The sequence below is a fragment of the Vibrio sp. 1CM24A genome (assembly GCF_023161725.1).
GTDB lineage: Bacteria > Pseudomonadota > Gammaproteobacteria > Enterobacterales > Vibrionaceae > Vibrio > Vibrio coralliirubri.
On sequence record NZ_JALNTS010000007.1, the window covers coordinates 313,891 to 371,561 of the forward strand.

Sequence of the window (57,671 nt, forward strand, 5' to 3'; positions counted from 1 at the left end):
GTAGATCTTCTGCTTGATAGGCCGCTTCGATATCTGGGTATGTGGTTAATATCTCTTTGGCTGCTTTTGGTCCGACACCTGGAATCCCCGGTACTTGGCTTGAGCTTACGCCCGTTAATCCCCAGTAATCCGCCAGTTGTTCAGGTTTTACGCCAAACTCAGCTTCGATAAAGGGTTTGTCTAACCAACGGTGCTGGAAGTAATCTCGGATCTGCAGAGTGGGTGATAGCAGCTGGCAATACCCTTTGTCTGTCGAGATGATGGTGACCGTTTCTCCGTGGTCTGCCACTTTCTTTGCCAGTGTTGCGACGAGATCATCCGCTTCATCGCCATCAGACAGCAGTGAATCAATACCTAACTCCCACCAAGCTTGTTGAATCGCATCAAGGCCTTTCATCAATGGTTCTGGCATCGGTTTACGGTTCTGCTTATAAGCAGGGAGCACATCTGCGCGCCAGCCACGGTCTTGTAAATGGTGATCAAATACCGCGATGATGTGGGTGGGCTTTGATTCATTCAGAATCTTATTGAGAGTGCGAGTAGTGGTAGTGATGGTTCTTGCTATATCGGTTGGATCCGGCTGAACAGAGTGCACGCGTCGGATGAGGTTTAAGGCATCGATAATAACAAGATGGATAGACATAAGTTTCCACTAAATAGGCAATAAAAAAGGGGCTGCTAGCCCCTTATAGTAACGTATCACTTGGTGAGTTGGAACGTTAGCGACGTAAACGTCATAAGCTGATTAACTTTATGCCTACCAATTGGTTATCACTCACTTAGTTACTCGTTAATGAGTGTGTCTATTCGCTCGGTGCAATTTTATAGCAAGGCACGTAATCAGAGCCGCCCGGTAACTTCATTCGATGTTGCTCAACAAAGTCGTTTAGCAGTTGGTCCATCTTGGTCATTAGCTCTTTATCGCCATCAATTAGGAATGGGCCGTGCTTCTCGATCTCCAGAATACCCTCGGCTTTGACGTTACCCGCCACAATGCCTGAGAACGCTTTACGTAAATTAGCGGCTAGGCTCTCGGTTTTTTGGTCCATATGAAGATCAAGCGCCGCCATAGATTCGTGTGTTGGGTCGAATGGCAGTTGGAACTCAGGCTCAATATGCAGTGACCAGTTGTAGCTGTAGGCATCACCGGTCTCTTTACGGTGAGAGCGCACATCTGGCATCGCTTGTTTCATGATTTTCGCAGCGCGTGCTGGGTCATCAATCACGATCTCGTAATGTTTCTGAGCATCAGGCCCTAGAGTTTCACCAATGAACTTATCGATTGAGCGGAAGTAAGCCTCACTCTCTTTCGAACCTGTTAGGACAATCGGCATTGGCTGCTCAGCGTTATTCGGGTGCATCATTATCCCTAAGATGTACAGCAGCTCTTCAGCTGTGCCGGGGCCGCCTGGGAAAATGATGATGCCATGCGCCATACGAACAAACGCCTCAAGACGCTTCTCAATATCTGGCATGATCACCAGTTCGTTCACGATTGGGTTTGGTGGCTCAGCCGCAATGATCGAAGGCTCGGTAAGCCCTAGGTAACGATGGTCGGTATAACGCTGTTTGGCGTGACCAATGGCAGCCCCTTTCATTGGGCCTTCCATCGCACCCGGTCCACAACCGGTACAGATATTCAGTTCACGCAGGCCGAGCTCATTACCGACTTCACGAGTGTATTGGTACTCGCTGGCATTAATAGAGTGGCCACCCCAACATACAATCAGGTTAGGCTCGATGCCCGGCGTCAGCGCTCCTGCATTTCTCAAGATACCAAACACAAGGTTGGTAATGTGAGTGGCATTAGTCAGGTTGAGCCTTTGGTTATCGGCTAAATGCATGTTGACGTAAACAATGTCACGCAACACTGAGAATAGGTGTTCTTGAATACCCTTGATGATTTCACCATCGACAAAGGCATGCTCTGGTGGGTTGCTCAGTTCGAGCTTAATACCACGCTCACGGCGAACGACTTCGACATCGAACGACAGATATTTGTCGAGCAACTCTTTGGAGTTGTCGGTGTGGCTACCCGAGTTCAGGACCGCTAACGTACAGTTACGATACAGTTGGTACAGATCACTAGACGCGGTTTTCTTAAGACGCTCAACCTCAAGTTGAGAGAGTAAATCCATGCTACCGGCAGGGCTGATATGAGTGATCATAGTGCCTCCTTGTTGAAAAGAGCAGGGGACGTTGAAGTGACCCTCTGGCTCGAGAGTGAGAAGCAAACGTTGAAAGTGTTTGGTTAAAGGTGGGAGAGAGTTAACCAGACGAAACGGATACGACAGCGTTGCTTGCCAAGAATGCTTGTTAAGCGAATGTTAATCATTAGCTTAGCAAACATTGAGGGAAATGGTATGTGATAAGTATTTGAAAAAATGAAATAAATTAAATCTAGGACTGGCCTAGTGCCAAACAAGTTGGTTGTTACCGCGTTGTTTTGCTTTATTTAGCGTTGTATTGAGCCGCTCTAACACTTCTTCCGGTGTATCTGACTCTTTAAACTGAGTACTTGCCGCGCATAAAGTGATCGTGATTTGTTGGTCACGAAACTTAAAGGGTAAGCGGCTTACTTGAGTTTGAATGTTTTGAATCACCTGATGGCAATATTCATCGGTTTGCTCTGGTAGCAATAAGACAAACTCTTCACCTGAAAAGCGAGCCACAGTATCGGTGGTGCCTGCTTCTTTGGTGATGGTTCTTGCGATGATCTTGAGTGCTTTGTCGCCCGCGGTATAACCAAAGCTATCGTTAATTGCTTTGAAGTTGTCGATGTCGAGCAGTACTACGCGTAGCGAATGTTGCGCACGGATCCAGCGGCGATACTCAAGCTCTAAGCGATCAGTAAAGGCTGTGCGATTGTAAACCTTGGTTAGAGGATCAAGCAGCATACGCTGAGCCTGATCTTCCAAACGCTTACGGTAATCTTGGGTCACTTCATAGAGTGAATCTAACTGAGTCTTTCCGTAACTCATTCTCTCTATCAGAGCTTGTTCTTTTTGCTCTGCGTGGTTCAGTCTTTCCGAAAGAGAGGCGATTTCACTGAGTAGCGGATTAATCGACAGCTTTAAACTATCAATATCTTTCGCTTTATCTACCGAGCTTTGGCTTCTAGTGACAAGTTCATTTAACTCAGAATTCAGACCTTGGCGGTGCTCAAAGTAGCTCTGGCTCTGGTCGGCATTTTGGTCTGCCGTTTTGATGCTGGACGCTAGAGAAGAGTTAAGCTGGTCGATGAATTGTTCAGATTTTTTACGTTCTAGGTTGGTGCCTTCAATAACCAGTTTGAGGATCTGAAGTGTTAGCTCAAGTAGGTTTTGTGTGGACACTCCAAGCAGCAGCTTCGCTCGAATATCGGTAAGCAGATCACCCGATTCACCCTCGAAGTCGAGTTCAGTGATCAGATGTTGTAATTCGTTTGATAGGTCGGAAAGGAGCTCTTGTTCCGGAGAGTGCGCAGCGTCGGCAAAATGGGTGCGTGAGTTATTCGCCATAATCTTTATGGCACGCTCATAAATACCGAGAAGTTTCATGGCATGGTCGACTTTCTGACTGCCATTGCATTCGGAGAAGCTAAGTAAGTTTCGTAGGTCGCGTTTTAGCTGTGCTGGAAGGCCAGTTATGCGCTGCAGCGTTTCCCCACTGTGCTTAATGCTATCGTCCAGATATCCGTTCTGTTTATCCATAGCCAACGTTTTCTGCTTAAGCATCCTTTCTAATACTGCCAGCTTGGGGATCATCGAGCTAATGTCTTTTTGCTTTTCTAGCTCTTCCCTAAGGGCAATGAGGTTTTCATCTAAATGGCTGTTACTGCCAACACATGCGTCACTTAAAGATGTGACGATACGCTTTAGAACTTTCTGTTCTCTAATAAACTTGAACGAGGTGTCTCTTTGCGTCAAACGGACCTGCTCCAACTGAGATTTCAGCTGGTGGAGTTGCGCCTGAATGTCTTTTTCAAGAATGCCCATAGATGTATTTATTAGCGCCGCGTAGACCGATCTCGATCATTTTGATGAAATTCCGTTACATCGATAATAACAAAACTAAAAATAAGGTCACGACTTGCTGCTCTTAACCGCTCGCAAATCAGTCATCTTTTAGCATTTTTTTGATGTTGTCCTCATTCTGGTACGAGGATTGTATTTTTATTAACCCTTGATTAATCGCATGTTTACACGCTTCTCTTATGTTACCAGTTGCAAGGCTCGCTGCTGGTGCATTATCGATAGCTTTTAGATAGACCCATTGACTACTGCGCTCTTTGAGACTGATCTCACGAGCTAGATTGGTCGACATTAACAATACGTCGAGCAGCTCTTGATCGTTAATTGCGGTGTAAGCGCGTGGCAAGAATGGGTAGTCAGCGATGCCCATACGGACCGTTCGGTTGATGTTACGCTCTGTTTCGAAGTCATTCACCCAAGATTGAATCTTTCTGAACATGGCTTCCGGCGACAAATCACGGTCCGCGTTTGGCTCGATATAAAGCAGGTTCGCATCCGAGAAGTGGTAGACACGAGCTGGGCCTTCAAGCTTAGATTTTAGGAATTCACCGAAAGCGTCTTCCAGTTCTAGACCGGCTTTGTAACCGTTCTGCGTGTACATATTGCGTAAGAACGGTAAATCAATCATCACGAAGCGTAAACGGTCGTTGAGTGGCTCATGAATCAATTCGCCAAGCTGCCACTGTTCGAAGGTCTGGCTGGTTTGTTCCAGCGAGTTAGAGAGCTTCGCATTGAGCATTCTTAAGTTCGGAAGCTTTGAACGTGAGTGCGTAAATAGGTCGGTGCGCAGTGAGTCCACTTCTTTGGCTAAGGTTTGAATGAGATAGCCACGGCGCAGAACAAAGAAGAACAAGACAATGCTGAACAGGAATAGGGCGAACGATATTTTTTGGAACTTACGATGCTCCAGTTTGTATTGCTCTAGCTCTTGTGCTTGGCCTGCGTAGTGCAGGGTTTGTTCGGCAAATTCTTTCTGTTGACGGAACGCGTCTTCGCCAACACGGTTAAGTTTTTGCTGCTCTAGAGAGACAAGGCTGTTGTACTGCTTAAGGTTTGCCAACGCTTGCTGTGGGCGACCAGCCTGTTCATAACCCAAAGAAAGTAAGTAGTACGAGCGTTGCGATAGGCGCATATTTTCTACCTGACGCGATATCTCAAGTGCACGTGTCGCATGCTTTATCACGTCTTCGCTTTCTTGTAGGTGATACGCTAACCCTGCAGATAACAGTGCAGCACGACCTTCCAGTTTTGGAATGTCGGTGTATTCGAGCAGCTCAAGGGCACGGGTTAGGTACTGTTCTGCTAGAGGGTAGTTATAAAGGCGTAAGTAGGTTGCCGATAGACTTAGTCGGATATCAATGACTTGGTGGATATCTCGGTCAGTGCTTTCGTGATCAAGAACGTTGAAGAAGTGCACCAAGGCAAGGTTATATTTCCCTTGATAGAAGTACACATCCCCCATTTTCTTAAGCACTTGTGCTAAGACTGGCGAGTTTTCAAAGTTATCATAGAAATCAGCGGCTTGAGATAGGTGTTCTAGCGCTTTATCCAACACTTGGCGCTCAAAGAAAAGCTGTGCAAGCAGGCGGTTTACCTTAGCTAAACGTGAACTCAGATTACCCTCTACCGATTTCCAGTATCCATACAGCAACTCAGATAATGCGTGGTTGTACTCTTTGTGAGTCAGATAAAACTCACCGACGGAGATGTGATAGTCGATGGTGACTTTTTCAGAGTAACGCTGATCGAGATAGGTTTTCGCTTCTTGATAGAACTTCTCGGCTTCATCGACCTTGTTGTCGTAAGAGGCGATGTTGGCTTTCAACATGATCAAGCGATAGGTAATGCCTTCCGTTAAGCGCAAGGTTTTATTCACCGACTCTAGATTTTCTTCAATGCTCGTGAGCGCTGATTTTGCTTTGGCTGATTTTCTATCACTCAGCCAAAGTAAACGCACTTTTAGGATCTGAAGATCTATTTTTAGGTAATCAAGTTTATAGGTTTGCGCTAGCTCAGAGGCTTTGTCGATGTGCTGAATCGCAATACGCATATTGCCAAGGTTGTATTCCGCTTTGGCTAAGATCTTATACGCATCGATACTGCTGTTTGGTGTTCGAATCGAAGAGTCTGTCTCTTCGCGAGAAATAGCAGAAGGGCTTTTCTCGCGTTGATCAGAAAGGACACGCAGCGTTAGGTAGCTGTTGGCCATTTGTTTTGCTTGGCTCGGCTCGATCTCAACCAAGTTATTGGCTTCATTGAGTAGCGCCGACGAATAAACCGACGCATTGACCGATGTGCTTAAGCTTAAAATAAATAGACTAACAACGTATAACCAACGCATTTCAATGTCCCTTTAAAGATTTGGTAGGTTCAAATAAGTGTGGGTGGTTCTCGCCTGATTATTGGCGGGCCATACGCTTATTGTGGCTTGGTCTATCTTGCTCTGTTGAACGGTATGGGTTGATATCCAGACCACCACGACGTGTGTAACGTGCGAACACAGTTAGCTTCGAAGGTGCACAGTATTTCATGATGTCAGTGAAGATACGCTCAACACATTGTTCGTGGAATTCATTGTGCTCACGGAAAGAAACTAAATAACGCAGCAGAGCTTCACGGTCAATTTGCTTACCAGAATATGCGATCTCAACGCTGCCCCAATCCGGTTGATTGGTGATCAAACAGTTCGACTTCAATAGGTGGCTGTGCAGTGTTTCTTCAACGTCTTGTTTGCCAGCAGCGCCTTCAAGCAGTGACGCTTCAAAGTCGTAGCTAGTGATTTGGATGTCTTGGTTGTCGATACAGTCACCTTCCATCGTCACGATAGGTTGGTTTGTGTAGTCGGTTACTGAGTTTACATTCACAATCACCGTTTCGCCTGCACATGCCGACAAATCTTGGGTCAGGCGCTCGGTTACTTGATCCCAGTTTTCAAATTGAGTCTGGTTGTAGCTGTTCAGGTACAGCTTGAAAGATTTTGATTCAATTAAATTTGGGCTGGTTGCTGGGATGAAAACTTCACCGACCGCAACTTGTGGTAGGCCATTGGTGTTTAGCCACGAAAGCTCGTACATCGTCCAAATATCATGACCAACAAAAGGCAGCTCGCCGTTTAGCGCAAGATCATCGCGATTAAGGCTACGAGGCACTGGTTGCAATAAACTTGCATCGTATTGGTTAGAGTACTCAGTTTTTTGGCCAAGGGTTAAACCCGCTAGCTCTTTTGCGTCAGAATATTTGCTCATACTTTCGTTTCAAATTCGATTAGAATGGGGTCGATTTTACTGAATCCCCCTTACCCTGTCATTAAGTCATCGCTTAATCGGCGCGGAAAGGGCTCGGATTCTATTTATTATTTTGTGTTTAGGAGATTTTCATGACTCAACGTGCTCAAGACGCACTACTTTCTTTCAGTCAGCGATACGTTGACGCGTGGCAGCAGCAACACCAAAGCTTACCTCGTAATGAGGAGTTGGTGGACATCGTATCGCCATGCGTAGAAGAAAAGAGTGGCGACGCCGTGTTGTGGAAGCACTATCCACGTGATCAATTCGCGGATTTCACCAACGTTGAAACCGGTATTGAGTTGACTCTGCATGAAGACATCAAGACTTTCTACGGCGCACAATTCAGCGCAGATATGAATGCAACTTTTGATGGTAACGATTTGACTCTGTTACAGATTTGGAGTGATGAAGACTTCGAATGCCTACAAGAAAACATTTTGGGTCACCTAGTAACTCAGCGTCGCTTGAAGCTAAAACCAACGGTTTTCATCGCCGCGACCGATGCAGAGCTGGATGTTATCTCTATCTGTAACCTAACGGGTAACGTGATTTTGGAGCGCTTAGGCACCAAAAATCGTGATGTACTAGCCGAGACATTGGCAGAATTTTTAGAAAAGCTACAACCAGCGGTATAAATAGATGTACGTACTAGAACTTCAATTTGAGTGTTTTGATAACACAACGGTAAGCGCTGTCGACAAGGCTGTTAATGGCTTAATGGATGCACTTCGTTATAACGGACAAGTGTTAGGTCGTGAGTTCCCAATCGTGATGGGCGATGGTGAATTCTATGTTCGCGTTGTGTGCCCGGAGCAAGATAGCTTGCACCCGCGTAATCACTCAGACTTTGTGAAAGTGTGTTTTGATCGCTTGTCTAACGCGAGCCTACTAGCGCCTAAAATGCGTTTGCTAGGTCGAGATCTGAACTCAGAAGAAGTGGCAGAAGATGAGACGCCAAGCTGGCAGGTGTTATACACGACATTCGTGCATACCTGTTCGCCGCTGCGCAGTGGCGATAGTTTGCTGCCAATCCCTTTGTATCGCAATCCACCTACCTTCAATGGCGATCATAAAGCCGTGTTGAAATGGCAGACAGAATGGCAAGCCTGTGATGAAGTACAAATGGGTGGTGGTTGTCGCGCGGAACATGCAACGCTAACCGAGATCAGTGACACGAAGAGTGTGCTGTTTAAACGCGGTTGGGGTTTAAGAGGGCGCATTGAATATCTGACTAAGGTTCCAACCTACTACTACTTATACCGTGTCGGTGGGATCAGCCTGAAAGATGAAAAAGAGCGTAAATGCCCACAATGTGGTGGTGAATGGCTGCTAGATGCGCCTATCCACGATATTTTCTATTTCAAGTGTGATGACTGCCGATTGGTGTCAAACATCTCTTGGGATCACCTGAAGTAGTCTTCTTGTAGTTATTTAAGCGTCATGCTTTAGATATCGGAGTGCTATTTAGTGCTCCGATATTTTTTTCCTTTTATATTAAATGTTTAGTACCTTGTATCATCCCCGATGCCGTGACTTGGTTACCTGTCTTAGCTCGATCTTTATTACTCTCTTATCGTTACCCTTTCCCCCTTTAAATACGTACAGAACGTGATATTCAGCTCTTTCTTTAGCGCCAATGTATTCATTGAAATAATCCAACGCCCATCAACTTTTAGTTATCTCAATAGTTATCCTGATCACAATAATCAATCAGTTCTCTTTCAATTTATATTCTGCTCAATATAAATGGGACCGATCCCATGGGAATGTTCCCATTTATAAATAATAACCTGATTCTAGATCTGAAAGGAATGGACGATGAAACTGTTACCTATTGCTGCTGCACTCTCTACTGCTTTACTTGCCCCTAATTTATACGCTGATGAAACCACACCATTAGAGTTCAATGGCTACATGCGCGGAGGCGTTGGCCTGAGTAATGAAGGCGGCTCAAACAGCAAGTGGGAGGTGAGTAAAGTTGGCCGACTCGGCAACGAGAATGACCTGTATGGCGAGTTTGGCTTTAAGAAAGAGGTGTATGCTGAGGACGACGTTTCATTTGTAGTTGATTCCATGTTGTCGTACTGGCAAGGCCAAGATGAGAACGCGGCGGATAAAAGCGTTGATGTAGTTCAGCTCAATGTTCAAGCGGTAGGGCTTTTTGAAGACAAGGACATTGGTATTTGGGCTGGTGAGCGCTACTACCAACGTCATGATGTGCACATCGTTGATAACTACTACTGGGATGTCAGTGGTATTGGTGCCGGCGTTGAACACATCAATATGGGCCCTGGTAAATTATCGGTGGCTTTGATTCAAGACACGGTGACTGGCGATGTGTTTGATGGCAAAGAAACCACAGCCATGATTGCTGATATACGTTATGCGGGCATTCCATTGTGGAACAATGCTGATCTTGAGGTTGGTATTGATATGAACTTCGCCAATGAAAAACAAGGTCAAACGGTGGATGCGGATGACAGCGTAATGCTAACCGCGAGCTTGAATCAAAACCTATCAGGCGGTTTCAACAAAACCATTCTACAGGTTGCTAACTCTGGTTATGCCGAGCAGATGACGACTTTTGGAACGGGTAAAGGCATCGTTCGTGATGCAAACAACAACGACGCCGATGGCTTCCGTTTGATTAATTGGGGCGTACTTGCGATTGGCGAGAATATTGAGTTTGGCCATACTGTTCGTTATGCCATGTCTACGGGTGTCGGCGCGAATAATAGCGATGATGACTCTTTCAGTGCCGTCATTCGTCCGCTTTATAAGTGGGACAAGCGCATGCGTACCATCCTTGAAATTGGTGGTTTTGTTGAAACGATTGATAACCAAGATGGGGCAGGTGGTAAATTCACCATCGCTCAGGCTTGGGTTCCACAAGTGGGTTTCTGGTCTCGTCCTGAATTCCGTATCTTCGCCACTTACCTGAATGATGCTGAAAACGACAATGCCTTCGGTGAAGGTAAGAACAGTGAAATGAGTGTCGGTATGCAAGTGGAAGCTTGGTGGTAAGTCGACCTTGCTGGTAAATCCTAACCAATAAAAAGGGGCTGACGTTATGTCAGCCCCTTCGGGTATCTATACAGTGCAGTCGTTTAGTTGATTACCAACCTTTAACGACGCCACCTTGGAAGATGTCAGAAGCTGCGTTGTACACTTCTTCAGTTTGGTAAGCTTTAACGAAGTTCTGTACGTTTTCAGCGTTTAGGTTGTCTTCACGAGAAACGATTAGGTTTACGTAAGGAGAATCTTTGTCTTCAACGAATACGCCATCTTTTTGTGGAGTCAGGTTGATAGAGCTCGCGTAAGTTGTGTTGATGATAGATAGAGCAACATCATCAAGAGAACGTGGCAGTTGAGCTGCGTCTAGTTCAACAATCGTTAGGTTCTTAGGGTTGCCCACGATGTCACGAACTGTAGCTAGAAGACCAGCGCCTTCACGAAGTTCAAGAAGACCTTGTTGCTCAAGAAGAAGTAGAGAGCGACCTAGGTTTGTAGGGTCGTTTGGTACTGCAATACGAGCACCGTCTTGGATTTCGTCTACCGATTTAACTTCTTTAGAGTAACCCGCAATTGGGTAAACAAACGTGTTACCAGCGATAGTTAGCTTGTAGCCACGGTCAGCCACTTGCTGATCTAGGTACGGTGCGTGTTGGAATGCGTTGATGTCGATAGAACCATCATCTAGAGCTGCGTTTGGTGTTACGTAATCTGTGAACGTTACTAGCTCAACATCTAGGCCGTATTTCTCTTTCGCTACTTTAGCTGCCACTTCAGCAACTTGCGCTTCTGCACCTGCCATTACGCCAACTTTTACTTTAGAAGTATCCACTTCTTTATCACCACAACCTGCTAGAACTAGCGCTGAAGCTGCTGCTGCGATAGTTAGTAAACCTTTAAGGCTAAATTTCATAATAATCTCCTTTTAATAAATCTATTTAATTGGGTTCAGAGGACTCTAATCTTTATGCGTGAGTCTTTATCTGTGGTCAACGCGGCGAACTAATGAATCACCGATTGATTGAATAATTTGTACCAGCACAATCAACATCACTACTGTCACAGCCATGATGGTCACATCGTAGCGGTGGAATCCGTAACGAATCGCGACATCACCTAGGCCACCACCGCCCACAGTACCGGCCATTGCTGAGTAGCTCACCAGAGTCACTAGCGTAATCGTTACTGAGTTGATGATAGTCGGTAGTGCTTCTGGAAGCAGAACCTTATTGATGATTTGTGTTGGTGTTGCGCCCATTGATTGAGCCGCTTCTACTAGACCTGTTGGTACTTCAAGTAGTGCACTTTCGATAAGTCGAGCCACGAATGGGATAGCGCCAATCGTCAGTGGAACAATCGCTGCTGTCGTGCCGATGAAGGTACCAATCAGCATTTTGGTCAGTGGGATAATAGCAACCATCAAAACTAAGAAAGGCACTGAACGACCTACGTTCACAATCGCACCGAGAATTTTATTTACCTTGGTGTTCTCTAGCAGACCACCTCGTTTAGTCGTGTGTAGAATCACGCCTAATGGAATACCGACAGCGAAGCCAACAATGCCTGCGACAGCAACCATGTAAAGCGTTTCGCCTGTTGCGCCTAATAGAAGGTTACCGTTAAGGCTGATCCAGTCAGCAATCTCGTTGAAACTAAAGGACATAACCAAGCACCTCTACTTTTACATTGTTGTCGCGTAGGAATTGGATAGCAGCATTATCATCTGCTTCATTACCGAACAGCTCAGCGACCATCATGCCGAACTTCACGCCGCCGGCGTAATCAAGGTCAGAGCTTAAGATGCTGACATCGATATTGAATTTACGTGCAATCTGAGTCATCAGCGGAGCATCAACCGTTGCGCCCGTAAATTCAAGGCGTACTAGTGGGTAGCTGCTGTTTACGCGAGTCTCTTGCAAACGCGCTTGGTAATCTTCAGGAATCGTCAGATCCAATGTTGAGCGAATAAACTGATGTGCTAGCTCTGTCTTAGGGTGAGCAAAGATGTCACCGACTGTGCCTTTCTCTACCAATTCACCGCCGCCAATGATCGCAACTTCATGACAAATGCTTTTCACTACATCCATCTCATGAGTAATAAGCAGGATAGTGATGTTCAGCTTGCGGTTGATTTCGCGCAGCAGCTCAAGAATTGATTGAGTTGTTGCTGGATCCAATGCGCTGGTTGCTTCATCACATAGCAGTACTTTCGGGTCAGAAGCCAGTGCGCGAGCAATCGCCACACGCTGCTTTTGACCACCACTTAGGTTTGCCGGGTAGGTGTCACGCTTATCAGCAAGGCCAACCAATTCAAGTAACTCGCTGACTTTCGCTTCAATAATCGCTTTATCTTTACCAGCAAGTTCTAGAGGTAGTGCTACATTGTTAAATACAGTACGAGAAGACAGCAGGTTGAAGTGTTGGAATATCATGCCGATGTTACGGCGCGCTTCGCTAAGTTCTGATTTGCTGAGTTTTGTTAGGTCGATACCGTCAACAATCACTTCACCAGAGGTCGGAGCTTCCAACATATTTACACAACGGATCAGGGTACTTTTGCCTGCACCAGAAGAGCCGATGACTCCAAAGATTTGACCTTGAGGAATGTGGAGGTTGATATCAATTAAGGCATTGATTTCTTTAGTGCCTTGATAAAAAACCTTGTTGACTTGATTCACTTTAATCATAGAGAAACCCGTGCAGGTAGAACAGAATAATATGTCGATAGCTCGCTCGATTTACAGACGATGCTATGGTGTTCTATGATCTAAGTCAATAGATATTTTTACGTCTAGACGGCTAAACGTCGATTGTATGGTTAAGCTTGAAACAAATCGTTAACGAACGCAAAACTAAATAGATAGTGATGAAGCAAATAAAGCGTGTAATAATTAATGATTAATAGAGAGTTGATAGAGAACAAAATTTTGTCTAAACCTGCTGTTTTTTTAGATCGTGATGGTGTGATTAACGTTGATCACGGCTACGTACATGATGAGCATGACTTTGAATACATCGATGGTGTGTTTGAAGCGGCGAAAGCGTTTAAAGATATGGGTTATTTATTGGTGCTAGTGACCAACCAATCTGGTATTGCTCGCGGCATGTTTAGTGAAGACCGTTTTCTTTCTCTGACGCAGTGGATGGATTGGAACTTTGTCGATAACGGCGTTGAGCTTGATGGAATCTATTACTGCCCGCACCACGCGGAACACGGTATTGGCGACTACAAGCAAGATTGTGAATGTCGTAAGCCAAAGCCAGGCATGTTCATTTCTGCTCGTGACTTTCTGAAGATTGATATGGCTAACTCGGTCATGATCGGCGACAAAGCGGAAGACATGATGGCTGCAGAAGCGGCAGGTGTTGGTACTAAAGTCTTGGTAAGAACCGGTAAACCAATCACTGAAAAAGGTGAAGCGTTGGCTAGCGTGGTACTTGATAGCATTAAAGACGTACCCGCTTTCTTAAAAGGTTAAGACACTAAGTCTTTTTCACTTAGATATAAGTGTTGTTCACTATATAAAGATGAGGAACGCAGTATGAAAGCATTGTTGATAGCATCTCTATGTACGGTAGCGTTATTCGGGTGTTCTAAATCCGCAACGCCTGATGGTGCAGTATCGGACGAGCAATTCGTGACTTATCAATGTGAGTCTGACGTTTCGTTTGATGTGTCTTACCTTGATAATGAAAAAGCGGTATTACGCTTGCCCGATAATGAATACCGCCTGACTCAAGTTCCAGCGGGCTCTGGAACCAAATACATCTTAGATGATGGCACTTCAGAGATGATTAACAGCATCACTTTGCGCACGAAAGGTGACAATGCGCGTCTAGAACTTGGTCGCGTAGTCTATCGAAATTGCCAAAAGTAAGTCATAGTAGAACTGCTAATATTTACAAACAGTTAAGTGAGGGAATCTACCCTCACTTTTTCTTCTCTCCCCTTTAACGTTAGACTTTTTATGAGCAAAAAACTCACTATTCTTGATATTGCAAAGCTGTCCGGTGTTGGTAAGTCAACCGTATCACGCGTTCTGACCAATGATCCAAAAGTGAAACCTGAAACCCGTGAAAGGGTGGAAAGAGTAATTCAAGAATCTGGGTACACGCCTTCAAAGTCTGCGCAATCGATGCGCGGTGGCAGCCAAAAAGTCATCGGCGTGATCATCTCTCGTTTGGACTCTCCCTCTGAAAACAAAGCCGTTAGCACTATGCTGGCTGAGTTGTATCGAGCGGATTACGATGTCGTGATCATGGAAAGCCAACTTGATAGAGATAAAGCCAATGAGCACCTGCAAGTTCTAAAGCGTCGTAACGTTGATGGCATTATTGTATTTGGTTTTACTGACTGCGATATTCCTGCGATTGAAGCTTGGCAACACAAAGCGGTGGTGATTGCTCTGGATACCGAGAATGTCACATCGATTAACTATGATAACCAGCAGGTGATCAATAGTGCGTTGGCGCATTTATCGGATCAGGGGATCTCTGACGTTGGTTTTATCGGGGTTGATCCTAGTGATAAATCAACTGGTGAACTGCGCCTTAAGGCTTATCTTGATTGGTGTGAAAATACAGGTTCAGTGGCAAACTATCGTACTGGGCAGCTTCATCACGAAAGTGCTTATCAGCTGGTGGATGAGGTTTTAACTCCCGAGACTCAAGCGATCGTTTGTGCCAGTGACACGCTGGCCCTTGGCGTTATAAAACGTCTGCAAGAGTTACAGCGTGAAGATGTGGTCGTCACGGGCGTTGGTGGCAATGATCTTCTTTCCTTCTTGTTCCCGCGAGTATTTAGTATTGATCCTGGTTACCAATCTGCAGGTAAGCTGGCTGCTAATCTATTGATCTCTCAGCTTTTAGGCAATTCAGAGATCTCTCATCACACCCAATCTCCTATTCTATAATCCACTCAATTAAGCGAAATTGAACCGCTTAGATTAAAATTAGAGTGTGATCTCTTTCAATTAATGGGACTGTTCCCATTTTAATTTATCATTCATGCGGGCATTATAATAACCGCGATTGGGAATGTTCCCATGGGTCTAAATCTGAGTGGTTATAGCTGCATGGTTTAGATGAGTAATTGAATGAAACCAGGGTGGGGTAGTATGAGTAAGATAGCGAAGCAAGACGTTGCGCGTCTTATCGAGTTAGTCGGTGGTAAAGAAAACATTGCGAGTGTCAGCCACTGTCTGACTCGACTGCGTTTTGTATTGAACGATACAGAGCAGGCCAACAAAGCTGAACTCGAAAAACTGAAGCTAGTAAAAGGCTGTTTTACTAACGCAGGCCAATTCCAAGTTGTGATTGGCACTGAAGTTGATGAAGTGTACGCACTTCTGATTGAACAGACAGGTAAAGAGGCATCATCAAAAGATGAGGCGAAGCTGGCTGCTCGTCAAAACATGAACTTCCTTGAACGTGGTATCTCCCATTTAGCCGAAATTTTCGTACCACTGCTGCCTGCCATCATTACTGGTGGTTTGATTCTTGGTTTCCGTAATGTGATTGGCGACATTCGCATGTTCGACGGCAAAACCCTCGTTGAAATCAGTCAATTCTGGGCAACCGTTCACTCTTTCTTATGGTTGATCGGCGAAGCTATTTTCTTCTTCCTACCGGTTGGCGTGTGTTGGGCAACGGTTAAGAAGCTTGGCGGAACCCCCATTTTGGGTATCACGCTCGGTGTGACCTTGGTTTCACCACAACTGATGAACGCATACATGATAGGTAAATCGGTACCTGAGGTATGGGATTTTGGACTGTTCGTGATTGAAAAGGTCGGTTATCAGGCTCAGGTGATCCCTGCGATGTTAGCGGGTGTGGCTTTGGCGTTCATTGAAACTAATCTTAAGCGCATCGTCCCTGCTTACTTGTACCTAGTGGTTGTGCCATTTGTATCGATTATTTTGTCTGTGATTCTAGCGCACGCTTTCATTGGCCCATTCGGTCGTATGTTAGGCGATGGTGTGGCATTCGCAGCTAAAGCAGCAATGACAGGTGACTTTGCGATTCTTGGTTCAGTGGTATTTGGTTTCCTTTACGCACCTTTGGTTATCACGGGTATTCACCACACAACCAACGCCGTGGATCTGCAACTGATGCAAGACTTAGGCGGCACACCAATCTGGCCTTTGATTGCACTATCAAACATTGCACAAGCATCGGCAGTAGTCGGCATCATTATCTTGAGTAAGCGTGAAGGTGAACGAGACATCTCGGTTCCAGCGGCAATCTCAGCCTACTTAGGTGTAACAGAGCCTGCGATGTACGGTATTAACCTTAAATACAAATTCCCAATGCTGAGCGCAATGATTGGTAGTGCTGTTGCAGCCGCAATCTGTGGCAGCGCGGGTGTGATGGCGAATGGTATCGGTGTCGGCGGCTTGCCGGGCATCCTATCGATTCAACCTCAATATTGGTCGATTTACCTAGTCGCGATGCTGGTGGCGATAGTACTGCCTATCACGCTAACCCTGTTTTTCTACAAGCGAGCCCAATCCAAGGGTGAGTTAGAAACCGCGAACGCGTAATGCATTTAATAAGCGATGACTCCAAAGTGAGCCATCGCTTTTCTCTTAGTTATAGTTTTTCTTTTAGTTATAACGGCTATTCGACCATGATTCACATGGTGATTTTTATTTTATATTTTCTGGTAAGTGAGTGTTAGAGATGGCGATGACTGAACATGATGAAAGCTGGTGGAAAACCGCGACCATCTATCAAATCTACCCAAAGAGCTTCTGCGACAGTGGCAGTAAAGGTACTGGCGACATCAAAGGGATCATTTCGAAACTGGATTACCTCAAACATTTGAGTGTCGATGCGATTTGGCTAACCCCGGTTTACGCATCACCAATGATCGATAATGGCTACGATATTTCAGACTACTACGCGATTAATCCTCAATTCGGCACCATGGAAGACTTCGACTTATTGCTGTCTGAAGCGCACCAACGTGGTATCCGTATCGTGATGGATATCGTGGTAAACCATACCTCGACAGAGCATGCATGGTTTCAATCTGCTTTGGGCGACAAAAACAGTCCGTACCGCGATTATTATATCTGGAAAGATCCAGTAGGTGGCCAAGCACCAACGAACTGGCAGTCTAAGTTCGGTGGTAATGCATGGGAATTAGATGAGGCGACAGGGCAATACTTCCTACACTTATTCGCCAAAGAACAGGCTGATTTGAACTGGGAGAACCCGGTTGTACGTGAAGAAGTGAAAGACGTTATCAGCTTCTGGGCTGAAAAGGGCGTTGACGGTTTCCGCTTGGACGTGATCAACCTGATTTCAAAGCAGCAAGATTTCTCTAATGATGATATTGGTGATGGTCGTCGTTTCTATACCGATGGCCCACGTGTGCACGAATATCTGAAAGAGATCAGCGAAGCAGTGTTTCAGAAGTACGGTAGCGTGACCGTCGGCGAGATGTCTTCAACCACGTTGGAACACTGCCAGCAATACTCAAACATTGATAACAGCGAGTTATCGATGGTATTTAACTTCCACCACCTTAAGGTTGATTACACCAATGGTGAGAAGTGGACTAATGCTCCGTTTGACTTCTTACAGCTCAAATCGATCTTTAACCACTGGCAAACGGGATTGAATGGCAAAGGGTGGGGCGCACTATTCTGGTGTAACCACGACCAACCAAGAGTGGTGAGCCGCTTAGGTAACGATCAGCAATATCGCGTTGAATCAGCCAAGATGCTCGCCGCTTCTGTCCACATGATGCAGGGCACACCTTATATCTATCAAGGTGAAGAGATTGGCATGACTAACCCTGGCTATACTGAAATTAGCCAGTATCGTGATGTTGAGAGTACCAATATGTACGACATCATGGTCAACCGTGATGGTGTGGCGCATCAAGATATGATGGCGATTTTGGCGCAGAAGTCTCGTGATAACTCTCGTACACCAATGCAATGGAACAGTGAGCCTTACGCAGGATTCTCACAAGCTCAGCCATGGCTTGATGTAGCGAATAATTACTCTGAGATTAACGCTGAGCAAGCACTGGAAGACAAAGACTCTGTTTTCTATTTCTATAAGAGCTTGATTGAGTTACGTAAACAAGTACCAGTGATTACGGATGGCAGTTATCAAGATCTACTGCCTGAACACTCATCCATTTTTGCGTATGCACGTCAGAACGAAGGTCAAACTTTGCTGTGTATTAACAACTATTATGGCGAAGAGGCGGAATGCGTTTTACCGGAACGTTTTGATATGACTAAGGCGAAGAGTTTGTTGTCTAACTATCAACAAGCGAACACTTCAGTTGCATTACATCATCAAGTGTTACGTCCTTACGAGACTCGTATTCTCTTGATTGAAGGTTAACCTTGTTTCATTTCAATAAGCCTAATTCTATTCCCCTTAAAGAATTAGGCTTTTACAAAGGCTTTGGAGTGCTCCCCAAAGCCTTTTTTATTGTTTGTGGGTAGTTAGCCGTTACGCTCAGGTTCAGTGAATCTAAGTCAGGGCTAGCTAATCGAGGTCAGTACCGCTGCTGATTCTTCGATCGTAGATTGCTCTACAGACATCAATTCAATCTGTTCAATCAAACCGATGCTAGGGTTGAACCAGCGCTCTGATGATGTGCCAAATTGTGTTGAATCCATACCTTCACAGTTGATGTAGTAGGTGTTTTTCTCCGTAAGATTCGCAGCTTCGATGGATTTACCCGAAACAGTGAAGCTTTTACGTACACCTGTTTCATTGATTTCTTGCTGCCAAGTAACTTGGCATGACGCATCAGTTCGCAGGCTTGATACCCACGAGTTGTCTTCAAAGTCATTCAGCATGTTAGCGACTGCTTCGCCATCTAACGTCACTTGCAATGAAACGGTTTCCTCACTGATATCAATGATTGGGTTACTCTCTTTTACGTCAGTTCCTTTCAAACGGAAAAGAGGGCTGCTGCGCATTACGGTTGTGATGTATTGGCTACCAATAAAGTAAGCATTGGTGATTTCATGTAGACCGCGGTCAGGGCCTGCAAAATAAATGCTGCCGTCTTCTTGTGTACCTTCAACATTTGTCATGATGTCTTCAGAAACATAAAATTCGGTGATGCCGTAATTGATCAGGTCATTGATAACTTGAACGACCGCTTCATTGCCAGCCTCCTCTTCTAACCCTGCAATAATGAGCTCACCGCTTAAAGGAGTGAAGTTCATTGTCATTACGCCTTCAGTCTCACCATCTTTGGTAAATGAGTAGCCCAATGTTGTTTCTGGTTTAGGGGAAAATGCAGAGCTCGCAATAGGGTAATCAACCTGACTGCTTGGACCTTTATTACCGTCTGTAGAACCAGAAGAAGAGCCGCCTCCGCCGCCACAACCATAGAGAGCAAAGAGAGAGGTCGCTAGTAGCGTCATTGTTTTTGTCATGTTGAACATTCCTAAAGTTGGGAGCCCTTGGTGGGCTCGATGTTTTTAGGAATGCTATTGTTTGAGGAGTAAATAGGGCAAAAAACGAAGTCACATAAGATCTTAATTTATATTTAAGTTATTTATTTTAAAGGGTTTTTCTTTGTCCTTTGAGAACTGTTGCCCGACAGCGGTGCAGTAGTTAAGCATTAATTTTTCCCACTGCTTTATGATTAAAGGCTCTTTAACGCTTAGCTTTAAGCTCTTCCAAGGTTGTAGGCAGGTCGATTTGGATTCCGGTTTAGATAGCCGAGCGAATAGGTCTTCGGATGGAACCACTCTTAATAACGCAACCAGAGACTCCATGTAGTTGAGGCGGAACTTCTCCATGTTGCCTTGCTTATAAGCAATGTGAGAAACCATCATATAAACCAACGCATTTTCGATCGTAGAGTTTCCTGAGGTATTGGTCAGAAGTTCTTTTGCGGTTTGCAGGTCTCTCAGTTTGAAATGAATGATACCAACCCACAGTTTGAGTTCGTCCGGTAGTAACTTAAATCGAGTTTGAACAAGATTGGTGAACGCAATGAGCTTCTTCTGATCCGTTTCAAATAGAGCAAGTTGTCGTGCAATCAGAGTAGACGTCATGGTGTTGAGCTTGATGCCATCAAACGTGATGGTTTTTCCACTCAGCAATTCGCTGACTTCGGTATTATCGACTGACCATTCTGGCGACAATGGTGCGGGCAGAGCAAAGTAGTTAGCCAACTCTCGGTTGATCTCCATAACGCTGCTGCTGATGTTATTAACATCAATAGAGTAAACCCCACCAAATGCCAGCTTCCCTGAGTTTGGGTAAATCAGGCTTATTTTAGCGACAAGGCGCTTATCTACTTCTTGATCCTTCAACTGAATGTTAAGCAGGTAATCACTGGTACGCATGTTCTTGGCGCCCGGAAAGAAGGGAGAGCTATCTATAGGGTCAAGGAAGTAGCTTGGCGCATCTTGGTTAGCAAGATCGGTGTAGGCGTATTCAATCTGCTGTTGAAGTATTAATGCTTTTACGACTTTTCGGTATTTTCTGGAATTATCGCCAATGGCATCCAATCGATTCAGAAGAAGTTCGACCTTAGGAATCAATCGTTGGTCGCGTTCGACTTCGGAAGCACGAGTCGAAGATTGCCAAAGCATATAACCCATTACCGCTGTGCTGATCAGCAAAACCAAAGACACCACAACAAGCCAAGGATTAACCGGATTGGAGGTAAATCCTTTTTGACTGGTTGGAGATTCTATGGCGGTATCATCTGCTTCGGTATCTGGGGAACTCGCGGCAAAGCTAACCGAGCTTGGATTAAGGAAGTAGCCCTTGCGTGGATAAGTCACCAGTATTTTGGTCGCGTCGCTATCTGGTAGGTGTTTTTGAAGTACTGAACGTAAGGTACTGATTCGGTTTGTCAGAACATTTTTAGAAATGAAGTTACTTTGCCATACAGATTCAATGATGTGCTCAGCAGCGAGCGGTTCACCCACGCTAGTCAGAAACAGTTCGAGTAATTCAATAGAACGAGGTTCTAAATCGATGATCTGCTCGTCGCAGCTTAAGACTCGTGTGTTGGGGTTGAATTCCAAGCCTTCAATATAAATAGAGGCTTGTTGGTCTTTGGCGCTAGAGAGGTAATCTTGCATAGAAAAGGCGACGGTTTATAAAACCTAAATTCTAGCTGTTTTTGTTATTAAAAACAGCTAGTAATTCACAGGGTGATTGGTATTAAGACGCGTAATTCACCGAGTAGCGAGTTGGTTTGTGGTTCATTGCCAATACGATGTTTAATACTGCGGTGCCTAATACAGATACGGCAATTACCCAAGGTGACACGAAGAAGAACGATGCAAACAGAATACACGCATCAATACCCATTTGTGTTTTACCTACCGAGATACCGTAGCGGTCTTGGATAAACAAGCACAGTACGTTGAAGCCACCAAGACTTGAGCGATGACGGAATAGGATTAGCATACCTAAGCCCATTAATAAGCCGCCGGCAACAGCACAATAGATCTCGTTATGAACTTCTAGCGAGATAACTAAGTATAAATGATCGGCAAACACAGATACTAAAGCACCAGAAATCGCACTGCTAATAGCAAAGCTACGGCCAAATCGTTTCCATGCTAATAAATAGAATGGACAATTGGCAACAAAGTACAAAATACCAAAGGTTACAGGCAAAAATTGACTCAAAAGCAGAGCCAAGCCAGTAGTACCACCGGTAAGCAGGTTCGCTGACTGTAAAAAGAAGACGCCTAACGCCACTAAAAACGTGCCAGTGAGAATCGCTACCCAATCTTCTTTACGTGAGTGTTTTTCCATCGTTTTTATAATTACCTAACCAATAAAGGCGTGCATAGTAGAGAAAAACCTTAGCTTTCGGTAGCTTGAGGTGCAAAATTAAGGTAAACCTATGTAATCTGCGTTTTACAGGGTGTAAAGCGTAAAATTGACAGTAAGCGTCATCTTTGGTTGGATAAGCTAAATAACCATGATGAATCTTATATGTGATTATGAAAAAACTGCATGATAAAATTGCAATTAGCTCTTTATGACCTAGATCAAATTATGTAGAATGCGTCACATCAAAACGGTGACGGAAACGTTTGCTTTCGGTCGTTGTGTGGTTTTTTTGAAACTTTCAGTACAATCTGAGTCAGGAGATACAGATGCTTAAGCGTGACATGAACATTGCTGATTACGATGCGGATCTATTCGCAGCTATCCAAGAAGAAACTCTTCGTCAGGAAGAGCACATCGAACTTATCGCTTCAGAAAACTACACAAGCCCACGTGTAATGGAAGCTCAAGGTTCTCAACTTACAAACAAATACGCTGAAGGCTACCCAGGTAAGCGTTACTACGGTGGTTGTGAGTACGTAGATAAAGTTGAAACTCTAGCAATCGAACGTGCATGTGAACTGTTTGGCGCTCAATACGCAAACGTACAACCTCACTCAGGTTCTCAAGCAAACAACGCTGTATACATGGCACTACTGAATGCTGGCGATACTGTTTTAGGCATGAGCCTTGCACACGGTGGTCACTTAACTCACGGCTCTCCAGTAAACTTCTCTGGTAAGCTATACAACATCATCCCTTACGGTATCGATGAAGCTGGTCAAATCGATTACGAAGAGATGGAAGCGTTAGCTATCGAGCACAAACCTAAGATGATCATCGGTGGTTTCTCAGCTTACTCTCAAGTTTGTGATTGGAAGCGCATGCGTGAAATCGCTGACAAAGTAGGTGCTTACTTCTTCGTAGATATGGCTCACGTTGCTGGTCTAATCGCTGCAGGTGTTTACCCGAACCCAGTTCCACATGCTCACGTTGTAACAACGACAACGCACAAAACGCTTGCTGGTCCTCGTGGCGGTCTTATCCTTTCAAACGAAGGCGAAGATCTTTACAAGAAACTAAACTCAGCAGTATTCCCAGGCGGCCAAGGTGGTCCTCTAATGCACGTTATCGCTGGTAAAGCAGTAGCGTTCAAAGAAGCTCTAGAGCCAGAGTTCAAAGAGTACCAAGCTCGCGTAGTTGCTAACGCAAAAGCAATGGTTGCTGAATTCCTAGCACGCGGTTACAACATCGTTTCAGGTTCTACAGAGAACCACCTGTTCCTAGTTGACCTAATCGACAAAGACATCACAGGTAAAGAAGCAGATGCAGCACTAGGTGCAGCGAACATCACTGTGAACAAGAACTCAGTACCAAACGATCCACGTAGCCCGTTCGTTACTTCAGGTATCCGTATCGGTTCTCCTTCTATCACTCGTCGCGGTTTCTCAGAAGCAGACGCGAAAGAGCTAGCAGGTTGGATCTGTGACATCCTAGATAACATGGGCGATGAGTCTGTTATCGAAGCAACGAAAGCAAAAGTACTAAATATCTGTAAGCGTCTACCGGTTTACGCATAATTTTTCTGCGTAGTAATTTGAACTTCGTTGTCGAGCATGCTCACTTACATCCGTAAGCTCCGCGTGCTCTCCTAGAATTTCAAACGACTACTTTGAAAAAGAGTTTAAAAGGTCCCTGTTGGGGCCTTTTTTGTATTTGTCGGTATGAGAGTTGAGTGATCTGAGAATACAGAAAGGCGGGTACTAAAAAGGGCTGATGCTTGCACATCAACCCTTTGTGGTTTTCTTATGTTGGCTCTACTTTCTGATGCTAAGCAGGGTGCCAGACTTACACTTGAATGAGTAATAATGGCGGCTCTCGTTGAATTTGCCTAAGCCTTCGCCGTCACAGTAGTCGATGTTGATATCACGCATCACTTCTAGCGTGTCTTCGTTGTTTAAAGCGAATTTAGAGCCATCAGAGCAGACAATGCGTACTCTTTCATCATGGCTTACTGAGTAAATATCGACTTCGGTGTTACACAGCTCAAAAGAGGCTTCACGAAAATTGTCTTGCTGTGTATTTGAAGCGCAACCTGCAGTCAGTGTTGCAGCGAAAACTGCCAAAAGTCCGAGTCTTTTCATTGTTAATCCTTCGCTATCATCAGATTGGGTGATGAGTTTTATATGCTATTTCAGGTAGCCTATACAACAATACGCTTTGGTTCAAGGAGCGTTCGTTGACTCTAAGATATAAAAGTATAGATGTAGACAGATAATTTATAACTGGCTAACTACATGTTTATCCAATACGTATCACCAATAAAAAAGACCAACACTGAGGTTGGCCTTTCAAAATCAAGCGTGTTCTAAATGACTATCGAAACTGTTTGGCTTCTGGAAGGAACTCAAAACCAGCAGACGCAAGTTTAGCGATCAATGCTGCTTTGTCGATCTCGTAGAAGTTGACCACTCGATCCAAATCACCACCGAAGTCGTCACGTAGCTTCATGTTGACGATACTCATCAACATTACAGGATCCATTTTTTCAAAATTAGCGAGGTTCATATTAGTCCTCGAAATCTGAGATCAGTAGGTTTGCAGCGGCAAATGCTGCACGCTCACGCGCTTCTTTAGGAAGAGATTCATCTGCAGCAAGGTCGTTCAATGTTTTTACCGCGCAGGTGATCGCTTTAGGGATATAGCCTTGGTCGCCACTGCCAATTTGAGAATACAGTTCACGCACCAAATCACAACAATCGTATACTTTCATTTTTATACCTAACCAAATGATAACTGATCTCAATATACACATAGAGATAAGCAAAAACAAAGTGGATCTGATTAAGTTCAGAGTTAGTTTGTTCTTGCTCAATATCTCATTCTGTTGATGCTCAATGTATCACTTTGCTAGCTTGCCGATTAGCCAGATATTGACGGCTTAACCAGAGATTTGCTGTTCAAGTTGATAAGTAACTTCATCAGCAAGGTTGAGTTGCTTGGCTAACTCTTTGAGGTAAGCCTTCTCCATGAAGTTCTGCTCATCCGCGACAATCAAAGACGCTAAATAGATCTCACTCGCTTGTTGAGGTGAGGTCGCGAGCTGAGCGATTTCGCTTGGATCGAGCGGTTTGTACAGTTCTTCAGAGACCAATTTAGTCAGCTGATAATCGGCACCCATGTTTTCGACGGCTTGCTCAATCTTGGCCATCTCTTCTTCATCAACATGACCATCCGCTTTGGATGCTGCAATCATCGATCTGAGAATTAGCACGCTATGGTTTGAGTCGTTCTCATCAAATTGAGCTTGCTCGGCATTTGGTGTTTGGCCTTGTTTAGACTGGTAGTCGTTGTAGACCTTATAAGCGAGAGCACCAAGTGCTGCAGCGCCACCAATGCCAGCGGCTTTCTTACCCATTTTCTTGGTTTTCTTAGAGCCCATTAACGCACCTAACAGTCCGCCGCCAACTGCGCCTGCACCGAAGGCTCCGAGCGTACTTTTACTGCTACTCTTGCCATTGCTGCCTTGAGAAAGGCTACTTAAACTTGAAGACCCTTGTGAAAGTTTCTGAGTGCCTTGTTTAACGAGATCTGATTTAAGTGCTTGGTTCAGTAAGCTTTTGATATCCATCGATACCTCCAATGGTGAGCATGTCCAAAAAGTTGATGACACCAATATACGGATTTGAAGATGAACAGGGGATTAACTTACGTTATTTACTCTAGGGATAAATAGAAGGGAAACGACAGGCACAAAAAAGGCCACCTGATGGTAGCCTTTCAATGTTTATCTAGTCAGTAATCGGATTACTAAGCTAGTTGAGCCTTAAGGTGCTCGATAACCGTGTCCATTGCGATAGCTTCTTTATCACCAGTACGACGGTTTTTGTATTCGAAGTTACCTTCGTCCATGCTGCGATCGCCGATAACGATAGTGTGAGGGATACCCACTAGCTCGATATCTTTAAACATTACACCTGGACGTTCTTTACGGTCATCGAATAGTACTTCGATACCCATAGCGGTTAATTCAGCGTATAGCTTCTCAGCGGCTTCTTTAACGCGCTCAGATTTGTGCATGTTCATTGGTACGATAGCAACTTGGAACGGCGCTAGTGCGTCTGGCCAAGTGATACCGAATTTATCGTGGTTTTGCTCGATAGCAGATGCAACAACACGTGAAACACCGATACCGTAACAACCCATTTCAAGGATTACGCTCTTACCATCAGGACCAAGCACGTTACAGTTCATTGCTTTAGAGTAAGTGTTACCTAGTTGGAAGATGTGACCAACTTCGATACCACGCTTAAGCTGAATAGTACCTTGACCACATGGGCTAAGGTCGCCTTCAACAACGTTACGTAGGTCTTCAACTTGAGCAAGTTCAACGTCACGACCCCAGTTGATGCCGAAGTAGTGCTTACCGTCTACGTTTGCGCCAGCGCCGAAGTCACTCATTACAGCAACAGAACGGTCAACGATGAATGGTAGCTCTAGACCAACAGGGCCAAGTGAACCAGGACCAGCACCAACAAGTGCACGGATTTCTTCTTCAGAAGCCATCTCTAGCGGAGAAGCAACCTGTGGAAGGTTCTCTGCTTTCACTTCGTTCAGTTCGTGGTCACCACGGATGATTAGCGCGATGATATCAGCGTCTACTTCATCAGAAGCTTTAACGAATAGAGTCTTAACTGTCTTCTCGATTGCTAGACCGTGTTGCTCTACCAATTCTGCGATTGTTTTTGCGTTTGGCGTATCAACCAGTTCCATCTCTTGAGTTGGCGCTGCCGCTTCAGTCGTTGGAGCTAGTGCTTCTGCTTTCTCGATGTTCGCTGCGTAATCAGATTCAGAAGAGAATGCGATTAGGTCTTCGCCGCTTTCAGCAAGAACGTGGAATTCTTGAGAGCCGCTGCCGCCGATTGCGCCAGAGTCTGCCAATACTGGACGGTACTCAAGGCCCATGCGGTCGAATGCTTTACAGTAAGCATCGTGCATCGCTTGGTAAGACTTTTCTAAGCCTTCTTTATCGATATCAAAGCTGTACGCATCCATCATAGAGAATTCACGTGCACGCATTACGCCAAAACGAGGGCGGCGCTCATCACGGAATTTAGTCTGGATTTGGTACAGGTTTAGAGGTAGCTGTTTGTAAGAGCTGATCTCGTTACGTACTAGGCTCGTTACCACTTCTTCAGCTGTTGGGCTAAGAACAAATGGACGAGAGTGACGGTCTGTGAAACGAAGTAGCTCAGGACCCATCTTTTCAGAACGGCCAGTCTCTTCCCAAAGCTCAAACGGTTGAACTACGGGCATCAAGATTTCAACGGCACCTGCATTATCGATCTCTTGGCGAACGATATTTTCGACTTTACGCAGTACACGTAGACCAGTAGGTAGCCAAGTATATAAACCTGAAGCTAGCTTACGGATCATACCTGCACGTAGCATCAGCTGGTGGCTGATAACTTCTGCGTCGTTTGGAGTCTCTTTCAGAGTAGAAAGAAGGTAGTTACTGGTACGCATTCTATGGTATCCGTTTCATCATTGATAAAAGAAAACTTGCTGTCGTTCGTGACCACAGCAAATCTGATATAGCCGCATATAATATCAGCCTATTTGGGATCTCAAAAGCGTTCAATGTCAGTTACATTGATGAAAAGCGTTTCAACCACGAATTTCACGTTAAGATCGAACAAATTTACCGCATATTCTTTGTTGTCAGGCTTACCTTTCTTATAGGCAGGGCGAGGGTCTTGGCCTAATACTTCTTTGATCACCTGAATGATATGGCGCGCTTGTGGATGGCTTGCGAGCTTACTTTGCGCTTGCTGTGAAAAGTTAACGTCGAGCACCTCTGGTTCGTCGGCGGCGAACCCTCCCAATGCATCCGGAATCGAATCTGAGTAGGGGATATAAGGCTTGATGTCGATGATCGGTGTACCGTCTACTAAGTCGACGCTGCCGAGATCCAACCAAGTTTGTCCTTTTTCTTGAGACACACCTTTTAGTTCAACCGCAGACATGCCAATTCCATTCGGTCTGAATGTGGCACGAGACGCGAATACACCAATACGTTCATTCCCGCCAAGGCGAGGTGGCCTCACAGTTGGTTTCCAGCCTGCTTCAAGGTTCTTGTCGAACAGAAATAGTAACCAAACATGGCTAAATTGCTCGATATCACGAACAGACTCAAGGCAGTTTGCTGCATCAACCAACCTGACTCTTGAGGTGGATGTGGGTACCAACCTAGGCTGTCTTGGCACAGCGAACTTCTCTTTATAAGGAGACTCAATAAAGCCAACAGGTTCAATGGTGTACATAGTTGGGTGTTCTCTGATTACGATTAAGACGGAAAAATATCATAAAATCGCTTGTTTTTCTTTTGATAATAATTATCATTTGCAATGTTATAACATATCAAATTAGTTATTTAAGGGAAATACAATGAAACCGAATATCCATCCAGATTACCGTCCCGTGGTTTTTCATGACACCAGTGTCGATGAGTACTTCTTAATCGGCTCAACGCTAAAAACAGACCGTACTATCGAATGGGAAGACGGCAATACTTATCCTTACTTCACGATTGAGGTGTCGTCAAAGTCTCATCCTTTCTATACGGGTAAACAACGAGTGCTGCATAAAGAAGGACGTGTTGCGAACTTCACACGTCGTTTTGGTCAATTAGGTAAGGGAGCGAAATAGAATGAAAGTTGTGAAATCACTTAAAAGCGCGAAAAGCCGCCATCCTGATTGCCAGATAGTAAAGCGCAGAGGTCGTCATTATGTTATCTGCAAAACCAATCCGAGATTCAAAGCGGTTCAGAAATAGTCAGTCAAATTGATGTGACGCGAGTGTAAAAACGAGGGGAAAGTCAAACTTCATTCATTTGTCTGTTTTTCTTTTCCCTCGAGAAGAACCTAGCAGAATATTGCGTATTAACTTAGAGTATGGCGTGTTTTATTTTCAAGTGAATCAATGGGTTATATTATCAGTTATATTTGTAGTGAATGTATATTTGTGAATTATAAATCTAGATTTTGTATTTAATGTAGATTTATTTGCTAATTAATTGTTCAAATAGAGTTAAAAATTGTCGTTTGTTACACATTTTGTAACATTTTGAATTTCTAATTGATAATTTTGTCGCGTACCCTTCGCTGGCAATTTGAACATTTTTGTCACAATTGCATAGGAATCACTACAAGGAGGGAACTGATGAGTTCATCAGCTTCAATAAAAAACAACTCGCCAAAGAAACCTATTTTTACCCGTTTTCTCGATGGTGTTGAATATTTGGGGAACCTATTACCCCACCCGATCACTCTTTTCGCAATCTTCTGTGTCGCTATTCTAGTTACTTCAGGTATCGCTGGATATTTTGAAGTCTCTGTTATGGACCCTCGTCCAGAAGGTGCTCCAGGTCGTGCTGCTGACGGCATGATCTACGTTGTAAGCTTACTTAATGCTGAAGGCTTACAGCTCATTGTTACTAATCTAGTGACAAACTTTGTTGGCTTTGCGCCATTAGGTACCGTGCTTGTTGCAATGCTAGGTGTAGCGATTGCTGAGCACTCAGGTCTATTATCTGCGGCGATGCGTGGCATGGTAATGGGCGCATCTAAGCGCATGGTTACGGTAACCGTAGTTTTTGCCGGTATTATCTCTAACACGGCTTCAGAGCTTGGTTATGTAGTACTTATCCCGCTTGCAGCAATGCTTTTCCACTCTTTGGGTCGTCACCCATTAGCAGGTCTAGCGGCAGCATTTGCTGGTGTATCTGGTGGTTACTCTGCAAACCTTCTAATCGGTACGGTTGACCCACTGCTTTCTGGTATCACAGAAACAGCAGCACAAATGATCGACCCGACTTACAGCGTTGGTCCTGAATCAAACTGGTACTTCATGTTTGTTTCTACTTTCTTCATCGCGATTACAGGTGCATTTGTAACTGAGAAGATTGTTGAACCAAAACTGGGTAAATACAATGACGAAGAAGCGTCTGAAGATTTATCAAATGATTCAATGGGCAAGCTAACAGACGTTGAGAAGAAAGGCCTTAAGCTTGCGGGTATCGCAGTGCTAGCGGTTTCAGCGCTTCTTGCTTGGACGATTGTTCCAGCTGATGGTGTTCTACGTTCAGCAGCAGGTACGGTTTCAGGTTCTCCATTCCTAAAAAGTATCGTAGCGTTCATCTTCGTATTCTTCGCAGTTCCTGGTTTTGTTTACGGTAAAGTTACCGGCACAATGAAAACAGACCGTGATGTAATCAACGCAATGTCTAAGTCTATGTCTTCAATGGGCATGTACATCGTACTTGTGTTCTTCGCTGCTCAGTTTGTTGCTTTCTTCAAGTGGACTAACTTCGGCCAAGTATTCGCAGTTGCTGGTGCGACTTTCCTACAAGATATCGGCCTAACGGGTCCAATGTTGTTCTTCGCATTCATCCTAATGTGTGGCTTCATTAACCTGATGATCGGTTCAGCTTCTGCTCAGTGGGCAGTAACAGCGCCAATCTTCGTTCCAATGCTAATGCTAGTAGGTTACGCGCCTGAAACGATTCAAGCGGCTTACCGTATCGGTGATTCAACAACCAACATCATTACGCCAATGATGAGCTACTTTGGTCTTATCCTTGCTGTAGCGACGCGTTACATGAAGAACCTAGGTATCGGTACTTTGATTGCAACTATGCTTCCATACTCAATCGTATTCTTGGTTGGTTGGAGCTTAATGTTCTACGTTTGGGTATTCGTATTTGGCCTACCAGTAGGTCCGGGCGCTGCAACGTACTACACGCCTTAGTCTTAAGGTTCAGATTTGTCTGTAGATGACTTGTTCCTATAGACAAATCTTGCTGACAGATAGCTCTCTTATAGAGAACAAAAAAACCTGCGTTTATCGCAGGTTTTTTTTCGTTATGTCGCCGGGAACTAGTAGGAGTAAGTCATGATGACATTGACGATTTTTCTGCCCGGACCACCAATGAATTCAAGGTTTGCTCCGTAAGTTTTTGTGATATTCCAATTTGCTCCGATTATCGCAGAGTAGTCTTCTGCGCTTTGTTGAGATAATTGATACGACAGCCCATCTACACCTAACGCGTTGTTTTCTTGCGTTAGCCCTTCGCTGTGCATGTAAGCGGCACCCACATAAGGGAAAATGTTACCCCAGTTTTCAGTTTGAATAAGTTGGCCAACTCGAGGGCTGAACAACATGGTTTTAGTGTTAGTGCGCTCATCGTCGGTGCGAGAGTGCGTCATACTGGCCGGAAGTACATAAGTGAAATCTCCAACCTGACCGACAATATTCATCGAGAACCCCCAGTTAGTGCCTTCCACATCCGGGTAAAACTCTGGAGTGTTGATGGATTCTTTAGAGCAAATGGGTAAATTTGAGTGTTTTTCGCAAGCTTTAAAGAGTGAGGTCGGTATTTTGGCTGTTAATTGAGTACCACCCGAGAAACGCCCGACATGTACGCCCATTTGTAGGAAGGGAAACACCCAAGCCGCAGCGCGCAGCTGCATGCTTTTGCTCTCGATTTCAGGTTCGCCAAATGACACCTGCGAAAGATCGTATCTGTCTCCTAAATTTACGTCGCCGACTTGCACGCCCAAATCATACATTTCGATATTTTGCGCAGAAGCGTTACCGATGAATGAAAGAGAAAATGGTAGAGGCAGGGCATAACCGAGATCAATGGCCTTTTGGGCATGAAAAGGTAAAGCGTGTTGCCACTTCTTATTGAGCTTCTGCTGTGTTTCGGCATCAGGAAAATCGACTCGTGCACTTTCTTCTGCCCGACTTGACGTTGCGCCGATAGCCAATGCGACAACCGCACTTAACGTTATAAACTTTGTCATTGTGACCTCTTAAAACGCTTCGTTGATCGACAGGTAAAGGCCTTGTGCATCATTGGAGCCAAAGCCGAGGTCGACACGAACGTTCATACGAGGTTGGAGTTCATAACGATAGCCAACGCCATAGCTGTAAATTTTATCCTGATACAGGTCATTGGTGTTTTCAGCCGTTGTTGCGAGACCGGCCCACATCGTAAAGCCGTGTTTTGTGTAATCACCATTGCTCATAAATGACTGGCGATACTCCATGGTGTGCTCGACGCTGTGCATATCACGGTAGCGTCCGTAATAGATGCCACGCATGGAATCTTGGCCGCCAAAGGTTGGTAGTTCGTAATAGGGAACGTCGCCTGCGCTTAAGTTTGCAGTATTGAGAAAAGCCAAGGTGGAGCCTTTGATTGGTGTCCAGTACAGACGGTAATCGGCTTCAGCTTTTTCAAAATTGGAATCACTGCCAAAGTTATCTTGGTAGCTCGCATATTCAAGGCTCAGAAACTGACCTTGACGAGCATTTACTGCGATGTCGCGGGTATCCCACTGTAAGGCTATACCTACCCCGAGCGTGAAGGGGTTATCTTGACCGTAGATAAAATCGGTATCTTGAGCGACGTTTGATGAAATAGATTCTTCAATCGCCTTTTTGTACTGCAGGCGAAGTATTGGCCCTAGGTAAATGTTGTTACCCAAGTGCATTCCGAGATCAGCGTTGTAGGTGACGAAGTCATAGTCGACTAAGTTCTCTTCATCTTTACCGCTATTGGCCCCTGACTGATAACCAGTACCGAAATAGTACAAGCTTTGTTTGCCCATCGACAATTGGCCGAAGTAGCGCAGTTTATTCTGTGGAGAAAATATTTTTTGTTTAGAGCGAACACCAAAACCGACGCCGCTATCCATCTCATTGGCGATACCCACTAATGTGATGGAAGATCGTTGAGTTTTACTCGGTTGTTCAGGTGTCGTGTTAAATGAGTACAATCCACCGATGGCAAGCATAAAGCCCGTTTCTGGCATGTAAGCCGGGCCCCCAAGCAGTGAAAATAATCCGCTATCTTTGTTGTCTGATGTTGAGGGGGTAACGGTATCTTCTTGCGCTAAAGAAGTAGAAGAGAACCCAAGGAGCAGGGAGCAGATCCATTGCAACGAGCCAAAAATAGTCGTTGTTTTACGTAGCATGGTGCACTCATGTGTTCACTAAAAGAGGGAGTATCCATGTCTGCGCTACGAGGAGGTAATGATCCGTTTCAATATCTGATATGTGTTAAGTGTATATCGTTGTTGGGATAAGGCTTGGAGCACCATCTTGACCAATTTCAAAATGGTGCATGTAAAATAGGTTGACTCGTTTATTTGGACGAGTAAACTCATAATCCGGCGAAACGATAGGTAACCCCAAATTCAAATGACCAGCCTAAATCTCGTTGTATCAAAGCGCTGTCGCTGTCGTGATGAATTAAGTCTGCTCGAGCGATACCAATCCAAGTTGGCGTGAACTCATAGAGCCCGATCAACCCCGCTTGATAAACAAACGTCGACTCCGCATCAAACTGGTTTAGTCCCGAGGCAGAAGCTTCGGTGTTAGAAATACCATAAAGGTGATTGGACAGTTTCTTGTCACGATAATCGATTTCTAGGTAGGGCGTAATGGTGAATGGCTGCGTCCAGGTTTCTAATGTTCTGCCTAAGTGAAGCTGAACTTCGTAGCCGCTATGTTCTGAAGTCACATCGTGTAAGTAGGTAAGTCGTGCGCCTACCGTACCTAACGTTATCCCCAGCTCTCCATTACCATCTCTGTCTTGAATGCCATTAGGTAGGTCGACAAAAGTGTCTGACACCTCAGCAAAGCGCCAGCTTCCAGATAGCCCGACGTAAGGGAGCAGTTGCCAATTGGCTAAGCTGCCATCAATAAAGCCTTTTGGGCCTGAGTAGAATAGGTTGGGTGTCGCGCCAAATTGAGGGGCACTTTTAGTTGAGAAAACACTTTCACCATAGGTGATGCTGCCTCCGATGATTCCAAACTCTTTATTGGCAAGGTCTTTATCGGCAAAGCCTTCGCCGGCAAAGTTTTCATCGGCAAAAGATATTTGGGTGCTGCCAAAAAGAATGGATAGTGAGAGGGTGATTCGACGAACCATAATCAATACTCCGTTATTGTAATAAATATCAAGAACGGAGTATGTCGATTAAAATTTCATCGGGGCTACAGCTATTAAGAACGAATATCAAAGGTTTCGTCGTTAGGAAGGTTGTGGTTAACGTTTGGCTAGCAGGCGATCGAGGTGGTTGGCAAACTCACGACGGTCGGTTTGAGAAAGGGCACTTGGTCCACCCGTTTGGATGCCACTTGAGCGCATAGTATCCATAAAGTCACGAATGTTCAGACGCGCTTTGATGGTCTCTTTGGTGTAAAGCTCACCACGAGAGCTGAGCGCTTGCCCACCTTTGGTGATCACTTCGTCAGCCAGAGGGATATCGGATGTAATCACAAGATCACCGGGTTCAGTGCGTTTTACGATTTCATCATCAGCAATATCAAATCCGCTTGGCACTTGAATCGAGTGAATGTTATTGCGTTTAGGAACGGGAACCAGATGGTTTGCCACAAAGGTACATTCAACCCCTGTGCGCTCAGCTGCGCGTACGATTGTTTCTCGGATAACCTTTGGACAAGCGTCCGCATCAACCCATATCTTCATAGTGTTCTATTTCTCTGTTAGCTTATTTATCGGTCAACTTATTGCTCAGTTAACTTGGCTTCAAGCGTAGCAACGCGAGCGGTGAGTTCAAGGATTTGCTTTTCTAGCTGGCTAACACGATCAAGTGCTGGCTCTTCTTGGGTCGCGACTTCAACTTTAGGAACACGATTTGCGCTTTTCCAGCTCTTGATAGTCGTGATTAAAGCGGGCATCGGAACAGATGTGCTCATACGAGCCTTAACTAAAGCGACTGTCGGCTCTTTCCCTTGCGCTTGTAGTCCTTCAAGCACTGATTTCAACTCTTCAGAAACATCTTTTGTCAGCATGTTGACCTCCATTTTTAGTCTTTGGTCATTTTACTCGCTCTGGTGAATGATAGCGAATCATAAAACCGCCCATGGCTTGTGAGAGATCTCTTACAAAGGCTGTGAGATAACACGAATACATCGCTAGAGAGATTGATGTGCATATGGTTAACGTGTTGAATTTTAATTGTTTTATATAATTAACAACTTTCTTGAATTCAAAATGTGATGCAAATCTATTGTCCGAAATCCTAAATCGCGTAAATTAAACCTTGTCGGAAGGATTCTGACACGGAACAGGAAAGCACCAAGGATTTGGTTATCTTCAGGATGAAGATTTGGTTACTTAGGATAGAGTGATCAAGCATGGAGCGTAAGGACATTGTAGGGATACAGCCAGTTAACAGGAAGTTAGCTGCAACGGAATGACAATGGACACCTTTAGGATTAAAGGGTTGGATTAGCATCAGGACGATGTAAAGGACACCGCTCACGGAACAAGTGATGTGCGCTAACTAGGATTGTTAGCTTTCAGGATGATTGGACACCGCTAGGACGGCGAAGTAAAGGAAAGAGCTGAAGGATTACAGCCACTATTATGGATGATGCATGGAGCATTAATTAGTAGCCGGACTGCTGCGAGTAAGACCCTAGCCCTGACACTTCGGTGTCGGGGCTTTTCTTTTTCTGAGGCTTCCTCTGTCTAGGTGGCTCTTTTTAATCGAGAGCTTTTTCATCTAAGGCGCAACATCTGCTTTTCTGCTAATGGTCAACACAAGGAGTGTTTTATGACGATAGCAACCTCAAGAACGCTGTTGGTACCTTATACTGAACAGCTAGAACTCGACTTTATCAAGTTAAATTGCTGCCCCATTAATCGTGCTGAAATGAACGGGCCTCACTCTGTCGCCTCTGCGAAGCATCTTTTTCAAGAAATACTGCAAGATAACGTCGGCTTCTGCCGCGCGATCATCCACAACCAAACCCGTGAATATCTTGGACATGTCTTTGTTTCATCGGAAAAGGGTGAGCATGAACTTGGTTTTATTTTGGATAAAGAATACTGGAATCAAGGCTTTGCTAGTGAGGTACTAAAACCTTTCTTTAGTTTAGTGCGCTTTGAAGAGCGTCTAACGAATGTTGTTGCGACTGTGAATGTCGGACACAACCCATCGATTAAGCTATTAGAAAAATTAGGCTTTGCATTTAAAGAGACCAAACAAGATCAGTTTGGCCCTTATCATGAATATCGTTATACCGAGTATTGCGACGTTACATTCTATGAGGCTGTAGCTCAAACCGCATAGAACGGAAACCCACCATGGTCAGTTTCCCTTGGTACAGGTCATCACCCAACGCTGAAAACTCAAATTGATACACGGTGTGCCAGCGCCAAATAGTGGTGAGCTCATGGCGCATCTTAAGTTTATGACCACTAAAGGCAACACTTAATAGCTGTAAGTCGAGCTCTTTACATTTTCTCGCAATGGCAGCTTTCGCAAGCTCGGATTGCCTGCGCTGCTGCCAAAACAGAAAGCAAAAGAAGCACAGCATCAAAATAGCCAATAAATTATCTATCATTTAATCCATACTTCCTTTTATCTCTCTATTCCGTTCGTGATTTGAGCTTTTTCTTATGAGCTACTGAGCGTTCAGTCTGATCTATTGCGACTTAGCCGCTTGTTGTAATTCAACAAGTGCATTGGCAAGTTCTGGTGATGGGTTCGAATTCAACAACGGCAAAAATACCATTCTTAGTGTCGGAATCATCACTAAATCTGCAAATAACTGATTGAACAGGTTCTGGTTGCCTGTTTGTGCGAGGCGTAGCAAGAATTGCTCAGCAATCGCTGGATCTTGCAGTGCGTGCCAGCTGCGACCAGCCAAACCAATCAATACTTCTTGGTGACTTAAGCGCGGGCTCGCCAGTACTTGGTTAATTACGGAATTCGTTGTGCTTTGCTCTGCGCCAGAAAGGGCACGTACCAGTGCCGACAGTAAGAACAGATCCGGCTCTTGGCTGTTAATCTCATTCTCTGCCATCTCTTGTAAGCGTTGAGCCAGCTTGTCATTGATTTGCGTGTGCTCAAGCGCCCCTAGTGTTGCGTATAGAGGTTCTGATGGCAGTTTATTCAATGCCTTGCGAATCGCGACACCATTTTGTTGGCTGCCTAAACGAGCACACATATCAGTGATGCCTTGTAGGCCAACGGTTTTCCAGTTGTCCCAGCCTAGATCGCCAGTGAAGTAGTGTTGAGCGTGTTCGTAGTATTGGCTCGTTGCAAGGTCTAAACCTGCTCTTACTTGGCTATGGAACACGGCCATTTTGTCTTCTGAAGGCTTGAAGGTATATGGGTTGTTTGACAGCTTTTGTTGTTGCTCTTCGCTGATCTCACCGTTCAAACGTGTGCCCATCGCTTCGATAACAAACTTAAGGAAATTGCCGACATCACCTTGATGTAATAGGCCTCTTTCGTCCAGTTTGAATTTTAGGAACCAGATCCACGGTTGCTTGTGTTCGTTCCAGTAACTAATCGCTAAGTGAGCTTGTTTCTGAAGTGGAAATGGGTACGGCTGTTTCCCTTGCTCAACATCAGAGAATAAGGTGTTGTCGATCTTCTGAATACGACGACCTAGGTCGTAGATATCGTATTGGCAACCGCTATTCTTTAGTAACTGAGTGAGCGTGTGAATCGTTTCCATAGTAATAAAGCTCCTAACTTTCTTTCCTAAATAGATGGTACTCTATGCCCCAATTTCAAGGTCACTAGATAAATAACTTGGTGAAAAATGACAGCAGCCACAAAGTTACCTCTTTTACTTCAACAATTAGAACAACAAATGCGCCAATGTTCCCTTTGGAGCACGCTTCCGCCTTCGGATGAAGCTCTGGCGAGCGTTGAGCCTTTTGCTATCGATTCTCTAAAGCCAGAAGAGTGGTTGCAGTGGATCTTTATCGTTAAGATCAACGCAATGATGGATGCCCAAATGAGCCTACCGAAAGGCTTTGCTATCCATCCTTATTTTGTTGAAGTGTGGAAAAATGAGGCAGACAAAGTCGAACTGCTAGTGACGATTCAGAGCATTGATGAGGTATGCGCGTAATGTTAGAGATCATTTATCAAGATGAGTATTTTGTCGCGGTGAATAAGCCCGCAGGCATGCTAGTGCATCGTTCATGGCTGGATAAACACGAAACGCAATTTGTTATGCAGACATTGCGCGATCAAATTGGTCAGCATGTATTTCCATTACACCGCCTAGACAGACCGACATCGGGTGTGTTGGTATTTGCGTTGTCGAGTGAGGTTGCTTCACAGGTGATGCCAATGTTCGCTAATCATGAGATGCAAAAAACCTATCATGCGATTGTCCGTGGTTGGATAGAAGAGGGCGATACGCTCGATTATGCACTTAAGGTTGAGCTGGATAAGATCGCAGATAAGTTCGCGAAAGAAGACAAAGAAGCGCAAGAGGCGGTGACAGTCTATGAACCGCTAGCAAAAGTAGAAGTACCATACACAACAGGACGTTTTCCAACCAGCCGCTACTGCTTGGTTGAGATGATGCCAAAGACAGGCCGCAAACATCAGTTACGTCGTCATATGGCTCACCTAAGACATCCGATTGTCGGTGATACCTCACATGGTGATGGTAAGCACAACCGACTGTTCCGTGATGATTTAGATTCGCATCGTTTGTTGTTGCACGCTTCTGAGCTTCGCTTTATCCATCCTTTCACAAAAGAAGAGTTGGTGATGAAAGCCAATCTTGATGAAACTTGGCTAAGGTTGTTTGAAACCTTTGAGTGGGATACTAACTTAATCGATGCTCAAACTTGCTTGTCTAAGTAAGTCACGCGTGTTTTAAGCAATCGCGAGTCTAAGTGAATAGAGAAAATAGAATAAAAAACAAAGGGCTGATAGTGATATCAGCCCTTTTTGTATCTGTATAACCTTAACGTTATAACTAATGTTGGTTAGTTAGTTAGTTAGTTAGTTAGTTAGTCGCGGGATCATTTTAGCTTTTCTAGATCGGCTTCGATCTCAGCGATCTTACTTGATACCACTTTCTCTAGATGGCGTAAGTCGGTAAGGATCTTCTGCTTCACATCCACTTCAGCCGTTGGCGTCGGTTTGGTGATCTTGTTGAGCTCATCAATCACAAGAGTGAGGTTGCGGTTAATCTCTGTCACTTCTTTGTATTGATTATTGCCACCGCTAACAAGCACACTTTTTACTTGTCGTGGGTACTTAAATTTAACGCTTTTCGCGAACAGTTCACCTTTCTGCTTACGAAAGTAAATCTTCAGGATATCTTTGTGCGCTTCTTGGCGAAGGGAGTAACGTTCAATCTGTTTAGGTTCGTGGATACCTAAGCCAGTGAGGTTTGGATACATAAGCGACCTCTAGGTTATGAATGTAATACTTTTATGTAATTGACTTGATCAATGTAGCAGCCTAACGACGAGCTAGATAGTTGATATCTGTGAATTGATTGTAAGTTGTGGGCAAGATCGCTCTCTATCTTTGCCCACACTTATTTGGTTATTAAACCTGCTTTTAGACTGAATTCGCTTTCTAAGGTGCGAGTTCCGAAACGTGCTCGGTTAATCGTTCTCTTAGCGCCTGTTCTTGTTCTTCAGACAGTCTTCCACCTGCTTCACTGGTCAGAATAAACAGATCCTCTGCTCGCTCACCTATGGTGGTGATTTTTGCACCGTGTAAGTTGATGTCTAGTTCCGCGAAGGTTGCACCTACTTGAGCCAATAACCCCGGCGTATCAAGAGCTCTTAACTCCATCAAGGTGCGCTTCTTGCTCTTGGTTGGTAGGAACTCAACTAAGGTTTTGACCTTAAAGTGTTGCAAGTTACGTGGCGTGCGACGCGTCTTAATCTTAGTCGGACGGCCATCAGCCAATACATGAGTCAGATGTTTAGCAACGGCTTTGTGTCTTGCTTCATCAATCGCTTCGCCGTGTTGGTCTAGTACGATAAAGGTATCCAAAACATGACCATCTTTGCTGACCATGACCTGCGCGTCATGAACGTTAAAGTTACGTCTGTCGAGTTCGGCAACCACGGTCGCAAACAGTGCCGCTTGGTCTTTACAGTAAACGAACACTTCTGTGCCACCACGCGTCGCTTTCTTACTGATCAGCACTAACGGTTGGCTTGGGTCTTCTAGGCGAAGTAAGTGCTCACAGTGCCAAGCGATTTGTTTATGTGTGTGACGCAAAAAATAATCGGCTTTGAAGCGTTGCCATAACACTTCAATTTCACGAGCGGTGAATCCCTCTTTACGTAGCAAAGCTGACGCCATTTGTTGGTTATGACGAATACGATCTCTGACATCAACAGGGTTTTCCAAGCCGCGGCGCAGTGCTCGCTGCGTCGAGTGGAATAGCTCAGCTAACAGGGTTCGTTTCCAACTGTTCCATAACTCAGGGTTAGTCGCACAGATATCGGCAACGGTTAAACAAACCAGTAGTTCGAGTGATTCTTCATCACGCACTTTTTTGGCGAATTCGGTGATCACATCTGGGTCGTAGATATCACGACGTTGAGCCGTTACTGACATCAATAGGTGATTTTGTACCAACCACGCCACTTGTTTGGCTTCTGGCTTTGAGAGCCCATGTTCAATACAGAAAGAGTAAGCCTCAACTGCACCTATCTCAGAGTGGTCTCCGCCGCGGCCTTTGCCGATGTCATGGAAGATAGCGGCAAGGATCAGCAACTCTTTCTTCTGCACGCGTGGGTACACTTCACAGCAAATAGGGTGTTTATCGTGGTTTTCGATTTGACCAAAGCGGTTGATGTGCTTGAGCAGGCGGATACTGTGCTCATCCACAGTGTAAACATGGAATAGGTCAAACTGCATCTGACCAACGATTTGGCTCCACTGCGGTAAGTACGCCGAGAGTACGCCCAACTTGTGCATTAAGCTAAAGGCCTTGTGCAGAGCATTTGGGTGGCGAACTAGATCCATAAACTTGTCGCGTGCTTCAGGAATGGTATGCAGAAATCGGTTCAATCGGCGACGCGCCGTTCGCAACTGTCGTAATGTTGGTGGACTTACCCCTTCGATAGTCGAGTCATTGGCAATATGGATAAACATATCGAGAATGGTTTCTGGTCTTGCTTGGAATAGTGCTGGCTTACGCGCTTCGATCAACGAACCTCTGCGTTGAAAGTCATTGTCGAGAATCTCAGCGTCTTGGGTTTGACCGCCATTGATGATCGCTTGATCGAACAGCTTAAGCAGCATCTTATTCAGTTCAGCAACACGACGAAGGGTTCGGTAGAACTCCTTCATCATCATCTCAACACCACGATTCCCTTCACCCGTATAACCCAGATGTTCAGCGACTTGAGCTTGATGGGCAAAGGTGAGGCGGTTGTCGTAACGGCGCAGTTCAATGTGCAGTGCAAAACGAACTCGCCATAGGAAATCTTGGCACTCAACTAATTCACGATACTCCGCATCGGTTAGAAAGCCGTATTTACTCATCTCTAACAAAGAGGTCGCACCGAAATGGCGACGCGCAACCCAGCTCAGGGTATGGATGTCTCTGAGCCCGCCCGGAGTCGATTTAATGTCCGGCTCTAGATTGTAAGTGGTGTCGTGGTAGCGAGCGTGACGCTCTCTCTGTTCTTGAATCTTAGCCTTGTAGAAGGTTTCACTTGGCCAAAATGAATCGGAGTGAATCTTCAGTTTTAGCTCTTGGAAGGTGTCTTCACTGCCACACAACAATCGCGATTCTTGAAGGTTGGTCGCAACGGTTAAATCATCAATGCCGATCTCAAGACATTCGGCAATGGTGCGCACGGCGTGGCCGACTTCTAATCTTAGATCCCAGAGTAGGGTGATGAATTGGCTGACTTTCTCGCCGAGCGCTGGTGGCAATGTTTTTTGCGAGACGATAAGAATATCAATGTCGGACAAAGGATGCAGTTCGCCACGACCATAACCGCCCACAGCGACCAGTGAAATATGAGGCAGTTTGTTGAATCCGAAATTTTCCCACAAACGATTGAGAAGTAAATCCATGTATTCGGAACGCAGTAGAACCAAATCGGTGACGGGGTGGTGGTTCAGAAATTCATTTTTTTGATACTGCGTGAAGATTTCGAGCTGATTTTTTAATTCGCAGATTTCAATTTGTTCGTCATTGAACGTAAGAGGGCATTGATAAGGCATAGTCTGCTATCCGTGCAAGCAAATGAGAATAGTAAACAATTTAACAGAAGCTGATGGAAAATCGAAATTGAGCGGATAAAAAAATATCCTCGACAATGCGAGGATATTTTTAAAAGGCTGATGCGTTCAGTTCGGTGAACTAAGCGTTCTTCATGATACGTGGGATTGTATCATCGCTGCGCAGTGTTAGTACTTCACAACCAGTATCAGTTACAACCAGAGTGTGCTCCCATTGAGCCGAGTTCTTGCTGTCTGCTGTGTATACTGTCCAGCTATCTTCGTCATCAAGACGACAGCCAAACTTACCCGCGTTGATCATTGGCTCAATAGTGAAGCACATGCCTGCTTTTAGCACGGTGCGATCGCTGTTCTTGTAGTGAACCACTTGTGGATCTTCGTGGAATTCAGAACCAATGCCGTGACCACAGTAATCTTTAACAATAGAGAACTTAGCGCGTGGGTTGTTCTTGTTGTTTGTTTTGATGTACTTCTCGATAGCAGTACCGATTTGACCAAGTTGAACACCTGGCTTAACTTGGCGCATGCCTTCGTAAAGTGCTTCTTGAGCAACCATGCACAGACGCTTGTTTGCTGGTGAAACCTCACCCACAAGGAACATCTTAGAGGTATCACCGTGGTAACCTTGTGGACGAACGCTTAGATCTGCGTTTTCGTCATCAGGAATGATTACCGTGATATCAACGTTAAGAATGTCGCCATCTTTTAATACAGCCGGTTTGAATTGACCTGTGCTGCCAGTCTCATCTTGTGATGCTGGAATACCGTGGCACACAATGTGGTTGATAGACGTACAGATTGACTTAGGGAAACCGTGGTAATCAAGTGGTGCTGAGTATGCGCCTCTTTCTAGAGCGTACTCGTGACAGATTTGGTTTAGCTCTTCTGTCGTTGTACCTACTTGGATGTGAGGTTCAATCATCTCTAGAATTTCAGAAGCCAGCTTGCCGGCGACGCGCATTTTTTCAATTTCTTCAGCAGTTTTAATTTTTACAGCCATTGCATATCTCTTAATTTGGTAGCACCTAAGTGTGCATATTGGGGCTATTCTATCAGTGCAGCATTTTAGCGCAACATTCCCATGTCCATACATTGCTGGTGGATACTGCTCAACGTGAGTGAATCGTGATCGATTTATTGAGCCTGAAGTGAATGAATAGCGACACTATTTATAGGTGAAATTCGCCGATAGGGATCAGTATAGCAGTCGCCATTTTTAGAATTTTTTCTAGCCATAGATAGACAAAATATGGTATAAAGCGCGCCGGACATCAGGACTGTTTTCTCCAATTGGCGAAACAAGCTTTATGTCCACTAACTTATTTCTTTAAATCACACACATTCCGACACATGTTCCGGGGTGCCTCAACAACACAGATAACGGCTGAAAAGTGGTTAGTTGTTAGGGGTCGGATTCATGGGGGATGTGGAGGCCTAACCCCATAGAGGATTTTAAAATGGCAACTGTATCAATGCGCGATATGCTTAAAGCTGGTGTTCACTTCGGTCACCAAACTCGTTACTGGAACCCAAAAATGAAGCCATTCATCTTTGGTGCTCGTAACAAAGTACATATCATCAACCTAGAAAAAACTGTACCAATGTTCAACGAAGCTCTAGCTGAAATCGCTAAAGTTGGCGAGAAGAAAGGTAAAGTTCTTTTTGTTGGTACTAAGCGCGCTGCATCTGAAGCTGTTAAAGAAGCTGCTATCAACAGCAACCAGTTCTACGTTAACAACCGCTGGTTAGGCGGTATGCTAACGAACTACAAAACTGTTCGTCAGTCTATCAAGCGTCTGAAAGAACTTGAAGCGCAAGCTCAAGACGGTACTTTCGACAAGCTTACTAAGAAAGAAGCTCTAATGCGTACTCGTGAAATGGAGAAGCTAGAGAAATCTCTTGGTGGTATCAAGAACATGGGCGGCCTTCCAGACGCTCTATTCGTAATCGATGCTGATCACGAACACATCGCAGTTAAAGAAGCAAACAACCTAGGTATCCCAGTTTACGCTGTAGTTGATACTAACTCTAACCCAGACGGCGTTGACTTCGTTATCCCAGGTAACGATGATGCAATCCGTGCAGTACAGCTTTACCTAAACGCTGCTGCAGACGCGGTTAAAGAAGGTCGCAACAAAGATGTTGCTGCTGTAGCTGCTGAAAAAGACGGTTTTGTAGAAGCTGAATAATAGCGGCTCTGAGCCATATTTAGTTCATATTAAGCGGTCATAATCGGTGGCTTAACGGACTGAATACAGTCAATATCAGGGGCCAATTAATTAGGCCCCTGTTTTTTATCTTTTTTAGAATTTACTGAGGAATAGAGAATGGCAACTGTAACTGCAGCTCTAGTTAAAGAACTTCGTGAACGCACAGCTGCGGGCATGATGGAATGTAAAAAAGCGCTTGTTGCTGCTGAAGGCGACATCGAGCTAGCAATTGAAAACATGCGTAAATCTGGCGCAGCGAAAGCAGCTAAGAAAGCTGGTAACGTTGCTGCTGAAGGCGCAATCATCATCAAAGAAGCAAACGGCGCAGCTGCTCTTCTTGAAGTTAACTGCCAAACTGATTTCGTAGCTAAAGATGCAGGTTTCCTTGCATTCGCTAACGAAGTTGCTGAAGTTGCTCTAGCAGAACGTCTAGAAATCGCTGATCTTCAAGCTAAATTTGAAGAAGCGCGTATCGCACTAGTAACTAAAATCGGTGAAAACATCAACATCCGTCGCGTACAATTCGTTGAAGGTGTTGCTCTAGCTTCTTACCGTCACGGCGAGAAAATCGGTGTTGTTGTTGCTGGTGAAGGCGAAGCTGAAACTCTTAAGCACGTTGCAATGCACGTTGCTGCATCACGTCCTGAGTTCCTAAACCCAGAAGACGTACCTGCAGACGTAGTTGAGAAAGAAAAAGCAGTTCAAGTTGAAATCGCTATGAACGAAGGCAAACCAGCTGAAATCGCAGAGAAAATGGTTGTTGGCCGTATGAAGAAATTCACGGGCGAAATCTCTCTAACTGGTCAAGCTTTCATCATGGAGCCTAAGCAAACTGTTGGCGCTATCCTTAAAGAGAAAGGCGCTTCAGTATCTAACTTCGTACGTCTAGAAGTTGGTGAAGGCATCGAGAAAGCAGCTGAAATGAGCTTTGCTGACGAAGTTGCAGCGGTACAAAAAGGTTAATCCTTAGCGTATTGTTTGAAAAGAGACCGTGGCAAATGCTGCGGTCTTTTTATGAATAGTGAATTATTTTTTAGCTGTTATGAATGCAAACTGAGCTATTCAGTTTTTATCCATGACTGTTAATCATCAACTCTTTGGAAGGTAAACTCCATGACTACGAACCCTAAACCGGCGTATCAACGTATTCTGTTAAAACTTAGCGGTGAAGCACTACAAGGCGAAGAAGGTTTTGGTATTGACCCGACGATCCTTGATCGTATGGCTCAAGAAGTGAAAGAATTGGTTGAACTAGGTGTTCAAGTAGGCGTTGTTATCGGTGGCGGTAACCTTTTCCGTGGTGCAGGCCTTGCTGAAGCAGGTATGAACCGCGTTGTTGGTGACCACATGGGTATGCTTGCAACGGTAATGAACGGCCTTGCAATGCGTGACGCTCTTCACCGTGCTTACGTAAACGCACGTGTAATGTCTGCAATCCCTCTTAAAGGTGTGTGTGACGACTACAACTGGGCAGACGCAATCAGCCAATTACGTCAAGGTCGCGTTGTGATCTTCTCTGCTGGTACTGGTAACCCATTCTTCACTACGGATTCTGCTGCATGTCTACGTGGTATCGAAATCGAAGCTGACGTAGTTCTAAAAGCGACAAAAGTAGATGGTGTATTTACTTCTGACCCTGTAGCAAACCCAGACGCAGAGTTGTATGATACGTTGTCTTACAACACGGTTCTTGATAAAGAACTTAAAGTAATGGACTTGGCTGCATTTACGCTAGCACGTGATCACAAAATGCCAATCCGTGTATTTAACATGAATAAACCAGGCGCACTACGTCGCGTGGTTATGGGTGAAACTGAAGGTACATTAATCAGCGACGCTGACTAATTTTTCGGGCTTACTGAGGTGTTGTTCCTTGGTAAGCTTATCCTTATCACTCCAAATAAAAAGCTTTCTTGAAGAAAGAACATAATCAAGGTGAAATTGTGATTAACGAAATCAAAAAAGACGCTCAAGAGCGCATGGTAAAAAGTGTTGATGCACTAAAAAACAGCCTACAAAAGATTCGTACAGGCCGTGCGCACCCGAGCCTACTTTCTGGTCTTACTGTTGAGTACTACGGTGCTCCAACGCCTTTGACTCAAGTAGCTAACGTTATCGCTGAAGATGCACGTACACTAGCTATTACAGTGTTTGATAAAACACTGACTCCTCTAGTTGAAAAAGCAATCCTGACATCTGACCTAGGCCTAAACCCTATGTCTGCGGGTACAGTTATCCGTGTTCCACTTCCACCGCTAACGGAAGAGCGTCGTAAAGACCTAGTTAAAATCGTTCGTGGCGAAGCTGAAGGTGGCCGTGTTGCTATCCGTAACATCCGTCGTGACGCGAATGGCGATCTAAAAGCACTTCTTAAAGATAAAGAAATCTCTGAAGATGAAGATCGTAAAGCACAAGACGAAATTCAAAAGCTAACTGACGCTGCGGTTAAGAACGTAGACGAAGTTCTAGCTGTTAAAGAAAAAGAGTTGATGGAAGTTTAATTTTCCATATTCTTTTCTTTCCGGAAAAACGCTGTACTCACGGTGCAGCGTTTTTTTATGCTACTCTGTTCGACTATTAGAATTTGATTCACTCTTTTATGCATAATTCTCAAGCGTTCACAGACTCTCTTCCTAAACACATTGCTATCATTATGGATGGTAATGGTCGCTGGGCAAAAGCTCAGGGCAAGCCTCGCGTCTTTGGCCATAAAAACGGTGTTCAAGCCGTTCGTAAAACTATCTCTTCTGCAGCCAGACTTGGCATTAAAGCCGTTACTCTTTTTGCATTTAGTAGCGAAAACTGGCGTCGTCCTGAAGAAGAAGTCGGTATCTTGATGGAACTGTTTATTTCAGTGCTGTCGAGTGAAGTTAAAAAGCTTCATAAAAATAATCTACAACTTCGTGTTATTGGTGATAAAAGTCGTTTCAATGATCGACTACAAAAGAAGATAGAAGAAGCGGAAGCTTTGACTAGCACCAATACGGGTATGGTTATTAATATTGCAGCTAACTACGGCGGTAAGTGGGATATTCAGCAAGCAATGACCTCTATTGCTCAACAGGTAAAGTCTGGTGATATTAATGTAGATGATATTGATGAAGCTATGATTACACAGCACCTGACAATGGCAGATATTCCTGAAGTCGATCTACTTATCCGTACCAGTGGCGAATGCCGCATTAGTAATTTTATGCTTTGGCAGTTGGCTTACGCCGAAATGTATTTCACTGAACAATTCTGGCCAGACTTTAATGAAGACAGCTTAGTAGAAGCTGTGACTTGGTTTGTAAACCGTGAGCGTCGTTTTGGATGCACCGGTGAGCAAATTAAAGCTCTGATGGACAGTTAATAAGGATTTTTTGGTTTGAAACAACGAATTATTACGGCGTTGATTTTAGCTCCCCTAGTTATTCTAGGTATTTTCGAGTTATCACTTCCTACATTTATTCTTTCACTAGCGGTAATCTCGCTATTGGGTTTTTGGGAGTGGACTCAGTTTGTTGAAAGCAAATCGCGTTATTTAGCGTTGATTCCAACGGTTGTGGTTAGTGCTGCAAGTTTTGCTTTTATCCCTTTTGATGCATTTAGCCTTAATAACTTGTCTACTGCTCACTACGCTATTCTAACGATTGGCTCAATTTGGTGGGTAATCGCGAGTGGCATGGCGGTGACTTATCCTAAGTCTATGCCTGCATGGAAAGACTCTTCTCTTCTTCGTCACGCCTTTGGTGTGCTGACTCTGCTACCATTCTTCTGGAGTGTGGTTATCCTGCGTGCTAACGGTATCGATGCTGATCCTTACCATGGTGCGAAACTGGTGATGTTTGTTTGCTTGCTTGTTTGGGCGGCGGACAGCGGTGCTTATTTTTCAGGAAAGAGTTTTGGTAAGCGTAAAATGGCACCAGCGGTAAGCCCGAATAAGACGATTGAAGGTCTTATTGGTGGCATTATTACTGCGGTGATCGTGGCTTGGATCTTTGCTGACTTGTTTGACATCCAATTCACAAGCCCACTTCACATGATTGTTATTACCCTTGTGACCGTTGTTATTTCTGTTCTAGGTGACCTTGTTGAAAGCATGTTTAAGCGTGTTTCTGGGGTGAAAGACAGCAGTAATCTGATTCCTGGTCATGGTGGTATACTAGATAGAATAGATAGCTTAACGGCTGCATTCCCTGTCTTTGCTCTGCTTTATTTAGCATTCTAATAAAAAAGGGCAGTGATTCTGCCCTTTATTACATTTCTACGGTCATATGTGATGCGAAATCTAACTATCCTTGGCGCCACCGGCTCAATTGGTGCAAGTACACTAAAAGTCGTTGAGCAAAACCCAGATCTCTATTCAGTGGTTGCACTGGCTGCAGGCTCGAATGTTGAAAAGATGCTGGCGCTAGTTGAAAAGTGGCAACCAAGCTATGTTGCTATGGCTTGCCCTGATGCAGCGTCTCAACTGACTGAAGTGTTGTCCGCGAGTTACCCTAACGTAAAAGTGCTTTCAGGCACTGAAGGCATGTGTCAGGTTGCTTCTCTAGAGGACGTAGATACGGTAATGGCCGCGATTGTTGGTGCCGCTGGTTTGCTTCCTACTATGTCTGCGGTTAAGGCTGGTAAGCGTATCTTGCTTGCTAATAAAGAAGCCTTGGTAATGTCTGGGCAGTTGTTTATCGATGCAGTAGCAAAATACGGCGCTGAACTACTTCCAGTTGATAGTGAACATAATGCTATCTTTCAATGCCTACCGCAAAATGTACAAACCCATTTAGGTCGTTGTAACCTGGAAGAGAACGGTATCAACCATATTCTTTTGACTGGTTCGGGTGGTCCTTTTCGTTATACGGACGTTGCTGAGCTGGAGTCGGTAACTCCAGAACGAGCTATCGCACACCCTAACTGGTCTATGGGCCCTAAGATCTCGGTCGATTCAGCGACAATGATGAATAAGGGCTTAGAGTACATTGAGGCGAAATGGTTATTTAATGCCTCTCAAGAGCAGTTAAAAGTGATTATTCATCCTCAGTCTGTGATTCATTCTATGGTCCAGTACAAGGATGGCTCTGTGCTTGCTCAAATGGGCGAACCTGACATGGCGACGCCAATCGCTTTGACGATGTCTTACCCTGAGCGAACAGAAGCGGGTGTTAAGCCTCTGGATTTCACCAAAGTGGGCGAGCTTACTTTCCTAGAACCCGATTTTAGCCGTTATCCATGTTTAAGATTAGCGATTGAAGCTTGCTACCTAGGTCAGCACGCTACAACCGCAATTAACGCAGCAAACGAAATTGCAGTCGATGCTTTCTTGAACAATCGAGTGAAATTTACCGATATTGCCGTCATTAACGAGCATGTTATGAGCAAAGTATGTGAACAACATAACTCTGAGGGCTTAGATAGCTTGGAAAGCCTTCTCGAGCTCGATAATATGTCTCGTCAAATAGCCAATCAATTTATTAAAGAGCAGCTAGCATGAGTGGAATTCTGTGGAACTTCGCATCCTTTATTGTAGCGCTTGGTATTCTGGTCGCTGTTCATGAGTTTGGACACTTCTGGGTTGCTCGTCGCTGTGGTGTGAAAGTTGAGAAATTCTCGATTGGTTTTGGTAAATCAATCTGGAGCAAAGTTGGCCGTGATGGCACAGAGTACAGCTTGTCTGTCATTCCATTGGGCGGCTACGTTAAGATGCTTGATGGTCGTGTAGACGACCTTTCTGAAGACGAGCAACAATACGCTTTTGATAAGAAGCCATTGTGGAAAAGAACGGCGATAGTTGGTGCAGGTCCTGCGTTTAACTTTATCTTTGCCGTCTTTGCGTATTGGCTTGTATTTTTGATTGGCGTACCGGCGGTTAAACCCGTTATTGGTGAAGTTACTCCGCAATCTATTGCTGCACAAGCCGGAATTGAAACTGGAATGGAACTTAAATCTATTTCGGGAATCAAAACCGCAGATTGGGAATCAGTCAATATGGGTTTGATATCGCATATTGGTGATCAGTCCATGACTGTAACGGTAGCTTCTCAAGACGATATCGGCTTTGAACAACAGATGACATTGGATATTTCAGACTGGTCATTCAACCCAGAAACTGAATCTGCAATGACAACGCTGGGCTTTAGACCGTATTCTCCAGAGATATCGACCGTACTCGCTCAAGTCATTGATGACGGTGCGGCATACGATGCAGGGGTAGAAGCTGGCGACAAAATTGTTGAGATTAATGGGCAACCGATTGAACAGTGGCAATCGGTTGTTGAGTTAATCCGTGCAAACCCGATGACACCCTTGGACCTTGTAGTCCTACGAAATGGTACTGAACAGTCATTAGTTATGACGCCAAAAAGCCGCGAGCTTTCTGATGGTTCCACAATCGGCTATGCAGGTATTGCTCCAGAAGTCGCAGAATGGCCAGAAGATTATCGCTTTGAGTTACAATTTGGTGTAATTGAGTCTGTAGGAAAAGCATTTGATAAAACAGGTCAAATCATTGGTTTGACGCTGACAATGCTTAAGAAGCTCATCGTTGGTGATGTTGGCTTAAATAACTTGAGTGGCCCGATTTCAATAGCCAAAGGCGCAGGGACAACCGCCGATTACGGTTTGGTTTACTTCTTAGGCTTTTTGGCTCTGATTAGTGTTAACTTGGGAATTATTAATTTGGTTCCGCTGCCTATGCTTGATGGCGGACATTTGCTCTTTTTCGCTATTGAGGCCGTTACTCGTAAACCAGTCCCTGAAAAAGTTCAGGAAATGGGATACAGAGTGGGAGGTGCAATCCTCTTCTCTTTGATGGCTCTGGCAATATTTAATGATTTTACTCGTCTGTGAATGGTTTCTCACAGGCATTGGTAGTAGCAAGGAATAATTAGAATAAGTATGGCGATTAAGCAAATTCTGTTCGCAAGTCTATTGGCCACTAGTGTGGCTGCGAACGGAGCACAAAACTTTGTGGTTCAAGATATCAAGATCGAAGGTTTACAGCGTGTTGCACTTGGTGCAGCTCTACTGAAAATGCCAGTGCGTATTGGCGATGAAGTGGATGAAAGCGATGTATCTGAGATCATTCGTGCACTGTATGCTTCAGGTAACTTCGAGGACGTTAAAGTTCTTCGCGATGAAGGTGTTTTAGTTGTTCAAGTAAAAGAACGACCGACCATCGCGAGCATTTCATTCTCGGGTAACAAAGCGATCAAAGAAGAGCAGCTTCAACAGAACCTAGATGCGTCTGGTGTTCGTGAAGGTGAAGCTCTTGACCGCACAACGCTGAGTAACATAGAGAAAGGCCTTGAAGATTTTTACTACAGTGTTGGTAAGTACAACGCGACAGTAAAAGCGGTTGTGACACCTCTGCCACGTAACCGTTCTGACCTTAAGTTTGTGTTTACTGAGGGCGTATCCGCTAAGATTCAGCAAATCAACTTTATCGGTAATGAAGTCTTTTCTGACTCTGAACTGCTTAGTCGTTTCAATCTGAATGTTGATGTTGCATGGTGGAATTTCCTTGCGGATGAAAAATACCAGAAACAAGTATTAGCCGGTGATATTGAAGCGCTGAAATCCTACTACCTTGACCGTGGTTACCTTAAGTTTAAGGTCGACTCTACGCAGGTAGCGATCTCTCCAGATAAGAAAGGTGTTTACATCACACTTGGCCTTGATGAAGGCGAAGCTTACACCGTTAAAGATGTCTCTTTCCGTGGTGAATTAATCGGTCGTGAGGCTGACTTCGAAGCGTTAGTGCCATTCGAAGACGGCGATACTTATAACGGTTCTTCGGTAACGTCCTTGGAAGAGAACGTAAAACGAATTCTTGGTGAATCTGGCTACGCGTACCCACAAGTTCGCACGATTCCTGAATTTGACGATGAGACCAAAGAAGTGTCGTTGGTTATCAATGTAGAAGCGGGCAGCCGTATCTATGTTCGTGATATTCGATTCACGGGAAACAACTCAACGAAAGACGAAGTACTGCGTCGTGAAATGCGTCAAATGGAAGGCAGCTGGCTTAACTCTAAGTCAATTGATACCGGTAAGAGCCGTCTTAACCGTTTAGGTTTCTTTGAAACGGTTGATGTACAAACAGTGCGTGTTCCTGGCAGTGAAGACCAAGTTGATTTGGTCTACAACGTTAAGGAAGCAAACTCAGGCAGCATCAACTTTGGTGTTGGTTACGGTACTGAATCAGGCGTTAGTTTCCAAGTTGGCTTGCAACAAGATAACTTTGCAGGTTCAGGTAACCGTGTTGGCGTAAGTGCCATGATGAACGATTACCAAAAGAACGTGAGCTTAGACTACCGTGACCCATACTGGAACCTTGATGGCGTGAGCTTAGGCGGTAAGATCTTCTACAACGAATTTGAAGCCTCTGAAGCGGGTATTGTCGACTATACCAACCAAAGTTATGGTACTAGCCTTACATGGGGTTTCCCTATGGATGAGTTGAACCGTCTTGAGTTTGGTGTTGGCTATACGCATAACAAGATCGGTAACGTTCCGACCTATATCCAAGTTGAACAGTTCGCGAGAAGTATTGACCAATATGGTGACGAACACATTCTAACCGATGATTTCGACATCAATATCTCTTGGACGCGTAACAATCTTAACCGTGGTTTCTTCCCAACCGAAGGTAACCATCAACGTGCTTTTGCTAAGGTAACGGTACCTGGTTCTGATGCTCAGTACTTCAAAATGCAGTACGATGTAAAACATTACATCCCGCTGACCAAAAAGCATGAGTTCACACTATTGATGCGTGGCAGATTAGGCTATGGTAATGGTTATGGTCAAACGGATGGTAACGATAACTTGTTCCCATTCTACGAGAACTATTACGCAGGTGGTTTTACAACCCTACGTGGTTTTGGCTCTAACTCGGCAGGTCCGAAAGCTGTTTACGGAAGCAGCACAGGTAATAACCCATCCTATGATACCGCTACTGATGATTCAGTGGGTGGTAACGCGGTTGCTTTGGCAAGCTTAGAGTTAATTGTACCAACGCCGTTTGCTTCTGATGAAGCGCGTAGCCAGATTCGTACCAGTGTTTTCTTCGACATGGCAAGTGTGTGGGATACAGAGTTCGTAGACCGTGGCGCACCGAATAGTGGTGGCCAGTACTACTACGATTACTCTGATCCAACAAATTACCGTTCATCTTATGGTGCCGCTCTTCAATGGATGTCACCGATGGGCCCGCTGGTTTTCTCTCTAGCGAAACCAGTTAAAATTTACGAAGGTGATGATGAGGAGTTCTTCACATTTACCATTGGTAGAACTTTCTAATATTTAAAGGACAATATTTTGAAAAATATGATTAAAGCAGCAGGTTTAGGCCTTGTAGTTCTTAGCTCTTCTTTCTTTGCAACAGCTGCTGAAGCTGCGCAAAAAGTGGGTTATGTAAACACTGCACAAGTATTCCAGGCTCTACCTCAGCGTGAAGTTGTTCTTCAAAAAATGCAGGAAGAGTTCAAAGATAAAGCAGCTGAGCTACAGAGCATTCAAGCTGAAGCGAAAACAAAGATTGAAAAGCTTAAGCGTGATGGCGAGCTACTAGGTCCTGAGGAAGTTGAGAAGCTTCGTATCGAAGTAGGCCAACTGGACAGCAAGTACAAAATCAAAGCTCAAGCACTAGAAAAAGCAAGTCAACGTCGTGAAGCACAAGAGAAGCAGAAGCTGTTCAAAGTGATTCAAGATGCTGTAACTAAAGTTGCAGAGAAAGAAGGCTACGACATGATCGTTGATATTCAAGCTTTACAATACGGTAAGCCTGAATACAACATCTCTGAGCAAGTAATTAAATCACTGAAATAAGTTTTATGAAGAACCTGACTTTAGCCGAATTGGCAACGATTACTGGGGGAGAGCTACACGGAGACGGTACGATTACCGTCTCAGCAGTCGCTCCTATGGATAAAGCGCAAGAAGGTAACATTACGTTCCTTTCTAACGTGAAGTACAGCAAGCACCTAGGTGACTGTAAAGCATCCGCTATTATGGTTAAAGAGAGTGAACGCGAACTGTGTAAGACCAACGTTATTGTGGTTAGTGACCCTTACGTTGCTTTTGCTAAGGTTGCTCAAGCGCTTGATACTACTCCTGCTCCCGCAGCGGCTATTGCTGATTCTGCTTCAATCTCTAGCGATGCAACCATTGGACAAAATGTGTCTATTGGCGCGAACGCTGTGATTGAGTCTGGTGTGGTACTTAGTGATGATGTGATCATCGGTGCTGGTTGCTTTATTGGTAAAAATGCAAAAATTGGCGCAGGCACTAAGCTGTGGGCTAACGTAAGTGTTTACCATGAAGTGGTGATTGGAGAAGCGTGTCTGATCCAATCAAGTACTGTTATTGGCTCTGATGGCTTTGGTTATGCGAACGAGAAAGGCGAATGGGTTAAGATCCCGCAAGTCGGCTCTGTTCGCATAGGTAACCGCGTAGAAATTGGCGCGTGTACTACCATCGACCGCGGCGCATTAGATGACACAATCATTGAAGACAACGTTATCCTAGATAACCAACTTCAGATTGCTCACAATGTTCACATCGGATATGGTTCAGCTCTTGCAGGTGGTACTATCATTGCAGGCAGCACGACGATAGGTAAGTACTGTATTATTGGTGGTGGTAGTGTGATTAATGGTCACATTGAAATTACTGACGGCGTTACGATTACCGGAATGGGAATGGTAATGCGCAGCATCACTGAGAAAGGTATGTATTCTTCGGGTATCCCTTTACAGCCAAACAAAGATTGGCGTAAAACAGCAACGCGTGTTCATCGTATTGATGAAATGAACAAGCGTTTGAAAACCGTTGAAAAACTTATTGAGAAGAGCGCGGAATCATAATTCCAGCATTTCTAATAAAAGGCTCGCGTACAGCGAGTCTTTTTCGTTTATAATCCTTCTAATTAAATAAAGAATATACATAGGAATACGACTTTGACTACTGAACAGACAACGATGAACATTACTGAAATTCAGGAACTATTACCTCATCGCTACCCATTCTTAATGGTTGATCGTGTGACTAGCTTTGAAAAAGAAAAAACACTGACCGCAATTAAGAATGTTTCTGTTAACGAACCTCAGTTCACAGGCCACTTCCCTCAGCTTCCTGTATTCCCAGGCGTGTTGATCTTAGAAGCAATGGCACAAGCAACAGGCCTTCTAGCATTCAAATCTTTCGGTGCGCCTTCTGGCAACGAGTTGTACTACTTTGCTAGCGTAGATAAAGCTAAATTCCGTAAGCCAGTAGTACCAGGTGACCAACTGGTTATCGAAGTTGAATTCTTAAAAGAGCGTCGTGGCATCGCATCGTTTAACGGTGTTGCTAAGGTTGACGGCGTAGTTGTATGTTCAGCTGAACTTAAATGTGCTCGTAGAGAGTTTTAATATGATTCATGAAACAGCGAAAATTCACCCGGCAGCAGTAATCGAAGGTGATGTAACTATCGGTGCTAACGTGACGGTTGGGCCTTTCACTTACATTGCTGGTAACGTGACAATCGGTGACGACACTGAAGTGATGTCGCACGTTGTGATCAAAGGTCACACAACCATTGGTAAAGAAAACCGTATCTTCCCACACGCTGTTATCGGTGAAGAAAACCAAGATAAGAAATACGGCGGCGAAGACACAACAGTTGTGATCGGTGATCGCAACGTGATCCGTGAAGCGGTTCAAATCCATCGTGGTACGGTTCAAGACAAAGCAACCACAGTGATTGGTGATGACAACTTACTTTGTGTTAATGCTCATGTAGCGCACGACGTTATTGTTGGTAACCACACTCACATTGGTAACAACGCTATTCTTGGCGGTCACGTAACGGTTGGCGACTACGCTGGTGTTATGGCACTTTCTGCGATTCACCCGTTCTGTTCGATTGGTGCTTACGCTTACATTGGTGGCTGTTCTGCAGTTGTTCAAGATGTACTGCCGTACGTGCTTGCACAGGGTAACCACGCGGCTCCATTCGGTCTTAACCTAGTAGGCTTGAAGCGTAACGGATTTGAGAAACCTGAAATTCGTGCACTACAGAAAGCGTACAAAGAGTTATACCGTTCAGGTAAAACACTTGAAGAAGCGAAAGCAGCTTTAGTTGAAATGGCAAAAGAGTTTACTTCGGTAGCGCCTATGCTTGAAATGCTAGAGAACTCTGAGCGCGGTATTATTCGTTAATACTCGATGTGGTTATGTACCAATCAATGTGAGTATGACAATAATTACTTCATCAGAATGGTATAACAAAAAGATCGCTACTCGTTAGGCGGTCTTTTTTGTTTTAGGCAACAAGGGAATTGAAAAACTATGGCACAGCAAGAAGCAGCAACCAATAGCTCGGACTTCGTTTCGAATGAACCATTGCGCGTAGGCATTGTTGTCGGCGAACTGTCTGGCGATACGCTTGGTGAAGGCTTTATCAAAGCGATCAAATCACAATACCCGAATGCTGAGTTCGTTGGCATTGGCGGGCCGAAAATGAAAGCCCTGGGTTGTGAGTCTCTTTTCGAGATGGAAGAGCTGGCCGTTATGGGCTTAGTTGAAGTACTTGGCCGTTTACCTCGCTTGTTAAAAGTAAAAGCAGAGCTGGTTAAGTATTTCACTCAAAATCCACCCGATGTTTTTGTCGGTATCGACGCGCCCGATTTTAATCTAAGGCTTGAGTTAGACCTTAAGAACGCTGGAATCAAAACGGTACATTACGTGAGCCCTTCAGTATGGGCTTGGCGTCCAAAGCGTATCTTTAAAATCGACAAAGCAACCGACTTGGTATTGGCTTTCTTGCCGTTCGAAAAAGCGTTCTACGATAAATATAACGTTGCCTGTGAGTTTGTTGGTCACACGTTGGCAGACGCGATTCCTTTAGAGCCTAGTAAACAAGATGCTCGAGAGCTGTTAGGTCTTGATCAAGGCAAGCAGTGGTTAGCCGTATTGCCAGGCAGTCGTGGTGGTGAGATGGGTTTGATTGCTCAGCCATTTATCGAAACTTGCCAACGTATCAAGCAGAAGTATCCGGATATCAATTTTGTTGTTGCGCTCGTTAACGAGCAGCGTAAAAAGCAGTTTACTGAAATCTGGCAATCGACCGCACCTGAGCTTGAATTCACGTTAGTCGAAGATACGGCAACCAACGTGATTACCGCTGCTGATTCTGTGCTTTTGGCTTCAGGTACCGTGGCTCTTGAATGTATGTTGCTTAAACGCCCTATGGTGGTTGGCTACAAAGTAAATAAGCTGACGGGTTACATTGTTAAGAAGTTGGCGATCACTGA

At 44.7% G+C, this 57,671-nt stretch carries 56 protein-coding genes (2 of these 56 only partly in view); 29 read left to right on the forward strand and 27 right to left on the reverse strand.

Going from position 1 to position 57,671, the window contains the following annotated elements; genetic code table 11:
- The 5 genes from xni to queF all read right to left on the reverse strand — a co-directional run.
- On the reverse strand, positions 1–643 hold the 5' portion of the coding sequence (gene xni / locus MSG38_RS17230) for a flap endonuclease Xni (protein ID WP_048612242.1). The gene continues 131 nt to the left of window position 1, outside the view; the window shows 643 of its 774 coding nt (coding positions 1–643); it begins with the start codon at positions 641–643; the stop codon falls past the left edge of the window.
- A 160-nt stretch (positions 644–803) separates the two neighbouring features.
- Positions 804–2,168 (reverse strand): nucleotide 5'-monophosphate nucleosidase PpnN, encoded by a 1,365-nt coding sequence (gene ppnN / locus MSG38_RS17235; RefSeq protein WP_048612241.1) that lies wholly within the window; start codon positions 2,166–2,168, stop codon positions 804–806.
- A gap of 243 nt (positions 2,169–2,411) precedes the next feature.
- Positions 2,412–3,977 (reverse strand): GGDEF domain-containing protein, encoded by a 1,566-nt coding sequence (locus tag MSG38_RS17240; protein WP_081229491.1) that lies wholly within the window; start codon positions 3,975–3,977, stop codon positions 2,412–2,414.
- A gap of 118 nt (positions 3,978–4,095) precedes the next feature.
- Positions 4,096–6,354, reverse strand: coding sequence for a tetratricopeptide repeat protein (locus MSG38_RS17245; protein ID WP_248402284.1), 2,259 nt, complete (start codon positions 6,352–6,354; stop codon positions 4,096–4,098).
- Between the two features lie 58 nt (positions 6,355–6,412).
- A complete protein-coding gene (gene queF, locus MSG38_RS17250; RefSeq protein ID WP_248402285.1) occupies positions 6,413–7,258 on the reverse strand; it encodes an NADPH-dependent 7-cyano-7-deazaguanine reductase QueF in 846 nt (281 codons plus the stop codon).
- 131 nt (positions 7,259–7,389) lie between these two features.
- Here queF and syd point away from each other — a divergent pair, with 131 nt between their 5' ends.
- The 3 genes from syd (at position 7,390) to MSG38_RS17265 (ending at position 10,324) form a co-directional block, all read left to right on the forward strand.
- On the forward strand, positions 7,390–7,935 hold the full coding sequence (gene syd / locus MSG38_RS17255; RefSeq protein ID WP_248402287.1) for a SecY-interacting protein: 546 nt from the start codon (positions 7,390–7,392) through the stop codon (positions 7,933–7,935).
- 4 nt (positions 7,936–7,939) lie between these two features.
- Positions 7,940–8,716 carry a Zn-ribbon-containing protein gene (locus MSG38_RS17260; protein ID WP_017060766.1) on the forward strand — a complete coding sequence of 259 codons (777 nt, stop codon included), beginning with the start codon at positions 7,940–7,942 and terminating at the stop codon, positions 8,714–8,716.
- A gap of 402 nt (positions 8,717–9,118) precedes the next feature.
- Entirely contained in the window at positions 9,119–10,324 is a 1,206-nt protein-coding gene (locus tag MSG38_RS17265; protein WP_248366564.1) for a carbohydrate porin, read from the forward strand.
- 91 nt (positions 10,325–10,415) lie between these two features.
- Here the strand turns inward: MSG38_RS17265 and MSG38_RS17270 are convergent, their stop codons facing one another.
- From MSG38_RS17270 to metN, 3 genes are all read right to left on the reverse strand, one after another.
- A complete protein-coding gene (locus tag MSG38_RS17270; RefSeq protein WP_019824947.1) occupies positions 10,416–11,225 on the reverse strand; it encodes a MetQ/NlpA family lipoprotein in 810 nt (269 codons plus the stop codon).
- Positions 11,226–11,291: 66 nt separating this feature from the next.
- A complete protein-coding gene (locus MSG38_RS17275) occupies positions 11,292–11,975 on the reverse strand; it encodes a methionine ABC transporter permease (protein ID WP_048612236.1) in 684 nt (227 codons plus the stop codon).
- A complete protein-coding gene (gene metN / locus MSG38_RS17280; RefSeq protein ID WP_017060763.1) occupies positions 11,965–12,999 on the reverse strand; it encodes a methionine ABC transporter ATP-binding protein MetN in 1,035 nt (344 codons plus the stop codon). Before metN ends, MSG38_RS17275 begins: the two co-directional genes overlap by 11 nt.
- 207 nt (positions 13,000–13,206) lie before the next feature.
- Between metN and gmhB the strand changes: the two genes are divergently transcribed.
- The 5 genes from gmhB (at position 13,207) to treC (ending at position 18,679) form a co-directional block, all read left to right on the forward strand.
- A complete protein-coding gene (gene gmhB, locus MSG38_RS17285) occupies positions 13,207–13,791 on the forward strand; it encodes a D-glycero-beta-D-manno-heptose 1,7-bisphosphate 7-phosphatase (RefSeq protein WP_017060762.1) in 585 nt (194 codons plus the stop codon).
- Positions 13,792–13,854: 63 nt separating this feature from the next.
- Entirely contained in the window at positions 13,855–14,190 is a 336-nt protein-coding gene (locus MSG38_RS17290; RefSeq protein WP_248402288.1) for an MliC family protein, read from the forward strand.
- A gap of 90 nt (positions 14,191–14,280) precedes the next feature.
- Complete coding sequence (treR, locus tag MSG38_RS17295) at positions 14,281–15,225, forward strand: trehalose operon repressor TreR (protein WP_248402289.1); 945 nt, start codon at positions 14,281–14,283, stop codon at positions 15,223–15,225.
- Between the two features lie 204 nt (positions 15,226–15,429).
- Positions 15,430–16,854, forward strand: coding sequence for a PTS trehalose transporter subunit IIBC (treB, locus tag MSG38_RS17300; RefSeq protein ID WP_017063347.1), 1,425 nt, complete (start codon positions 15,430–15,432; stop codon positions 16,852–16,854).
- Positions 16,855–16,993: 139 nt separating this feature from the next.
- Positions 16,994–18,679: an alpha,alpha-phosphotrehalase gene (gene treC / locus MSG38_RS17305; protein ID WP_048606705.1), complete on the forward strand. Its 1,686-nt coding sequence runs from the start codon at positions 16,994–16,996 to the stop codon at positions 18,677–18,679.
- 143 nt (positions 18,680–18,822) lie between these two features.
- Here treC and MSG38_RS17310 read toward each other — a convergent pair whose 3' ends face one another.
- The 3 genes from MSG38_RS17310 to MSG38_RS17320 form a co-directional block, all read right to left on the reverse strand.
- A complete protein-coding gene (locus MSG38_RS17310) occupies positions 18,823–19,731 on the reverse strand; it encodes a hypothetical protein (protein WP_248402290.1) in 909 nt (302 codons plus the stop codon).
- A gap of 102 nt (positions 19,732–19,833) precedes the next feature.
- The gene (locus MSG38_RS17315) at positions 19,834–21,399 is read right to left on the reverse strand and encodes a winged helix-turn-helix domain-containing protein (protein ID WP_061038720.1); all 1,566 of its coding nucleotides are present in this window, start codon (positions 21,397–21,399) and stop codon (positions 19,834–19,836) included.
- Between the two features lie 82 nt (positions 21,400–21,481).
- On the reverse strand, positions 21,482–22,084 hold the full coding sequence (locus MSG38_RS17320; protein ID WP_017060757.1) for a YitT family protein: 603 nt from the start codon (positions 22,082–22,084) through the stop codon (positions 21,482–21,484).
- Positions 22,085–22,431: 347 nt separating this feature from the next.
- Here MSG38_RS17320 and glyA point away from each other — a divergent pair, with 347 nt between their 5' ends.
- Positions 22,432–23,682 (forward strand): serine hydroxymethyltransferase, encoded by a 1,251-nt coding sequence (gene glyA / locus MSG38_RS17325; RefSeq protein WP_048606700.1) that lies wholly within the window; start codon positions 22,432–22,434, stop codon positions 23,680–23,682.
- A gap of 237 nt (positions 23,683–23,919) precedes the next feature.
- On the opposite strand, the gene MSG38_RS17330 is transcribed toward glyA, so the two are convergent.
- From MSG38_RS17330 to tsaA, 6 genes are all read right to left on the reverse strand, one after another.
- Positions 23,920–24,246, reverse strand: a complete 327-nt coding sequence (locus MSG38_RS17330) for a hypothetical protein (protein ID WP_019819867.1) — start codon at positions 24,244–24,246, stop codon at positions 23,920–23,922.
- 232 nt (positions 24,247–24,478) lie between these two features.
- The gene (locus MSG38_RS17335) at positions 24,479–24,670 is read right to left on the reverse strand and encodes a DUF4250 domain-containing protein (protein ID WP_010436438.1); all 192 of its coding nucleotides are present in this window, start codon (positions 24,668–24,670) and stop codon (positions 24,479–24,481) included.
- Position 24,671: 1 nt separating this feature from the next.
- On the reverse strand, positions 24,672–24,875 hold the full coding sequence (locus MSG38_RS17340) for a YaeP family protein (RefSeq protein WP_008222923.1): 204 nt from the start codon (positions 24,873–24,875) through the stop codon (positions 24,672–24,674).
- A gap of 168 nt (positions 24,876–25,043) precedes the next feature.
- Entirely contained in the window at positions 25,044–25,733 is a 690-nt protein-coding gene (locus MSG38_RS17345; RefSeq protein WP_248402291.1) for a tellurite resistance TerB family protein, read from the reverse strand.
- Positions 25,734–25,912: 179 nt separating this feature from the next.
- Entirely contained in the window at positions 25,913–27,628 is a 1,716-nt protein-coding gene (locus tag MSG38_RS17350; protein WP_019821597.1) for a proline--tRNA ligase, read from the reverse strand.
- Positions 27,629–27,729: 101 nt separating this feature from the next.
- Positions 27,730–28,425 carry a tRNA (N6-threonylcarbamoyladenosine(37)-N6)-methyltransferase TrmO gene (tsaA, locus tag MSG38_RS17355; protein ID WP_050619947.1) on the reverse strand — a complete coding sequence of 232 codons (696 nt, stop codon included), beginning with the start codon at positions 28,423–28,425 and terminating at the stop codon, positions 27,730–27,732.
- A gap of 124 nt (positions 28,426–28,549) precedes the next feature.
- On the opposite strand from tsaA, the gene MSG38_RS17360 reads away from it, so the two are divergent.
- The 3 genes from MSG38_RS17360 to MSG38_RS17370 all read left to right on the forward strand — a co-directional run bounded on the left by MSG38_RS17360 (position 28,550) and on the right by MSG38_RS17370 (position 30,911).
- Entirely contained in the window at positions 28,550–28,810 is a 261-nt protein-coding gene (locus MSG38_RS17360) for a type B 50S ribosomal protein L31 (RefSeq protein WP_009847432.1), read from the forward strand.
- Position 28,811: 1 nt separating this feature from the next.
- Complete coding sequence (gene ykgO, locus MSG38_RS17365; RefSeq protein ID WP_004734365.1) at positions 28,812–28,937, forward strand: type B 50S ribosomal protein L36; 126 nt, start codon at positions 28,812–28,814, stop codon at positions 28,935–28,937.
- Between the two features lie 387 nt (positions 28,938–29,324).
- Positions 29,325–30,911 (forward strand): AbgT family transporter, encoded by a 1,587-nt coding sequence (locus MSG38_RS17370; protein ID WP_048612226.1) that lies wholly within the window; start codon positions 29,325–29,327, stop codon positions 30,909–30,911.
- Between the two features lie 128 nt (positions 30,912–31,039).
- Here the strand turns inward: MSG38_RS17370 and MSG38_RS17375 are convergent, their stop codons facing one another.
- From MSG38_RS17375 to MSG38_RS17395, 5 genes are all read right to left on the reverse strand, one after another.
- Positions 31,040–31,969, reverse strand: a complete 930-nt coding sequence (locus tag MSG38_RS17375) for a hypothetical protein (protein ID WP_248402292.1) — start codon at positions 31,967–31,969, stop codon at positions 31,040–31,042.
- A gap of 9 nt (positions 31,970–31,978) precedes the next feature.
- Positions 31,979–33,142 carry a BamA/TamA family outer membrane protein gene (locus MSG38_RS17380; protein WP_248402293.1) on the reverse strand — a complete coding sequence of 388 codons (1,164 nt, stop codon included), beginning with the start codon at positions 33,140–33,142 and terminating at the stop codon, positions 31,979–31,981.
- A gap of 188 nt (positions 33,143–33,330) precedes the next feature.
- Positions 33,331–34,101 carry a MipA/OmpV family protein gene (locus tag MSG38_RS17385; RefSeq protein ID WP_248402295.1) on the reverse strand — a complete coding sequence of 257 codons (771 nt, stop codon included), beginning with the start codon at positions 34,099–34,101 and terminating at the stop codon, positions 33,331–33,333.
- A 117-nt stretch (positions 34,102–34,218) separates the two neighbouring features.
- Positions 34,219–34,662, reverse strand: coding sequence for a YaiI/YqxD family protein (locus MSG38_RS17390; RefSeq protein WP_009847429.1), 444 nt, complete (start codon positions 34,660–34,662; stop codon positions 34,219–34,221).
- Between the two features lie 38 nt (positions 34,663–34,700).
- Positions 34,701–34,988: a hypothetical protein gene (locus tag MSG38_RS17395; RefSeq protein WP_017110392.1), complete on the reverse strand. Its 288-nt coding sequence runs from the start codon at positions 34,986–34,988 to the stop codon at positions 34,701–34,703.
- Positions 34,989–35,755: 767 nt separating this feature from the next.
- Here MSG38_RS17395 and MSG38_RS17400 point away from each other — a divergent pair.
- Positions 35,756–36,274, forward strand: coding sequence for a GNAT family N-acetyltransferase (locus MSG38_RS17400; RefSeq protein ID WP_048606689.1), 519 nt, complete (start codon positions 35,756–35,758; stop codon positions 36,272–36,274).
- Here MSG38_RS17400 and MSG38_RS17405 read toward each other — a convergent pair.
- Both MSG38_RS17405 and MSG38_RS17410 read right to left on the reverse strand, forming a co-directional pair.
- Positions 36,240–36,548, reverse strand: coding sequence for a DUF3301 domain-containing protein (locus MSG38_RS17405; protein ID WP_017060748.1), 309 nt, complete (start codon positions 36,546–36,548; stop codon positions 36,240–36,242). The genes MSG38_RS17400 and MSG38_RS17405 overlap by 35 nt on opposite strands.
- An 81-nt stretch (positions 36,549–36,629) precedes the next feature.
- The gene (locus MSG38_RS17410; RefSeq protein WP_048606687.1) at positions 36,630–37,670 is read right to left on the reverse strand and encodes a DUF3549 family protein; all 1,041 of its coding nucleotides are present in this window, start codon (positions 37,668–37,670) and stop codon (positions 36,630–36,632) included.
- Between the two features lie 87 nt (positions 37,671–37,757).
- On the opposite strand from MSG38_RS17410, the gene MSG38_RS17415 reads away from it, so the two are divergent.
- A complete protein-coding gene (locus MSG38_RS17415) occupies positions 37,758–38,072 on the forward strand; it encodes a YqcC family protein (RefSeq protein WP_248402296.1) in 315 nt (104 codons plus the stop codon).
- Entirely contained in the window at positions 38,072–38,821 is a 750-nt protein-coding gene (gene truC / locus MSG38_RS17420) for a tRNA pseudouridine(65) synthase TruC (protein WP_248402297.1), read from the forward strand. The genes MSG38_RS17415 and truC overlap by 1 nt, the downstream gene beginning before the upstream one ends.
- 161 nt (positions 38,822–38,982) lie before the next feature.
- Here truC and MSG38_RS17425 read toward each other — a convergent pair whose 3' ends face one another.
- The 3 genes from MSG38_RS17425 to map all read right to left on the reverse strand — a co-directional run bounded on the left by MSG38_RS17425 (position 38,983) and on the right by map (position 43,187).
- Entirely contained in the window at positions 38,983–39,366 is a 384-nt protein-coding gene (locus MSG38_RS17425) for a DUF3461 family protein (RefSeq protein ID WP_004734354.1), read from the reverse strand.
- A gap of 181 nt (positions 39,367–39,547) precedes the next feature.
- Positions 39,548–42,169, reverse strand: coding sequence for a bifunctional uridylyltransferase/uridylyl-removing protein GlnD (glnD, locus tag MSG38_RS17430; RefSeq protein WP_050649629.1), 2,622 nt, complete (start codon positions 42,167–42,169; stop codon positions 39,548–39,550).
- A 139-nt stretch (positions 42,170–42,308) separates the two neighbouring features.
- Positions 42,309–43,187 carry a type I methionyl aminopeptidase gene (gene map / locus MSG38_RS17435; protein WP_048612219.1) on the reverse strand — a complete coding sequence of 293 codons (879 nt, stop codon included), beginning with the start codon at positions 43,185–43,187 and terminating at the stop codon, positions 42,309–42,311.
- 457 nt (positions 43,188–43,644) lie between these two features.
- Between map and rpsB the strand changes: the two genes are divergently transcribed.
- The 14 genes from rpsB to lpxB form a co-directional block, all read left to right on the forward strand.
- Complete coding sequence (rpsB, locus tag MSG38_RS17440) at positions 43,645–44,376, forward strand: 30S ribosomal protein S2 (RefSeq protein ID WP_032547152.1); 732 nt, start codon at positions 43,645–43,647, stop codon at positions 44,374–44,376.
- A 138-nt stretch (positions 44,377–44,514) separates the two neighbouring features.
- Positions 44,515–45,360, forward strand: coding sequence for a translation elongation factor Ts (gene tsf / locus MSG38_RS17445; RefSeq protein ID WP_048606678.1), 846 nt, complete (start codon positions 44,515–44,517; stop codon positions 45,358–45,360).
- A gap of 150 nt (positions 45,361–45,510) precedes the next feature.
- The gene (gene pyrH / locus MSG38_RS17450) at positions 45,511–46,242 is read left to right on the forward strand and encodes a UMP kinase (RefSeq protein WP_017630771.1); all 732 of its coding nucleotides are present in this window, start codon (positions 45,511–45,513) and stop codon (positions 46,240–46,242) included.
- Positions 46,243–46,340: 98 nt separating this feature from the next.
- On the forward strand, positions 46,341–46,898 hold the full coding sequence (gene frr, locus MSG38_RS17455; RefSeq protein ID WP_017060741.1) for a ribosome recycling factor: 558 nt from the start codon (positions 46,341–46,343) through the stop codon (positions 46,896–46,898).
- A 98-nt stretch (positions 46,899–46,996) separates the two neighbouring features.
- Complete coding sequence (locus tag MSG38_RS17460; RefSeq protein ID WP_017063364.1) at positions 46,997–47,749, forward strand: isoprenyl transferase; 753 nt, start codon at positions 46,997–46,999, stop codon at positions 47,747–47,749.
- A 15-nt stretch (positions 47,750–47,764) separates the two neighbouring features.
- Complete coding sequence (locus MSG38_RS17465; protein ID WP_048612218.1) at positions 47,765–48,607, forward strand: phosphatidate cytidylyltransferase; 843 nt, start codon at positions 47,765–47,767, stop codon at positions 48,605–48,607.
- A gap of 51 nt (positions 48,608–48,658) precedes the next feature.
- Positions 48,659–49,867 (forward strand): 1-deoxy-D-xylulose-5-phosphate reductoisomerase, encoded by a 1,209-nt coding sequence (gene ispC, locus MSG38_RS17470; protein ID WP_248402298.1) that lies wholly within the window; start codon positions 48,659–48,661, stop codon positions 49,865–49,867.
- Positions 49,864–51,222 (forward strand): sigma E protease regulator RseP, encoded by a 1,359-nt coding sequence (gene rseP / locus MSG38_RS17475; protein WP_248402299.1) that lies wholly within the window; start codon positions 49,864–49,866, stop codon positions 51,220–51,222. Before ispC ends, rseP begins: the two co-directional genes overlap by 4 nt.
- Positions 51,223–51,270: 48 nt before the next feature.
- Positions 51,271–53,676 carry an outer membrane protein assembly factor BamA gene (bamA, locus tag MSG38_RS17480; RefSeq protein WP_248402300.1) on the forward strand — a complete coding sequence of 802 codons (2,406 nt, stop codon included), beginning with the start codon at positions 51,271–51,273 and terminating at the stop codon, positions 53,674–53,676.
- A gap of 27 nt (positions 53,677–53,703) precedes the next feature.
- Positions 53,704–54,204: an OmpH family outer membrane protein gene (locus MSG38_RS17485; protein ID WP_017063367.1), complete on the forward strand. Its 501-nt coding sequence runs from the start codon at positions 53,704–53,706 to the stop codon at positions 54,202–54,204.
- A 5-nt stretch (positions 54,205–54,209) separates the two neighbouring features.
- A complete protein-coding gene (gene lpxD / locus MSG38_RS17490) occupies positions 54,210–55,241 on the forward strand; it encodes a UDP-3-O-(3-hydroxymyristoyl)glucosamine N-acyltransferase (RefSeq protein WP_048606667.1) in 1,032 nt (343 codons plus the stop codon).
- A gap of 93 nt (positions 55,242–55,334) precedes the next feature.
- On the forward strand, positions 55,335–55,787 hold the full coding sequence (gene fabZ, locus MSG38_RS17495; RefSeq protein WP_009847408.1) for a 3-hydroxyacyl-ACP dehydratase FabZ: 453 nt from the start codon (positions 55,335–55,337) through the stop codon (positions 55,785–55,787).
- Between the two features lies 1 nt (position 55,788).
- Entirely contained in the window at positions 55,789–56,577 is a 789-nt protein-coding gene (gene lpxA / locus MSG38_RS17500; protein ID WP_050644950.1) for an acyl-ACP--UDP-N-acetylglucosamine O-acyltransferase, read from the forward strand.
- Positions 56,578–56,706: 129 nt separating this feature from the next.
- A protein-coding gene (gene lpxB, locus MSG38_RS17505; protein WP_248402301.1) for a lipid-A-disaccharide synthase crosses the window boundary here: on the forward strand, positions 56,707–57,671 show its 5' portion. 232 nt of this gene lie beyond the right edge of the window; only the first 965 of its 1,197 coding nucleotides appear in the window; the start codon lies at positions 56,707–56,709; its stop codon lies beyond the right edge, outside the window.

What these genes read in the sequence shown, in the direction of transcription:
- ppnN (WP_048612241.1), bottom strand. Translation starts at nt 2,168, where the DNA reads ATGATCACTCATATCAGCCCTGCCGGTAGCATGGATTTACTCTCTCAA.
- MSG38_RS17240 (WP_081229491.1), bottom strand. Translation starts at nt 3,977, where the DNA reads ATGGGCATTCTTGAAAAAGACATTCAGGCGCAACTCCACCAGCTGAAA.
- MSG38_RS17245 (WP_248402284.1), bottom strand. Translation starts at nt 6,354, where the DNA reads ATGCGTTGGTTATACGTTGTTAGTCTATTTATTTTAAGCTTAAGCACA.
- queF (WP_248402285.1), bottom strand. Translation starts at nt 7,258, where the DNA reads ATGAGCAAATATTCTGACGCAAAAGAGCTAGCGGGTTTAACCCTTGGC.
- syd (WP_248402287.1), top strand. Translation starts at nt 7,390, where the DNA reads ATGACTCAACGTGCTCAAGACGCACTACTTTCTTTCAGTCAGCGATAC.
- MSG38_RS17260 (WP_017060766.1), top strand. Translation starts at nt 7,940, where the DNA reads ATGTACGTACTAGAACTTCAATTTGAGTGTTTTGATAACACAACGGTA.
- MSG38_RS17265 (WP_248366564.1), top strand. Translation starts at nt 9,119, where the DNA reads ATGAAACTGTTACCTATTGCTGCTGCACTCTCTACTGCTTTACTTGCC.
- MSG38_RS17270 (WP_019824947.1), bottom strand. Translation starts at nt 11,225, where the DNA reads ATGAAATTTAGCCTTAAAGGTTTACTAACTATCGCAGCAGCAGCTTCA.
- MSG38_RS17275 (WP_048612236.1), bottom strand. Translation starts at nt 11,975, where the DNA reads ATGTCCTTTAGTTTCAACGAGATTGCTGACTGGATCAGCCTTAACGGT.
- metN (WP_017060763.1), bottom strand. Translation starts at nt 12,999, where the DNA reads ATGATTAAAGTGAATCAAGTCAACAAGGTTTTTTATCAAGGCACTAAA.
- gmhB (WP_017060762.1), top strand. Translation starts at nt 13,207, where the DNA reads ATGATTAATAGAGAGTTGATAGAGAACAAAATTTTGTCTAAACCTGCT.
- MSG38_RS17290 (WP_248402288.1), top strand. Translation starts at nt 13,855, where the DNA reads ATGAAAGCATTGTTGATAGCATCTCTATGTACGGTAGCGTTATTCGGG.
- treR (WP_248402289.1), top strand. Translation starts at nt 14,281, where the DNA reads ATGAGCAAAAAACTCACTATTCTTGATATTGCAAAGCTGTCCGGTGTT.
- treB (WP_017063347.1), top strand. Translation starts at nt 15,430, where the DNA reads ATGAGTAAGATAGCGAAGCAAGACGTTGCGCGTCTTATCGAGTTAGTC.
- treC (WP_048606705.1), top strand. Translation starts at nt 16,994, where the DNA reads ATGGCGATGACTGAACATGATGAAAGCTGGTGGAAAACCGCGACCATC.
- MSG38_RS17310 (WP_248402290.1), bottom strand. Translation starts at nt 19,731, where the DNA reads ATGACAAAAACAATGACGCTACTAGCGACCTCTCTCTTTGCTCTCTAT.
- MSG38_RS17315 (WP_061038720.1), bottom strand. Translation starts at nt 21,399, where the DNA reads ATGCAAGATTACCTCTCTAGCGCCAAAGACCAACAAGCCTCTATTTAT.
- MSG38_RS17320 (WP_017060757.1), bottom strand. Translation starts at nt 22,084, where the DNA reads ATGGAAAAACACTCACGTAAAGAAGATTGGGTAGCGATTCTCACTGGC.
- glyA (WP_048606700.1), top strand. Translation starts at nt 22,432, where the DNA reads ATGCTTAAGCGTGACATGAACATTGCTGATTACGATGCGGATCTATTC.
- MSG38_RS17330 (WP_019819867.1), bottom strand. Translation starts at nt 24,246, where the DNA reads ATGAAAAGACTCGGACTTTTGGCAGTTTTCGCTGCAACACTGACTGCA.
- MSG38_RS17335 (WP_010436438.1), bottom strand. Translation starts at nt 24,670, where the DNA reads ATGAACCTCGCTAATTTTGAAAAAATGGATCCTGTAATGTTGATGAGT.
- MSG38_RS17340 (WP_008222923.1), bottom strand. Translation starts at nt 24,875, where the DNA reads ATGAAAGTATACGATTGTTGTGATTTGGTGCGTGAACTGTATTCTCAA.
- MSG38_RS17345 (WP_248402291.1), bottom strand. Translation starts at nt 25,733, where the DNA reads ATGGATATCAAAAGCTTACTGAACCAAGCACTTAAATCAGATCTCGTT.
- MSG38_RS17350 (WP_019821597.1), bottom strand. Translation starts at nt 27,628, where the DNA reads ATGCGTACCAGTAACTACCTTCTTTCTACTCTGAAAGAGACTCCAAAC.
- tsaA (WP_050619947.1), bottom strand. Translation starts at nt 28,425, where the DNA reads ATGTACACCATTGAACCTGTTGGCTTTATTGAGTCTCCTTATAAAGAG.
- MSG38_RS17360 (WP_009847432.1), top strand. Translation starts at nt 28,550, where the DNA reads ATGAAACCGAATATCCATCCAGATTACCGTCCCGTGGTTTTTCATGAC.
- ykgO (WP_004734365.1), top strand. Translation starts at nt 28,812, where the DNA reads ATGAAAGTTGTGAAATCACTTAAAAGCGCGAAAAGCCGCCATCCTGAT.
- MSG38_RS17370 (WP_048612226.1), top strand. Translation starts at nt 29,325, where the DNA reads ATGAGTTCATCAGCTTCAATAAAAAACAACTCGCCAAAGAAACCTATT.
- MSG38_RS17375 (WP_248402292.1), bottom strand. Translation starts at nt 31,969, where the DNA reads ATGACAAAGTTTATAACGTTAAGTGCGGTTGTCGCATTGGCTATCGGC.
- MSG38_RS17380 (WP_248402293.1), bottom strand. Translation starts at nt 33,142, where the DNA reads ATGCTACGTAAAACAACGACTATTTTTGGCTCGTTGCAATGGATCTGC.
- MSG38_RS17385 (WP_248402295.1), bottom strand. Translation starts at nt 34,101, where the DNA reads ATGGTTCGTCGAATCACCCTCTCACTATCCATTCTTTTTGGCAGCACC.
- MSG38_RS17390 (WP_009847429.1), bottom strand. Translation starts at nt 34,662, where the DNA reads ATGAAGATATGGGTTGATGCGGACGCTTGTCCAAAGGTTATCCGAGAA.
- MSG38_RS17395 (WP_017110392.1), bottom strand. Translation starts at nt 34,988, where the DNA reads ATGCTGACAAAAGATGTTTCTGAAGAGTTGAAATCAGTGCTTGAAGGA.
- MSG38_RS17400 (WP_048606689.1), top strand. Translation starts at nt 35,756, where the DNA reads ATGACGATAGCAACCTCAAGAACGCTGTTGGTACCTTATACTGAACAG.
- MSG38_RS17405 (WP_017060748.1), bottom strand. Translation starts at nt 36,548, where the DNA reads ATGATAGATAATTTATTGGCTATTTTGATGCTGTGCTTCTTTTGCTTT.
- MSG38_RS17410 (WP_048606687.1), bottom strand. Translation starts at nt 37,670, where the DNA reads ATGGAAACGATTCACACGCTCACTCAGTTACTAAAGAATAGCGGTTGC.
- MSG38_RS17415 (WP_248402296.1), top strand. Translation starts at nt 37,758, where the DNA reads ATGACAGCAGCCACAAAGTTACCTCTTTTACTTCAACAATTAGAACAA.
- truC (WP_248402297.1), top strand. Translation starts at nt 38,072, where the DNA reads ATGTTAGAGATCATTTATCAAGATGAGTATTTTGTCGCGGTGAATAAG.
- MSG38_RS17425 (WP_004734354.1), bottom strand. Translation starts at nt 39,366, where the DNA reads ATGTATCCAAACCTCACTGGCTTAGGTATCCACGAACCTAAACAGATT.
- glnD (WP_050649629.1), bottom strand. Translation starts at nt 42,169, where the DNA reads ATGCCTTATCAATGCCCTCTTACGTTCAATGACGAACAAATTGAAATC.
- map (WP_048612219.1), bottom strand. Translation starts at nt 43,187, where the DNA reads ATGGCTGTAAAAATTAAAACTGCTGAAGAAATTGAAAAAATGCGCGTC.
- rpsB (WP_032547152.1), top strand. Translation starts at nt 43,645, where the DNA reads ATGGCAACTGTATCAATGCGCGATATGCTTAAAGCTGGTGTTCACTTC.
- tsf (WP_048606678.1), top strand. Translation starts at nt 44,515, where the DNA reads ATGGCAACTGTAACTGCAGCTCTAGTTAAAGAACTTCGTGAACGCACA.
- pyrH (WP_017630771.1), top strand. Translation starts at nt 45,511, where the DNA reads ATGACTACGAACCCTAAACCGGCGTATCAACGTATTCTGTTAAAACTT.
- MSG38_RS17460 (WP_017063364.1), top strand. Translation starts at nt 46,997, where the DNA reads ATGCATAATTCTCAAGCGTTCACAGACTCTCTTCCTAAACACATTGCT.
- ispC (WP_248402298.1), top strand. Translation starts at nt 48,659, where the DNA reads ATGCGAAATCTAACTATCCTTGGCGCCACCGGCTCAATTGGTGCAAGT.
- rseP (WP_248402299.1), top strand. Translation starts at nt 49,864, where the DNA reads ATGAGTGGAATTCTGTGGAACTTCGCATCCTTTATTGTAGCGCTTGGT.
- bamA (WP_248402300.1), top strand. Translation starts at nt 51,271, where the DNA reads ATGGCGATTAAGCAAATTCTGTTCGCAAGTCTATTGGCCACTAGTGTG.
- MSG38_RS17485 (WP_017063367.1), top strand. Translation starts at nt 53,704, where the DNA reads ATGATTAAAGCAGCAGGTTTAGGCCTTGTAGTTCTTAGCTCTTCTTTC.
- lpxD (WP_048606667.1), top strand. Translation starts at nt 54,210, where the DNA reads ATGAAGAACCTGACTTTAGCCGAATTGGCAACGATTACTGGGGGAGAG.
- lpxA (WP_050644950.1), top strand. Translation starts at nt 55,789, where the DNA reads ATGATTCATGAAACAGCGAAAATTCACCCGGCAGCAGTAATCGAAGGT.